The 57,671-nt window shown below is 69.3% G+C and carries 22 protein-coding genes and 3 pseudogenes (1 of these 25 running past the window's edge); 16 read left to right on the forward strand and 9 right to left on the reverse strand.

What is annotated here, in order from left to right; genetic code table 11:
- From ACZ56V_RS35220 to ACZ56V_RS35245, 6 genes are all read left to right on the forward strand, one after another.
- On the forward strand, positions 1–1,080 hold a 1,080-nt coding region (locus ACZ56V_RS35220; RefSeq protein WP_468947680.1), incomplete at its 5' end, for a WXG100 family type VII secretion target.
- Between the two features lie 20 nt (positions 1,081–1,100).
- Positions 1,101–1,634 (forward strand): WXG100 family type VII secretion target, encoded by a 534-nt coding sequence (locus ACZ56V_RS35225; RefSeq protein WP_468947682.1) that lies wholly within the window; start codon positions 1,101–1,103, stop codon positions 1,632–1,634.
- Between the two features lie 24 nt (positions 1,635–1,658).
- Positions 1,659–29,468, forward strand: a complete 27,810-nt coding sequence (locus ACZ56V_RS35230) for a lonely Cys domain-containing protein (RefSeq protein WP_468947683.1) — start codon at positions 1,659–1,661, stop codon at positions 29,466–29,468.
- On the forward strand, positions 29,465–31,435 hold the full coding sequence (locus ACZ56V_RS35235) for a hypothetical protein (protein ID WP_468947684.1): 1,971 nt from the start codon (positions 29,465–29,467) through the stop codon (positions 31,433–31,435). Before ACZ56V_RS35230 ends, ACZ56V_RS35235 begins: the two co-directional genes overlap by 4 nt.
- Positions 31,436–31,479: 44 nt before the next feature.
- On the forward strand, positions 31,480–32,223 hold the full coding sequence (locus tag ACZ56V_RS35240) for a type VII secretion system-associated protein (protein WP_468947686.1): 744 nt from the start codon (positions 31,480–31,482) through the stop codon (positions 32,221–32,223).
- Positions 32,224–32,282: 59 nt separating this feature from the next.
- Entirely contained in the window at positions 32,283–32,996 is a 714-nt protein-coding gene (locus ACZ56V_RS35245; protein ID WP_468947687.1) for a type VII secretion system-associated protein, read from the forward strand.
- On the opposite strand, the gene ACZ56V_RS35250 is transcribed toward ACZ56V_RS35245, so the two are convergent.
- Positions 32,952–34,400 carry a DMT family transporter gene (locus ACZ56V_RS35250; protein WP_468947689.1) on the reverse strand — a complete coding sequence of 483 codons (1,449 nt, stop codon included), beginning with the start codon at positions 34,398–34,400 and terminating at the stop codon, positions 32,952–32,954. The two genes, ACZ56V_RS35245 and ACZ56V_RS35250, sit on opposite strands and share 45 nt — an antisense overlap.
- 260 nt (positions 34,401–34,660) lie before the next feature.
- Positions 34,661–35,344 carry a hypothetical protein gene (locus tag ACZ56V_RS35255; RefSeq protein WP_468947691.1) on the reverse strand — a complete coding sequence of 228 codons (684 nt, stop codon included), beginning with the start codon at positions 35,342–35,344 and terminating at the stop codon, positions 34,661–34,663.
- A gap of 391 nt (positions 35,345–35,735) precedes the next feature.
- On the opposite strand from ACZ56V_RS35255, the gene alr reads away from it, so the two are divergent.
- From alr to ACZ56V_RS35275, 4 genes are all read left to right on the forward strand, one after another.
- Complete coding sequence (gene alr / locus ACZ56V_RS35260; RefSeq protein ID WP_468947693.1) at positions 35,736–38,012, forward strand: alanine racemase; 2,277 nt, start codon at positions 35,736–35,738, stop codon at positions 38,010–38,012.
- 834 nt (positions 38,013–38,846) lie between these two features.
- On the forward strand, positions 38,847–39,455 hold the full coding sequence (locus ACZ56V_RS35265; RefSeq protein WP_468947695.1) for a GNAT family N-acetyltransferase: 609 nt from the start codon (positions 38,847–38,849) through the stop codon (positions 39,453–39,455).
- Positions 39,456–39,735: 280 nt separating this feature from the next.
- Entirely contained in the window at positions 39,736–40,284 is a 549-nt protein-coding gene (locus ACZ56V_RS35270) for a sigma-70 family RNA polymerase sigma factor (protein ID WP_468947697.1), read from the forward strand.
- A gap of 189 nt (positions 40,285–40,473) precedes the next feature.
- A complete protein-coding gene (locus ACZ56V_RS35275) occupies positions 40,474–41,430 on the forward strand; it encodes a hypothetical protein (RefSeq protein WP_468947699.1) in 957 nt (318 codons plus the stop codon).
- A 689-nt stretch (positions 41,431–42,119) separates the two neighbouring features.
- Here ACZ56V_RS35275 and ACZ56V_RS35280 read toward each other — a convergent pair.
- Positions 42,120–42,307: pseudogene (locus ACZ56V_RS35280) on the reverse strand (IS256 family transposase); the annotation flags it as partial.
- Positions 42,308–42,482: 175 nt separating this feature from the next.
- Here ACZ56V_RS35280 and ACZ56V_RS35285 point away from each other — a divergent pair.
- From ACZ56V_RS35285 to ACZ56V_RS35295, 3 genes are all read left to right on the forward strand, one after another.
- Positions 42,483–43,249, forward strand: a protein-coding gene (locus ACZ56V_RS35285) for an IS5 family transposase (protein ID WP_468947750.1) whose coding sequence is annotated in 2 segments (ribosomal slippage) — positions 42,483–42,761 and positions 42,764–43,249 — 765 coding nt in all. Because the reading frame shifts where the segments join, the coding sequence is not laid out codon by codon here.
- A 129-nt stretch (positions 43,250–43,378) separates the two neighbouring features.
- Complete coding sequence (locus ACZ56V_RS35290; protein ID WP_468947700.1) at positions 43,379–43,834, forward strand: SMI1/KNR4 family protein; 456 nt, start codon at positions 43,379–43,381, stop codon at positions 43,832–43,834.
- A 1,122-nt stretch (positions 43,835–44,956) separates the two neighbouring features.
- Positions 44,957–45,463: a DUF4913 domain-containing protein gene (locus ACZ56V_RS35295; RefSeq protein WP_468947702.1), complete on the forward strand. Its 507-nt coding sequence runs from the start codon at positions 44,957–44,959 to the stop codon at positions 45,461–45,463.
- A 192-nt stretch (positions 45,464–45,655) separates the two neighbouring features.
- On the opposite strand, the pseudogene ACZ56V_RS35300 reads toward ACZ56V_RS35295, so the two are convergent.
- Positions 45,656–46,662, reverse strand: a pseudogene (locus ACZ56V_RS35300) (winged helix-turn-helix domain-containing protein); the annotation flags it as partial.
- Positions 46,663–46,867: 205 nt separating this feature from the next.
- On the opposite strand from ACZ56V_RS35300, the pseudogene ACZ56V_RS35305 reads away from it, so the two are divergent.
- Positions 46,868–47,602: pseudogene (locus ACZ56V_RS35305) on the forward strand (transposase); the annotation flags it as partial.
- A gap of 61 nt (positions 47,603–47,663) precedes the next feature.
- Here the strand turns inward: ACZ56V_RS35305 and ACZ56V_RS35310 are convergent.
- On the reverse strand, positions 47,664–48,617 hold the full coding sequence (locus ACZ56V_RS35310) for a C40 family peptidase (RefSeq protein ID WP_468947703.1): 954 nt from the start codon (positions 48,615–48,617) through the stop codon (positions 47,664–47,666).
- A gap of 338 nt (positions 48,618–48,955) precedes the next feature.
- Between ACZ56V_RS35310 and ACZ56V_RS35315 the strand changes: the two genes are divergently transcribed.
- Positions 48,956–50,557 carry a glycosyl hydrolase gene (locus ACZ56V_RS35315; RefSeq protein WP_468947705.1) on the forward strand — a complete coding sequence of 534 codons (1,602 nt, stop codon included), beginning with the start codon at positions 48,956–48,958 and terminating at the stop codon, positions 50,555–50,557.
- A gap of 257 nt (positions 50,558–50,814) precedes the next feature.
- Positions 50,815–52,278 (forward strand): hypothetical protein, encoded by a 1,464-nt coding sequence (locus ACZ56V_RS35320; protein WP_468947707.1) that lies wholly within the window; start codon positions 50,815–50,817, stop codon positions 52,276–52,278.
- Between the two features lie 237 nt (positions 52,279–52,515).
- Here ACZ56V_RS35320 and ACZ56V_RS35325 read toward each other — a convergent pair whose 3' ends face one another.
- The 4 genes from ACZ56V_RS35325 to ACZ56V_RS35340 all read right to left on the reverse strand — a co-directional run.
- A complete protein-coding gene (locus tag ACZ56V_RS35325) occupies positions 52,516–53,922 on the reverse strand; it encodes a hypothetical protein (protein WP_468947709.1) in 1,407 nt (468 codons plus the stop codon).
- A gap of 74 nt (positions 53,923–53,996) precedes the next feature.
- Positions 53,997–55,811 (reverse strand): type IV secretory system conjugative DNA transfer family protein, encoded by a 1,815-nt coding sequence (locus ACZ56V_RS35330; RefSeq protein WP_468947711.1) that lies wholly within the window; start codon positions 55,809–55,811, stop codon positions 53,997–53,999.
- Positions 55,808–57,586, reverse strand: a complete 1,779-nt coding sequence (locus tag ACZ56V_RS35335; RefSeq protein WP_468947712.1) for an ATP/GTP-binding protein — start codon at positions 57,584–57,586, stop codon at positions 55,808–55,810. Before ACZ56V_RS35335 ends, ACZ56V_RS35330 begins: the two co-directional genes overlap by 4 nt.
- Positions 57,583–57,671 carry the end of an SCO6880 family protein gene (locus ACZ56V_RS35340; RefSeq protein WP_468947714.1) on the reverse strand. 1,405 nt of this gene lie beyond the right edge of the window, so only the last 89 of its 1,494 coding nucleotides appear in the window; its start codon lies off the right edge, out of view; the stop codon is at positions 57,583–57,585. The genes ACZ56V_RS35335 and ACZ56V_RS35340 overlap by 4 nt, the downstream gene beginning before the upstream one ends.

Here is a 57,671-nt window from a genome sequence, read left to right on the forward strand (position 1 = left end):
CTCGAAGACGGATCATTCCTCTCCGAAGACGGAACCACCCTCATCACCCCAGACGGCCAAACCCAACACGGCAGAACCACACCCGACGGACACTTCCAAACCCAACACGACATCAACGGCCAACCCACCTGGGGCACCCAAACCGACAACGGCGGCTTCCTCACCGAAGACGGAAAAACCTACGTCGACCCCACCGGCAAAACCCAACACGGAATCACCTCCCCCACCGGAGCATTCCTCCCCAACGGCGAAACCCGACAAGTCGACGGACAACAACTCTACGGCTCCCGCCTCGAAGACGGATCATTCCTCTCCGAAGACGGAACCACCCTCATCACCCCAGACGGCCAAACCCAACACGGCAGAACCACACCCGACGGACACTTCGTCGTACCGCGGGACATCAACGGCACGACCATGTGGGGAAGCCCGACGAAGGATGGCGGTTTCATCTCGCAGGACGGCAAGACCTACGTCGACCCCTCGGGGAAGATCGAGCACGGGATCAGCTCCCCGGACGGCGCTTTCATCCCGAACGGTACGACCCGCACGCTGCCGGACGGCACGGTCGTCTACGGCTCGACGGCGGGTGACGACTTCATCTCCAGCGACGGCCACACACTGGTGCTGGACGACGGCACTGTCCTGAAAGGCACCCTGGACCCCAAGACCGGGATCTTCACCGGGGACAAGGGCGGCTCCTACTTCGTCGGCCAGGACGGGGCCCGGCACGGTACGCGGCAGGACGACGGCGCGCTGTTGCTAGACGACGGCACACGGGTGATGACTCCGTACTCCTGGACGGTCGACTTGCAGGAGATGGCCGGCGCCATCCTGAAGGTGCGGGCCCAGGCCGAGGCCATCGAGGAACACGTCGATGCCATCTCCTCCCAGTACTGGAACGTCCGGCACGACTGGTCGTCCCCCGCCGGCACGACCTTCGACGAGGTGTCCACTCAGGCGGAGAAGGCGATGAGCAAGCTGGGGCATCTGCTGGCGGACATCCTCGAACGCATGCAGATCACCCACGACAACTACGAACGCACCGAACTGGCCAACGTCAACAACGTCACCGAATAGAGCATCGGAGAAGCCCCGCCATGGCCCTGCCCGGCAACTGGGATTCGTCCACGATCACGGTGAACCCATGGGTTCTCCACTCCTCCGCCGAGGCGGTAGCCAAGTCGATCAAGGACGTCCTGACCGAACTCGGCACCATCATGACGGTGCTGGGCGAGCTCAAGCTGTCCTGGACGGGTGACTCCGCCGAGCTGGCCGAGCAGTACAACGAGCGCTGGAACAAGGCGATGAAGGAGCTCTACGGCACCGAGACGGACCCGTCCGCGGGCATCCTCAACGTGCTCGCGGCGGGCCTGGGCAGTGCGGCGGTGAACTACAGCCGTGGCGAACGTTCGGTTTCGGACATGTTCGCCAGGTTGGAGGCGAGTCTGCTGGGCATCTCCTTCGAGGACATGAACCTGCCCCCGGACGCGGACCTGGGGGACGTGCTGGCCGACGCGGAGCGACCCGAACCGCAGCCGTCCGACCCCACGATGGCGCCGCCGGAGATCGACGTCACCGACGTGGTGACAGACACCTACTGGCACACCACGTCGGTGAACGAGAAGTTCTGACGGCTCAAGGCAGGATGAACCACAGTGTCTTCTGAGGACTTCCAGGACGAGAACTGGGACCCGAACCCCCTGTACGAACTGGGCAACGCCTGGATCGCGTTCGGGGATCTGCTGGACGAGCAGCTGGCCGCGATGTCCAGCGCCGACTTCGACATGTCCGACTGGTCCGGAGACGCGAAGCGCGCGATGTCGTCGTCGTTGATCAACGGGCTGGAGCCGGTGGTCTTCGAGATCGTCGAGCAGTGCTGGAACATGGGCGAGTCCATCAACTACTACGCCCTGTTGCGCACCGAGCAGAACGTGTCGCAGACGAAGGAGTCGCTGGCAGTCATTCTCAGCGCGGTCTTCGGCCTGCTCCTGGGCGTGATCTTCTCCTTCGCGGGCGAGATCATCGGACTGGTCGGCCAAGCGCTCGCGGCCGTCGTCTCCGTCATCGGCAGGGTCGGCGCGGTCGTCGCCAACCTCGTCCGGTTCGTGCCTCAGGTGGTCGCGGACCTCGGCTCGAGCATCGGCAACGTGGTGGTACCGGTGTCGCTGCGTGGTATCGGTGCCATCACCGCCAACACGCGCAACACGATCGCGAACTACGGCACGTTCGCGGCGAACGCGGCCAAGACGGCGTACAAGAACCCGTGGCTCAGGTACCCCGCCAACACCGTGAAGTTCGGGGCCGAGTTCGTCGCTCTCAGCGCGATCACCACAGCCGCGGCCAACGGGGCAGCGGGGATCCACACCAACTGGGAGCAGTGGCGTCCCGTCCCCACGACCAAGGAGGGGTGGGCCGAGTTCGCCACCTTCGGCGCGGTGCTGGGGCCGGTCGGTCTGGTGCTGAACAAGGGCATCAAGAGCCTTCTGCCCAAACCGGCAGCCGGGGGCGCCGGCGTGAACACGCCCAAGGTCGGGACCCCGAACGTCGGTCTCCCGTCGGTCACCCCGCGCCCGACCGGCTCAGGTTCCGCCTCGGGCTCCGGCGGAACGATTCCCCGGGGTGGCCCCGAGAACCGGCCGATCGCCCCCACCGGGCTGAAGGCCGACGGACCGCCGGCCTCCACGGTCGCGCCCCCGGTCAAGATCGTCACCAATTCACGGCAGAACGCCGCCGAGACAGATGGTACTCGGCCACCGGGCACGACCACCGGCCCCAGCAGCCCACGGTGGCCGCTGCTGAACCGAAGCACTCCGGAACCGGGCACGCCGGTGCGCCCGGGGCCGGAGGTCCCGGAGAGCTCCCCCACCAGTCCGGTCGTGCTCCGGCCCGCCGCGTCCGTACCGAGGTTGCCCGAACACCACACCGCCCCTCCGGTAATCTCCCGTCAGGCGTCCTTCTCGGAGCCGCCTGTGTCCCCGCCGCGAGCCGGAGAGCCGGTCGGCTCCCCCACGGCACCGCCGACGAGGCCGGTGGGCCCGGGCGAGAGGGCACCGGTGTCTCCGGAACCCCCGGTGTCCCCGCTCAGGCCGAACGAGATACCGCCAGGCACCGGAACGCCCGTCTCTCCGCTGTCACCGATCAGGTCCGGAGAGCCGGTGGGTTCGCCCGGGACCCCACCTGTCTCCCGCCCCGGCGAAGCCGTAACCTCCCACGGAACGCCACCCGTCACCCGCCCCGGCGAACCCACAACCCCTCACGGAACGCCGCCCGTCACGCGCCCCGGCGAACCAGCCGCAGGTCATCCGACGCGGTCCGTGCAACCCCCGCGTTCCGGCGAGCAGGAAGCGCCGCACCTGCCGTCCAGGCCGTCGCGCCCCCTTTTCGAGCCCGAAGTCGTGAACGGCGACCGCGTGACCGGCAACCACCCGGCCGGTGCCTCGCACGCACCCGCCAAGCCGACGCGCACCGGGTCGGAGCCCGTGACCGGGGACCGCGCCGCCGGCCCGCTGCCGTCCGGTGAACCGGTGCGCCCGCAGGCCCCGAGTCCGGCTCGCATCACGCAGACTCCGCAGTCGCCCCGGATCGACACCACGAACCTCGACCCGGTGGCCCACCGGGGAAGTACCGGGGCACCCGCCGAGCCAGTGGCGGGCCGCACGACGCCACCGGGCCGTGTGCCGGAGGAGGCCGGGCGGACCCCCGACGGTCTTCGCACCCCGCCGCGGCCCGCGGCGGACACACGCTCGACAGCGCTGCCCGAGCCCTCGCAATCCGGCCGGGCACCTGCCCCCGAAGTGTCGTCGACCGGCCGTGGCAGGACACAGGTGTCGCCACCGGAGCAGGCGGGACAGCCGGTCCGTACGCCCTCGGACCACGGCGCCCCGTCGTCCGACCCGGTCCGCGGCACGCCGAGGCAGACGCCGGGCCGGGCGGAGCACGACCCGGGCGGCGCACCACGCGGCCCCGAGCCACAGCGGTCGTCGTCCGCTCAGGGCGGCACCACCGGTTCCGGCACGCGCGGTGTGCCTCAGGAACCGACATGGGCGCCCGGCTCCTCGCGTCCGGTCACCGGCGGCGAAACTGTCGAACCGGTGTCGCCGGGCCGTACGGCGCAGTCGGCAGCGCGGTCCGACGCGGCCCTGCGGCCGTCGGACACCGTCCGCTCCACCCAGTCCCGTACCGGTGAGCCGATTAGCGCGTCCGCTTCGCCGGACCCGGTCCGCACGCACTCCGGCCAACGCGGAGACGCCCCGGTCACCTCCCGTTCCCGGACGAGCACCGACCACGTGGCGCCAGCTGCGGAGCGGACCCGGGCGCCCCTGGACCAGGAGGCCGGCTCCGGCAGCCGCGGTGGTTCCCGGCCCGAGCAGCAGCGGCCGGTAGACCGGGCCGCGACCGATCCCCTCGATCCCGCTCGCGTCGGCGACTCCCCCGAGCGGCCCGACGGGCCTTCCACCACGGAGCCCAGCCGGCCGACCGAGCAGCTCGCCGCAGGGACCGACCGTCACAGCTATGTCTACGACCGGGACGCCACCGGTCCGCGCGAGACCTGGGACGCCGCGGCGCGCGATCTCTCCGAACAGGCTGTCACCAAGCTCGAAGGGGCGCAGCGCCTGTTCCAGGAGCGTGCGCGGACCGGAGACAAGGTGTGGGAGGCCTACCTGGAGCACCGGCGGTCCGGCCCCGTTCCCCGGGAGCGTGACGGCGTCCACGACCTGGAGGCCCGGGTTCGCGGGGCCGGCGTGCGCGGTGATCTGGTGGACCCGGTGGTCGAGGCGTCGCGGAACGCGGAGAAGGAGTTCCGCGACGCCCCGCCGGCAGATCCCGGTGAAGCCCTCGGCGGCACGGTCACCCAACGCTTCCACGAACAGTCGCTTCCGTCGCTGCTGACGGAGAAGCTCGAGCCGGTGCTGGCGGGCGGCGACCACAGGTTCTCGCCCTCGGAGCTGGCTGAAAAGATCTTCAACACGAACGACTTCGCCCTGCCCGAGAAGTGGGCCCGTGAAGCCTCCGTGCCACCGGACCTGGTCTCCCTGGTGGCCGACGGCTACCGGGCGGCCCGCGCCGAGACATACCTCGCGCCGGAGGGCGTGGGCCAGGGGCGGTCGACCCCGCTTCGCTCGGACACGGTCCCGTCCCTGGACCGGCTGGCCGCGGCACTCGACCGTCAGCTCGGCACCCGGAACGACGCTCCTCCCGCGCGCGACCTCGCCGACAGCGTGATCCGCGCGGCCGAACGGGAGCGGGCGGACACGACTCAGTCCGTCTACGCCGCGGTCAAGCAGCGGTTCGACGCCCGGCTCGAGTCCCTGCACGAGGCGTACCACAACGGCAGGACCAGTCGCGAGCAGCTGAACCGCGAGGTCGGCGAACTGCTCGCCGGGGTCGCGGACGAGTTCCGTCTGGAGACTCACGTACGAGCGCTCCGGGACACCGCAGCACGGGACTTCGACCGGGCCCTGGCCGATCCGGCAGGACGGAGCACCCTGGACCACCTCTTCGGCCGGCGCGTTCTCTCACCGGTCGACGAGGCGAGGGTGAGGGCCGAGTTCCTGGACGAGGTCACAACCGGTGCCCTGGACGCCGCCGCGCGCGCGAAGCTGAACGGCACCCCCGTGTCCTCCCGTGCGTGGAACACCTTCACCGACCATGCCAGGGACACGTACCGGGCCCAGCGGGCAGGCATCCAGACCCGCCTGGAGCTGGCGGAGAGTGGAGCCCGGTCCTTCGACCTCCTGACGGACTCCCGGAGTGCGGAGCGTGATTCGGGCGATTTGGGGTCGGTGCGCGAGGAGTTCCTGAAGGAGTACACCGACGTCACCAGGACCCTGCCCGACGGCCGTGCGGTGCGCACCCTCGCACAGGCCGAGTGGACGGCGCACGCCCGTGATCTGGCCGGACCCCTCAGGGAGTTGGAGGAGCGCTGGGGGGCGCGGCTGGAGGCCAAGTCGCTCGAGGACAGGCTGACGGCCGCCGCGCGCGACGCCAATGACGCCGAGTGGGTGGCGAACGCCGCCTCGCGGTTCGGCGGCCGGGGAGAGGTCCGCGACACGGTGCTTGACCGACACCTGGCCGAAGTGCGACAGCGAGCCGAGCAGGTCACCGGCGGACGGCCGCCGAACGAGCTGCCACGGGAGACCTGGGAGGCTTACGCCTCGCGGCTGGAAGCGGCCCACGCCGAACTGCTGCCCCGGCTGTCCGGGCGCTACGACCTCGAGGCCGGCCTGCACCGGATACTCGCGGAGGGGGAGCGCCGGGTACACGACGCCACGGGCCTGCCGAAGCTGCGGGTTCCCGACCAACGGGTGGCGGACGAGTTCCGCAACACGCTGAGCGAGGCGTACCGGGAGCAGGTCGGGCTGCCGGAGAAGCCGTACCGGGGAGGGTCGTACACGAGAGACTGGTGGGACCCTGCGGAGCTGGCGAGGCGTGAGGCGGAATTCCGTACGACGACCTTCGACCCGTACGCGCGCACGCTGGAGCACCGGCTGGCCTTCGAGTCCGACCTGCACACCTCGCTGGAGGGCGCGGCCGAGCGGTTCCACACGCTGAGCAGCAGCGTGGATCCGCACACCGGGCGGCCCGGGCGGACATATCGAACGACGGAGGGCACCCTCGACCGGCTGGGCACCGAGTTCCGCGCCGACTGGGCGACGGAGTTCCACCGGATCCACGGCCCCACCGGACGGGACGTGGCCGCCTGGCTGGAACGCGAGCGTCTGGACGGAGACGTGTTCGCCACCGGCCGCCGCGAGCACTGGGACGCGTTCAGGGCCGAGGCAGACGCGGCCCGGACGGCCCGTGAGATGGCCGAGCACCGGGCCGCCATGGAACAGTGGCGCAACAGCCTGCGGCGCAACTACGCCGATCTGCTCCAGCGCGGGGACGTCCTGCGGGACCTGGACCACCGGATCGACACCGGCCTGAAGTCCCTCACCTCACCCGGGACGAGGACCGCCTACCAGGCGTATGCCCACGATCTGCGCGCCCATCTGGAACGGAGCTGGGCCGAGACAGTGAACAGGGGAGGCGTCTTCGACCGCCGGGCAACGGTCGACGAGGTTCGGAACCGTCTGGACGCGATGAACGACGCGGCGCTGCGCCAGGAGACCGAGTACCGGGCGTGGCGGGACACTCCCGAGTGGACCGTGGACCTTCGGCAGCAGCAGGTCGTCCGGGTCCCCTTCCAGCCGTCCGAGCCGCTGCCGTCCTGGGCCGGGCCGGACGGTGGAGCGACGCACACCGTCCGCACCGAACCCGTCACCGGCACGGTGCGCGAGACCGGGCCCCGGCGGGCCACCGGTTCCGGCACCGCCACCACCGGCACGCACGACGCCGCGCTCCTCGCCGAGTCCGGGGCGGCCCGCGCGCTGGAGCACTTGCGAAGCGACCTCGAGGCGCGGGAGTCGGCGTACGTCCGCTTCGACGGGCGTCTGAGCCACTTTCCGGCGGTCGGCGGCGGCACGCGGGGCGTCCTGGAGGACCGGGAGTGGTTCGCCCGAGAATGGGCCCGGACACCAGCGGCGGCCGACCGCGAGCGGCTCGACGTAGAACTCGACCGCCGGCTGGCCCGGCACCAGACCGTCGCCGTGGCGCACACGGTGTTCGACGCGGCGTTCCCCATCGGCATGCGGCAGGTTGACCCGCGGCACGACGCCGACCTCACCGCGCTGCGAAACCGGTTCGGCGGGGCCGTCGCCGACCGGATCCCCGTGACCGACGAGGCCACCGGCACGCACACACCGCCCTCCGACGCGGTGGTGCTGGAGCACGCCCAGGACTTGGTGGAGGGATTCCGGGACCGCCACGAACAGGTGATCGCCGACGGGCGCCGGCGGCAGTACGCCCACCGTGCCTTCGAGCGGGCGCTCGCCGCCGCTCCCGAACGACGCTACGAGGTGAGCCTGGAGCACGGTGCCCCCTCCTGGGGAGCGGGCGAGGAACGCCACTGGTACGCGGGGCAGTTGCAGACCCTGCGTCAGGAGTACACCGAGGACTGGATCGCCGCCGCGCAGGCCCCCGACCCGCGAGTGGCCCGGAACCGTCTGGACGCCGGCGCACGACAAGCGGCCCGGGAGCTGATCGCGCGCACCCCGGTGGCGACCGGAATGCACCGTGTTGCCGAAGCGGCCGCCGAGGAGCGGATCGCGGCCCACTGGCCGCGTGACGTCGCCTCCTGGTACCGCGACGAGGCGCGGCAGATCGTCCAGGACTCCGCCCAGCGGCTGTCCGGGCTGTCTCCCGCCGCCCGCGACACGACCGCGTCGGACCTGTTCACCCGGCTCGACGCGCTGCGGGACGTCGCACACGCCCGGGCCCTCGCACACGAGTCCTTCGACCGGGCCGTCGCCGCGCAGTCCCCCGCCGCGGCATCGGTCACCCACCACGCGGCCGCCGGCTGGGCGGGCCGGCGACTCGATGACGTGCGGGAGCAGTACGTCCGCGCCCACCTGGCCGCGCATCCGTACGTGCGCGGACAGCAGGGCGAGGCGGAGGCCACGGGGTCCGCGCTCGCCGCGCCCTCCGCGAGCCCGCTCGTGCGAGCGCCGTCGTCCGCGAGCGAGAGCGACTGGCGCACCCATGCCTGGGAGTCCACGCAGCTCTCTCTGTACCGCGACTACGACGACGTCCTCGCCCGGCTCGCCGCCGAGCGGCACACCCCGTCGGCGGACCGGACCGTTGCCGTCACCGGCGGCCGGACCGACCGGGCGGTCCCGCCTCCCGTCGCGGAGGCAGACCAGCAGGCCTTCGACGTCGCCTTCGACGCCTGGAGCAACGCGGTCGCCCGCAGGAAGTCCGCGCCCCCCACCGACCAGGTCCGCGAGCGGGTCCACGCGGCGTACGCGCAGGACCTGCTCGCCGGCCGGGACCGCGCGAGCGCTCTCGCCGCGCTGGGCGACCGGCTGCGGCTCGAAACCGCGCGTCACCACGCCGTACGCCGTGGTACGGCCGCCTTCGAGCGTGCCCTGCGGCTGTGGAGCAGGGGTCCGCACGAGTCCGACACCACGACACCGTCGTACACCGTCACCGAGGAGTTGCTCGCACAGGCGCAGGAGCGTGCCCGCCGGGAGTTCCATGAGGAGCTCTCCCGGTCGGTCCACCACGACCTCGGCGACGTCGCCGACCTGGGCGACGGCCTGAAGGCCGCCTTCGACCGCGGCGCACCCGCTCTGCGGAGGCTCACCGACGCCCTGCCGGAGCGGTTCGGCCTGCATGCCTCGTACGTCGCGGAGACCCAGCGCGTCGGTGGGCTCCTGGTGCGCGAGACCGACGCGGTCGTCGACGAGATCACCGCCCTCGCCTCGGCCCGGACGGGCCTCGCGGCAGCGGCCGGCACCGTACCGTCGTCCCGGCTCTCCTCGGAGAGCCGCGCCCTGCTGGACCACTTCGGCGTTCATGTCGCCGCGCCGTCCCCGCGGGGACGCGACTCCGTCCTGGAGCAGATCCGCGGGCGGCTCGACCAGACCTTCACCGACCTCTTCGGTCCCGGGTCCGACCTGCCCGTGGGCCCGTCGACCCGGCTCGCCCGCTGGAACACCGAGGTCCAGCGGCAGACCGCGGAACTCGCCGATCGCCTCGCCGTCCAGACGGCCCGTGAGGCTGCCGCACGCCGGGCTGCCGACGACGCGGAGCGGGCTCAGGAGTCCTGGCTGACCGAGCCGCCGGAGCAGGTGACCGAGTTCCTGCGCCGCTTCGGCACTGAACCCGGTGAGCAGCCGCAGACCCTGCCGCGGCACGGCACGCCCCATGGGGCCGAGATCCAAGCCGCCGACGCCCTGTTCACCCAGGTCTTCGGCGTGCCCGGTTCCGCCGCGCTGAACCTGACCGAGAAGCTCGTCAGGTGGGAGCGCCGCTACGCGGCGACGCTCGGCGACACGGAGCGGCTGAACGCCCGCACGACCGCGCGGGCGGCACGCCACACGGTGGAGTCCGGGGCAGACCGCCTCTTCGGCGAGGGGCTGGCCGCCTGGCAGGCGCATCACCCGGACCGCCCCCTCACCGACGAGGGCGTCGCCAGGGCGCGTGCGGGGCTGAGCGAGCGGACGCTGAGTGCCTACGACTCCTTGTTCCCGGACTCGGCGACGAACCTGGACGACCTGACCGGGAACCTCGCGGGGTGGGACCGGCGGCTGACCTCACTCGCCCGGGACCTTCCCGCCCACCTCGCCTTCGAAGCCGAGGCGTCCACGGCCCTGCGCGGTGCCGGAGCGGCCTTCGCTACTCTGGCCGGCGGTCACGGGCTGCTCGGCGGCACCACAGGGCCGGAGCACGACCGGCTGGAGCACGCCGCCGAACGCTTCCGCCACGACTGGTACGAGGCATACCGGGTGCTGTGGGCGCCACAGGACCTCTCCCGCACGTGGGCGGACCAAGAGGCGTACGACACCGACGGTTTCGGCGCCGGGCTGACCCAAGCGCAGCGGAGCCTCACCGGCGTCGGCAGCCCGTCGGTCACGTCCTACGACTCCGCCCTCACCGTCTCCCACAAGTCGCTGCCCACGCTGGCCACGCTGGAGTCGTTGCCGGACGACCAGCTCGACCAGTTGGCGAATGACACGGCGCTGGTGGGCCGGTTGCGGCGGGCGCTCGCTCCGGAGGAGTACGCCCGGGTGGTGGCGGCGTTGGCCGTGCGGGTGCCGGCCGAGGTGACGCGGCCCGAGGCGGCACGCGAGGTGGCGCGGCGTCAGGTCGCGCGTCTGCTGTGGGATCCCGAGGTCGCGACGCGGTTGCTGAACGCGGGGTCACGCGTGATCGTGGTGCCGAAGAACACACCGCTCACGTCAGTGGAGCAGTTTCGGAAGCTGGCGGGACAGCTTCGTCCCGACGGCAGGGAGTGGGACGAGACCCGTGGCGCGGCGGGGTCGGTCGCGGCCGTGGGCGAGGAGAACCTGCTCGGGGAAACCTCGTCGGTCGTCCCGGACGAGGCTCTTCACTCGGACGGCTACTCGCTGACCGTCCACGAGGTCGCCCACCTGGTGTACGAGACCGGTCTGGACGAGCAGGACAGGGAACTGGTCCGGCAGGCCTACCGGGACACACTCCTCTCCGCCCACCGGGCGGAGGAAGCGGCGGCCAGGGGGTTCAGGCCGAAGAAGAAGCAGAAGAACGGCCTGGCCTTCCCCGACGGGGACTGGCATCGCCTGGACTCCCAGTGGAAACCAGTTGGTGAAAGCAACTACTCCAGCAGGGACCCCTGGGAGTTCTTCGCCCAGGTCGCCGGGACTTTCCTGAACTCCAACAAGGGCCGGGACCCCCATACGGGGCTGAGGCGGAACAACGGTGGCGCGGAGTGGGTGCGGCGGCACCAGCCGTCGCTGCTGCCATTGCTGCGACGGCTGTTCGGACCCGGCGGACCGGCCGGGGAACGCGCGAACCCTGTCGCGGCCACGCTCGCCGAGAGCGAGAGCGTCAGGAAGCTCCAGGAAGCGCGCGGCACGACGGAGGCAACCGACAGGTCCCAGCCCCGCGCCGCGACCGGGGTGCAGGAACTGACAGCGGCCCTCGCCGGGCTCACGCTGACCACGTCCCGGCACTCGGACCACGGATCAATGTGGAACGAGGCCATGACGTTGCTGAACGAGGTGCGAGCGACCGACCAGCGTTTCGGCGGTAACCACTTCGACCTGGACGGCATCGTCAGAAAAGTTCTCCTCCTCGACCCGGATGCCGCCGTGACCGAGACACTGCAGTGGCAGGCGGTGCAGGCCACGCTCCGCGCGCGGAAAGCGGGAGAGGCGTCGACTCTGGCGGAGATCGCTGTCCACCACGCCTACGACACGGGCATCCTGCACGACGGCTTGGGTGTCCTGCGGACACCGGACGGCTACATGGCCGGCAGGGACTGGACAGGCTACTTCTCCGGCTCCGTGGTGGACACGAGCAGGACCGGCATCCGACGCGTGGACGGTTCGAAGCAGGAACTGTCGCCACCGTGGGGTTCCGTGACGTTCGTATTCGTGGGCGAATGGAAGCCGGACAGCGGAAAGTTCGCGATCCAGGATTCACAGGAGCATATCCGGCTCGTCGACCCGGATGTGTTCACGCGCATGCGCCACCGCGAACCCGGGCGGGCACCGTACGCCGAACTGTTGGAACTGATCATCGACGCGAAGGACGAAGGCCTGGCGACAGAGGACGCCAATGCCCTGAAGGTGGTGGCCTGGCAGACAAACAACTGGACCCTGGAATCCCTCGACCGCAAGGGAGTACTGCACCCCCTCCTGGCTCCCCCGAGCCCACGAAAGCTAACGTCGCAGTGGCTCCCGAGCCATCCGGGCCACCTCGCGGACGATCCGAACGCGGTGATTGAAACCGCCGACGGCAGGGTGATCCACGATTCCGACGTGGAGACCTATGGTTTGGTCGACCAGAGCGGACGAGCACGATTCGGCGAAAGCTACCGCGCCGAGTGGGACACGACGAACATCGAAGCCGAACTACAGGACATCTCCTTCGCAACCCATTACATATTCGGACAAATTCTACCCACGGGGGGATGGTATCTCCCCTCCCAGTCACCGATACCCTTGCCACGCTTCAACAGCGCTTCCCTCCTGCACGGCGACGGCACATATTTCTATTTCTCAGTCAACGGCGAGTACGTACCAATCCTGCCCCCGCAGGCAGGAAAGTTCCTGGACCGACGCAGGAAGAAATACGGCCTGGGCTCAGGCTCGCCGGAGCTCCTACTCAGGTGTTACAAGCCTGAAATGTCCGATGGGCGAGACACACTGAGGCACGCATCGGATGCCCAAGAGGTGGCCAACAGGATCAACGCCGCCACAATATCGCCCAAGCGTAACGTCGGACTGACGAAAAAATACGGCAGAACAGTGGTCGCCGTCGAGGGAAAGCCAGGAGAAAGGAATTTCACATGGGACGTTCACTATCCGGAACCTGACGCCGAGAACTTGTCCCGTCTCGCAGATCTCGCACGTCTGCCCAATTCCCTTGGGGACCGGCAAGAACGAGCCCTGCGCTGGGTGAGGGCCCTCAGAGAGATTTTCGGCCCGACCATCGACTCCGGCCCGAGTACCAGGCCGCAGTTCGAAGATTGGGTCCGCGGGTTCGGCGTCCTGGAGACGCGGCGGATCAACGGTCCGGCCGACACGGGACCGTTCACCTGGCCCACTCTGCGCACCGCCGTGGCGGAATACGCGGCTGCGGAGGCCTTGGACCCCGATGAGTTCGAGTTCCTGCTGGACGACGTACTCACCCACGCGGTAAGGGCTTCCGGGGCCCGCAACCGTTCGAACCACTCCGGCTTCCACGCCGCGCCGTCCGTGTGGCAGGGCAACGCCGACGACGCTAACGAGACCGAGGTGTGGGAGGGCTATCGCGCCCTGTGGGACCGGTCGGAGGACACCGGCGCGGCGGAAACGACATCTCAGGAACCGCTGTCCCCCGCCTCCTCCGCCCCGGACACCAAGGAGGAGGCGGCCGCCGCACCGGACGCCCCGAGCGTCGAACTGACGCCGTACGCCCGCGACTACGGCGCGCTGCACGACGGTCACGTCGGGCATGTCCAGTTCGAGAAGACCCCCGAAGCGGTCCTGCGCGGCCTGCACAACCAGATTGTGCGCACGCTCGGCGTCCCACCGGAGAGCGAGGACGGCAAGAAGCTGACGAGTCGGCTCGAGGAGATCCTGGGCGCCGCGGACATCGAGCGCCACCGGCCCGCTCTGCGCAGCAGCCAAGGCCACCGCGTCACCCTCCAGCACGGCGGCCGGACACGCCATGTGGACATCCGGCTGGCCCACGGCGATGTCCTTCCATTGCCGGAGCAGTACGGCACCGGCACGGTGGCTGTGTCCGGCTTCCAGATCGAGCGCAGGGCCGAGGCGGCGCAGTCGTCCTCCGCCAGCGCAGAGTACGGGAACCACCGCAGGATCAGCGTGCCCTGGAACCTGATCGAGTCGGTCGACCGCGCGGGCCCGCTACGTCGCGCGGAGGTCACGGTGTCGACGTCCGTGACCCACAACCAGCGCACCTCGTCCGTGAGCGTGGGCGAGACCTTCCAGATCGTCAACCGGCACCGCTCCAAAACCCCCTCCCAGCCCCTGTCGATGGACGCGTTGTGGCAGCTCCGGGAGCCCGGTTCGCCCCCGTCGGACGACTGGCAGCCGCAGGAGTCGCACGGGCCCGTCGTCGGCCGGATGCCGCGCTACCGTGCCGCCCTCGACGGCACCGTCGCGGACCTGCCCGAGCCCGCCGACCTCGATGACTTCCCGCTGTGGGGTGCCGACAGTGTCGGCGAACCCTCCCGGCTGCACACCGAGTTGCTCGCCGACGAGCGGTTCGCCGAGCTCACAACGCTGAGCCCCCAGTCCGCGACGGCCCTCGAGGACTTCCTTTCCGAGCCCTACCTGCGTGCCGTGCCTCAACTGCAGAGCAGCGGCGGCGTGTTCACCGGCCTGCTGGACGACGAGCAGGGGAACGTCGTCGGCTGGGTCGCGCTCACCGCACGGATCGAACCAGGACGCCCACTCGTGCAGAGCGGGGACGGGGAGTTCCTGCTGGAGACGAAATTCGTCCAGCAGGCTTCCGTGAGCCAGTCCAAGAAGCTCACCAGCGGCATCACCCTGGACGGCGCGGGCGGCGCCACGTTCACCACGGATCACGAGCTGGGACACCCCCACTACACGGCGTCCATCGGCGGCAGCGTCGCGGCCCGGGCCAGCGCCGGCGGGCAGACCGAGCAGGAGATGCACCACGCGGGCTCGGCGGATCTGGGGAGCGGGTTGCGCACGACCAGCAGTCACCTCCTGACCCCCAGCACAGTCACCTACGAGTTGGCCTTCCACCGGGCGGCCGGGGGGACGGTCCGAAACAGCTTCGGCCCTTGGGCCGACGCCCTGCGGCTGCTGCTGCCCCCGCGGACGACCATCGAGGGACACGCGCCCGGCCCCCACGAGGTGCGGGAACTGCCGGTACGACTGGCCAACCTGGAGAGCCTCGGTTTCGGGGAGACGCCGGTCAAGGCCGAGGGCACCGACGCCCTCTTCGACCGGGCTGAGGAATGGTTGCGCAATGAGGGCTTCCTGCCGCCCGCGCGGCCGCGGAACTCCCTGGCCACGAAGGCGGGGCTCGACACGGCCCTGCTTCGCGAGCAGTCCGACAACGCGTTGCGGCTCGCACGGCAGCGGACCCGGTACGAATTGATGTCGGCGATGCCAGAGGCGGTCGACGGCGGGCACGATCTCTCGTTCAGGAAGACCGATCCGGTGCTCGGCACGCGGCAGGTCACCCTGCGGTTCACGGCGGAGCGCGACACCAGCAGGCGTGTTGACCACACCCGTGTGCTTCCCCACGTCAACGTCAGCGGGACCAGTTCGTACGAGTCCAAGGCCGGGCGGAAGCACGGCCCCACCTGGAGTGGCGAAGTCGGCCTCGGCGGGGGCGGCGACTTCCCGGCCATGGGCGGCCCGGAGATGGCAATCCTCGACGTCGCGGGGACGAGCGGCCACGGGCTGACCCGAGCGGGATGGGACGACCAGGCGTCCGGCTACGACCAGCTCATGGCTTCCCGCAACGGCAGTGGGGGTTTCACCGTCCCGGTGCGGTACGGGCTGGACCTGTACGAGGGGGGCAGCGACACCCCGCTCGTACGGTTCGCCGACACGGCCGGCTCCGACACCGCCGTGACGGATGGGACGAACACGGACGCGGCGCCCGATCCGGGGCGTGTCCTGGACGGGCGGGGGACGCTCACCCTGCTCGTTCCGCTCGACACCACCCTGGCTCCCGGCAGCGCCCCGGCGGCCCGGACTCCGATGCCCGTCATCCGGCCTCTCGTCGAGGACGGCGGGTCGGCCGACGACCGGCGACGACTCATGCTGGTGGACGAGCAGGGGAATCCCCTGCCCGAGCTGATCCGGCTGCCGGAAGGAGCCGTGGTACACGCCGTGCGGGCCGTCGCCGCGCTGAACCTGGCCATCGACGAGGCCCTCGCCGGCAAGATTCCCGGCGGCCGGGAACCGGGAGTGGTCGCCCGTACGTTCCAGGACGCCACGAACGCTCTGTCCGTCGTGGCCACTCCGGTCATCACCACCGCGCAACGCCGTCTCAACACTGCCCAGAGCCTCGTCTCGGCCCAGTGGTCCGGACTCGTCAACCAGAACTCGGAGATCGTCACGATCCTGCTGAACTCCCCGCTGGCCCCGCACTGGCGCCTGCCGTACCGCTGGGCCACCCTCACCTACAAGTGGGCGTCCGAGGCTCTGGCCCACGTGCCCAGGAACGCGGTGGGACTACTGACCGCACGGGCACGGCACGCCGCGATCCGGCCGGCTCAGCTGATCGCGCGGGCCACGCAGATATTCGGCGGCCGCTACCTGGTGGAGGGTCTCACCCGGCCGGGCCTGGCCGCGGACCAGGTCATGACGCTGGAGATCGAGGGCTATCTGCACGACCCCGCATACCTGGGAGCGCGGGACGCGTCCACGGAACAGGGCACGGCCTCGTCCAGGTTCACCGGCCGGTCGGGGGGCCGGCACCGTACTCTCCGGGGCACTCTCGCCGGTCAGTACCGTGAGCCCGGAATCTTCGGGGGCGGCACACGGCACTCGAGCTCCAGCGGCCAGTACTCCCATGCCCTCGGTGCCGACGAGGACCACGCCGTGGCCTCCGGAACAAAGGTCACCCGTACGTCCACCCACACGGGTACGCACCATTCCGTCGAAGCCGACGCGACGCTCCTGGTGACGGTCCGGTGGGGATACCGCACGTTGCTCGCGTCCGCCGTCGGGCTGGACGAACGCCCGCCGAAGAGGGTGGCCGTGCACGTGCCGCGCGGGGTGACGTTCTCGGCCCCCGAGTCGACCATGGCCCGTCATGCAAGATGGTTCGGCCGGCTGACGGGACTGACCCTCCCTGCCCTGCCCCCGCGGACCGTCCCGTTGCCGGACTGGTTCACCCGCACTCGCGAGCTCGGAAACGCCGGCGTCCTGGACGTCACGGAGCTGACCGACGGCCGGGACCGGGTACCGGAACGGAACCGGCTGGGTCGCAGGCTCACCGAGCTCGTGGAGAGGGAGGCACCGGGCGCCACCCGACCCGCGACCGTGTCCGGGGTGGCCGGCTGGATCGCCGACGCCACGTCGCCCGGGGCACTGCGCTCCCTGCCGGGCCGGGGCGCCGGGGGCGCCAGGTACGTGTTCGCGCATCCCACCTGGACCGGTATGCGACTGGTCGAGGTGTCCTTGGTGGCCACACCGGCGCTCCAGACACCCGGGCTCCGGGCACTGCGGGGCAGGCCGACGGAGGGCGGCGGTCTGGAGCAGACCAACACCACCGTCGGCCGGGACCAGACGGACACGCTCGCCACCAAGCGGACCCACCACATGGAGGTCGACCCGGTCACCCGCTTCCTGCGGCCGGGCGACCCGGACTACGTCGACCGCGCCACCCCTTCCGTCGCGTGGGCCGGAACCCGCGACCGCACCCACACGACCAAGTTCACGAACGAGGCCCGGTTCCGGACGAAGGCCGACAGCGTCGCCGACTTCAACGTCGATTACGTCATCACCGGGTCGGTGCGCTCCGAACTCGTGACCGACTGGCCCCCGAACCTGATCGGTGGCCTTGTCCAGGGTGCGTTGCTGCCCGCGGGAAATCCGCAGGACTCCGCCACGGAGCGCCTGACCACGTGGGTCGACGGGATACTCCGCGGCCGCCCCGGGACCACCACCGACGCACAGGCGGAGATGGTGCTGAGGTTCTCCGCCACGGAAGCGGCCGTACCGCGCGAACACCGGGGACCCCGTCCGCCCGCGCTGGTCCACGAGAAGCCGCAGCCGGCCGGACCACGCCTCACGCCGACGGGGAACGTCCCGGTCTACAACTTCAACGCGCTCAGGGAACTGTCGCAGGCGCTGCTGGAGGTCGCTCCGGATCAAGCCGCGTCATGGGGGCTGCGGCCGGACAGCTCGCCGGAGGCGCTGGCCGTCCTCCTGGGCGAACTCGTCCGGGCCCAAAGACTCCCTTTCGGGCCGACGCCGCTCACCGGGGACGATCCCGCACCCGCGATGCCAGGCTCCTGGCCCGCGGAGGGGACCGACGCCGTCCCCACCCTCTCGGTCGAGCTGTACCAGCCCAGGCCGGTGACCGAGGCCGACGACATCGCGGTGGACCGGTCGCGCAAACAGTCGCGCAGCAGTACGTCCGCCTCCTCGGCGCGCAGCGCCTTCGCCCTGGGCGGCAGTTTCGGTCTCAACCTGCGGTCGCGCCAGCGCAACTGGCTCACCCTCGCCTTCCCCGTCCTGACCCCGCGGCCCCCCTCCCTGGCCACCGCCACGGCCGCGGCTTTCACCCAGGAACAGTGGATCGATGCCAGCCGGACCACGAAGACCGAGGGCACGTCGGCACGCAGGAGCTACGAGACGCTGCTCGACACGGTCATCACGGTCCGCGGCCCGCGGGGCGTGCGTTATGTCACCGGAAGCGCGACCATGCGCCTGCCCGAGGCGGACATGCTCGGCTTCGGCGTCACCGCGGCGCGGCCCGACACCGGGATCTACGACCTGCCCGCGATGCTCTCCGGGCAGGAGACCGAGGACCTTCGCGACTGGACGCGGCACCCCGTCAGCGACCTTCCGGACGTGCTGGCCGCCGGCATCGACGGGCAGGGCTCCTCGGCGCGGTTGTGGCTGGCACTGGACGACGACTCCGAAGGGCGTCTGCTGGCGCGCGCCCTGTTCGTCGCCTCCCGGACAGCTGTCCGGGCCCGCAGGCCGGTGGAGCTGATCGTGCGCGACGGCGGGTCCCGGAGCCATTGGCCGTTCAACACCGACGGCGACCTGATGGACGCCGAGGAGGCCACCAGCGCCGCCCGGCAGGCGCTGCGGGAGACCGTGGACCTCTACGTGCACGCGTCCGACGCCGAGGCGCGGCTCGCCGGCCGGGAACAGGAACTGGACGGTCGGCGGACCAGCGCGACGGCTGCGCTGCGCCGATACGAGGAGGCCCTGACCGCGCCCCTGCGTGCGCACGAGGAGGCTCGCGACGCGCACGCCGACGCCGTGCGCGCGGCGGAGAGGACCCGTGCGGCCACCGACGCGACGGTTGACGAGGCCGAGGAACGCCTGACCCTGGCCGAAGAGGAGTTGAGGAAGGCCGAGGCCCTGCCCACCGCCGACCAGGTGGAGCGGGCCAAGCTGGCCTACCTGCAGGCGCAGGCGGAGGCACAGCGCATCGAACGCGCGTCCGCGACCACCGCGACCATACCCGCAGGTCTGGAGCGGGCCCAGGAGCACGCCCGCAGCGCCCTGCACCACTGGAACGGCCTAGAGCGGCGGCACCAGGGCCGTGACAACGCCGTACGCACCGCGCGGGCCAATGTGTCCGCCGCCCAGGACTCGCTGGCCGCGCAACGCGAGGAGCGGGTCCGCCTCCAGCGCTGGAGCGAGACCGCGGTGAGGCTCGCCCGGAAGGCGGAGCGCTCCGCAGCCCGCACCCTGGGCAAACGGACCGCCACCCGCGACGCCGGTCTGACCCGACTCGCCGACATCGAGCACGACCTGCGCCAGACCCGGGCCGACCGGCGCATCCAGTCGGCACGTCACACCACCGCCTGGCGGGAACTGCCCGGTCTGGCGCTCGCCCTGCACTCCGCACGCCGCGCGCAGGGCATCGGGCCGTCGACCTCCCTCGACGCGTCGGTGTACCCGGACCCGGACTACTGGAACAGCCCCTGGACCGGTCATCGCGCGACCGCGCCCGAGGACCACGTCGCCTTCCATCCCGTCGCGGCGAGCGACGGGAGCCTGGTTGCCCTGACGTCGTTCGGGGCGCGGGACCGGGCGTTGCGCGCCCCGTTCTACGCGGGGCTGCGCGATGTGACGGAGTACTGGGAGTGGCGTGTCGAACCGGGCGGGCACCGAGTGGCGGAGCGTCGGCGGCTACCCGTCACGTCGGCGACCGGCACCGTGTTCTGGCTGTCCCATGGACTGAGCCTGGCGAACTCCAGCGGTGCCCGCGCCAGCACCGACCCGGCGGTGATCGTCCGTTACATCGCCCAGTACTTGGGCATCGGCTCCCCCACGCCCCTCCTCTTCCTCGGGTGTGCGGAACCGACGAGCGCGCAGCGGGTGGCGGGCATCGTCGACGCCCTTCATCTGCCGCACGCATACGTCGTCACCGGACGGACCGCGGTGACCCCGGCGGGCCACGCCGCGGACGGAACGCTGGCCCATGTCCACCTGCTGGAGGCCGCCGACGGACGCCCCACGGGCCTGCTGCGTATCTCCGGCACCGGCATGCTGGACATCCCACCGGGTCTGCCCCTGCTCCAGTCGGCCGACGAGGCCCCGACACCGCCCACCAACGACGCCTCCCCCTGGTCGGTGACGCGCTGGAGGGGCGCTGGTACGCCCGGTGCGGTGCGTTTCGAGGCGCTGTACGGAACCAGGGAATGGCACAGGCTGAGTACCGCCTTCGAGTTCCGGCTGGCGAGACACTTGGCATCGCAGGACCGCACCGTGAGCGCGATACGCGAGGCGGTCGGAAGGCTGTACGTCCACCTGGCCGAGCGGCACGGCCCCGCAGGAGCGGAACAGGCGTTCTTCCACGGGTGGCAGAGCGAAGCTGTGCCAGCCGGGCCGGACCTGATGATGCGCTACCTGGGCAGCAGCCCGTCCCTGGTCAGCCTGGTGTCCCGGTTCGGCAACGCGGTGGTCGGCCAGGCCGACACGGCGCTGCGCTACACCGCACAGGGAGTGATCGGCTCACCCAGGCCTCCGCACAGGCGTGGGCACCGCGGTGGCACGTACCGGACTGCGCACGACGCCTGCGGCTTCCGCTACGTCGGTGGCAGCGTGGGACCCGCTCTGTGGATGATGCAGGCCTACAGGGCGATCACGGCGGACAGGGGCGAACTCGAGCAGTTCCGCAGGGCCGTCGTGGCATGGGCGATCCTCACCGACACCCAGTCCCTCCACGAGGTCCTGCGCGCCTCACATCTGGCCGGTCTCAGTACGGAGTCAGAGCGCGTCCCGCTGACACAGGACGGCGCCCGCCTGCACCGCTGGGCCCAGGACGTCTTCGGCCTCGAGGGCCCCCTGCCGCATCACACGGTCTTCGCGGACCAGTCACGATTCGTCACCAACAGATACTCGGAGGACGACTTCGCCGTCCCCGAGGACGTAGTGCTCGCCCTGGACACGGCCTTGAACGGCGCTTCGCCCACCACCGAATCAGATACATCGGCTGGATTCGACACGCGAGTCCTCAGCGCCAGGGAGTGGCTGTCCAGACACGGCGACGAGGGAGAACGGGCCATACGAGCGCTGACCCCAGCACACCTCATCGCATTGTTCCGCTACACAAGCTCGGAATACACCCTGTTCAAGACCTATACCCAGAGCAGCCGCCTCGGACAGGCCACCGCACGGTGGATGATTCGCGACCGACTGTGGAAGACCGCACAACAGCAGGTCGACAAGGGGCACATTGAATTCGACCTGATGCTTTCCTTCGGGCTCGCCGAGGTGGGCGACGATCTTCGGTTGCTCGGCGAGCAGGAGAAACTACAGGAGCTGAGCCCGGAGGAGCTTCAAAACGCCCATGCCAACATCCGTCGCCGGGTGAACCGCGCCGCAGACCAGGTGATCACCATGCTGTCGCTCCACGTGGACATGGCGGTCGAAGCGCTGGAGATTCTCCCTCCCGTGAACGATTCGGTATGGTTCGGTGACTGGCTGCCAGGACCTGTCGACCGGCCCTTGTCGGATTCGCCGCTCGTCGCAGGCGGAACTATGCTCCTCCAACCACGGTTCCGCAGCACCAGCGTGAACACAGGTCGGGCCGAGTCCTACATGCGCGACTATCAGCGAAGTGTTTCGCCCGGCAACCATGCCCTGCTGGGGCACGTGGCTTCCTCGACAGCCGCTGACATCAGCCCCTTCTCCGCCTGGCCCGCCGAAGAAGAGGTCCTCTATCCGCCCGGCACCGTATTCCGAGTGATCTCACGCAGCATCATGACCGACGAGGAGACCGAGCAGCCCTACGCCTACTACGACCTCGCGGAGACGCCCCGCTACCCGGCGATCGAATATCACAACTCCGCTCCCGGCTCCGAGCCCGCCGCCGAGCCGCACACAGCAGCACTCGCTGCCGCGGGGTCCGACGATGCCATCGAGGTAGCGCCCGCGCGGACGGTCCCCGCGAACGCGGACGAGGTGACGCCGGGCAGCGGCCGAGGCTGGGACGCGGAGCTGCTCACCGGGGTGAACCGTGCCCTGGCCGCGCTCGGCCGGGAGCCGGTGGACGCGGCCCGGGTCGCGGCGGAGTTCGACCGGCTGCAACCGTGGCAGCGCACCAGGCCCATCGTGGAGCTGGCTCCGGACATCGCCCGCGCCATGGCGCGCGTCGAGCGGCCGGGGCTGCGCGGCGGCGCACCGCGGACTGACGAGTCCGTGACCGCGGCCGCCGGCCCTCAGGCGGAAGCACGCTTCGCGAAGCCGCTGACCGAGGTGTACGGTCCCGGCATCATCACGGCTCCGGCGTACCCGGAACTGGTGCGGGCGCTCGAATGGCTGGACGGCTTGCGCCGACAGGACCGGGTCCGGGCCGTGCGAACCGGGGCACTGGACCTGGACGCGCTCGCGCGACGGGTGTTGCTGCTGGACGACGGTGTCCCGGTGAGTCGGCAGCAGCGTGGGGAGGTTGTCGAGGCGGCCCATGCACTCATGGCTGAACCGGCCGTCACGGACATCCCCAAGCTGGTGGCGCACCATCTTGTGCGCAGCGGTGTGTTCGCAAGGGCCAGCCGGTTGGGGTCGGCCGGCCGGGAGCACGGAATAGTGTGGCTGGAGCAGGGCGCTCCCTCGCGCCTGGACATGAACCGGGTACGCGAGGACAGCGTCGACTCCGCGGGCTCCAGGCGTCGGGGCAGGGAAAAGTGGGCGGAGTGGGCCCGGAGTGACGGACTGCCGCCGTTCACGGTGGTGGCCGACGGCGGGCCCGGCGGGGTGAGCGTGCCGTTCGGCGGCTGGCGCTGGGCGCCCTGGGACGTGGTGGGTGAGCTGATCCCGCTGCATCCACTGCTCAACGGCATGCCTCCCGACCTGTGGATCGTACTGGCCTGGTCCGGCTCCGGCGCACGAGGCCTGGAGTTGCCGCGCCTGGTGGCGGACCGTGCGCGCCGAACGGTGGCGTCGATCAGCGGCGAGCTGGATCCCTCGGGCAAGCTCCTCGCCTCCGTGGTGCGGCCGGCTGTGCCGCGCAGCCGTTGGCTGACCAGCGAACCGGGAATGGTGAGTCCGTTCGATCCTTCCGAACCCAACTGGGTCCGGAACATGGTCAGCCACACCATCACCGGTTCCCGCCCCGGCCGTGGACTGCACTTCGACAGGCCATGGGCGCAGTCCCATCAGGGAATGCCGTCCTTCGAGACCGACGCGCACAACATGTCGGGCCACCAGACCGAGGTGGTCCAGAAGAATCCGGCCACGCACGTGGAGACGACGCACCAGCCGCATACGCGGGTGACGTTCGCCTATGCCCTTGATGCCCACGCCTCCCTGTCGGGCATCAAGGTGCCACAGGAGGACGGCAGCGAGTACGTGGCGAGCGGCATCGAGTACGCGCGGATGGTGGCCCGGCGGCCGAGCGTGCGGATATTGCGCAAGGCCAGCGCCGAGGACGACGGCGAGGCCATACTGAATGTCCTGTGCCTGACCGGGGCGGCCACCGAGCCCACCCGTGCGGACCCGCACTCCGGCGCGCGGGCGCCCTATGTCGCCGATCCGCTGTCGACCATCTCCAAGGTCCAGGAGCTCGCCAACGAGACCCGGAACATGGTCTACGGCATGAACCGTTTGACCGGGTATCTCGGGCCCATCGACCGGCGTCGGGACATGGCGTGGACCGACGTGGCGGGCCGGGAGACCGGAATGTCGCGGGTGGCCCGACCGGAGCCCGCGGCCGAGGCTCTGAACGCTCTGGCCGAGGTGGCCGGCCTGGTGGCCGCCGGCGATCCGGCGACCGCTGCGGACCGTAATCGCGCCCTGAGACTGGTTCGGGCCCTGCGGTGGCTGTTCGGTGCGGACGTCGACCGGGATCCAGAGTTCGACGATCTGCTGCGCGGTGCCGGCGCGCTGGAGCGGATGCGCGAGTCCGATCCACTGCTGAGCGGGTTCGGACCGTTGACGCTGGATCTGCTGGACTGGGTGGCCAGGGCCACGGCAGGGCAGTTCGGTTTCGACGAGAAGCAGGGCGTACTGGCCGGCGGGGACGCTCAGCTGCTGTCGAGCGAACCCGTGGGGCAGGCTGCGCCCAGGGAGAAGACCAGCACGTGGAAAGGGCTGTTCAAGACGGCCGGCTCGAAGTCCGCCGCGAAAACCGGGGCGAAACCGCTCAGTTCTCAGGCGGCTGCCCGCACGGCGGAGGAATCGCGTCGCTTCACGGAGCGACGGACCATGCTCGACACCCGCCAGCGGGCCGCGCGTCAGCTGTTGGCCTGGGCCGCCGCTGAAGTGCCGTCGGCCGCCGGAGTGCCCGCGAGGGCACTGACCAGTCACCCGCGGCTCATGATCGGGCTCGCCGTGCTCCGCAACACGGTCGGCTTGATCCGGGACAAGCTCGACCCGACGGTCCGTTTCATCCTGGGTCTGCCGGCGCAGTCTCCGGTGACGGAGGCACAGCGCTCGCGGACGCTGTGGGCCGTGGCGAAGGCCAGGCGGTGGGACGACGGTCTGCCGAACCGTCGTGCAGCCGCCCGTCAGGTCCTCCACCGTTCCGACCTGGTCGGCGACGGTGACCTGGACCCGGGCACGAGGACGACGATGCTGTGGACGGCCGCCCGGGCGGCGGCCGCCGGCCGGGACCTGGACCGCACCACCGAGATCGCGGCCTACCACCTGGTCCTGTTGGGCGCCTTTCGGCCGCAGACCGAACTCAAGGACGCCGGCTCCATGGCCCCGAGGGGGCGTGACTACACCAAGGGAGCCACCGCGGGCCGGCGGGTGGACACCTCCGAGGTCCTGGTGCTGGAGCAGCTGCCGACCGGCGGCACCCGGCGCCTGGGGTCGATGGAAGCCCCGTGGTCGGTCCCCGGCGCACCACGGCCTCCTCACGTTCTGCGGGTCCAGAAGCGGCTGCCGGACGGAGTCGTGATGTCGTTGCCCGACGCCCCGGATCTGTTGGTGCCGCACGACGAGTTCGCCGAGCTGCAGTCCCGTGACCCGTTGCTGCTTCTCACCGGCAAGCTCACCTCAATGGATCTCGCCGTCGTGGCACCCCAGGTGGTCGAGGCGCGACAGCCGACCGCCCTGGAGAGGAGTCTGAACCGGGAATCGGGTCGAGGACTGTGGACCCACCCGGCCGGAACGGACCTCGCATCGTCACAGACTCCGGGCACGCTCAGGGTCGCAGTGGTGCTGCCCGCGGATGCCGCGCACGCACAGACGAAGGGAAGGACCAAGGACAAGCAGGCCTCGACTGCCGTACCCGACTGGACGTTCTCCGACCCCTTCGACGCGGCTGCGACCACCACGCCTCCCGACGCGGGCTCCGCCAGTGACTCGTCCTTCGTGGCCTCGCGGGGCGGCCCGTCGCTCACCACCGGCACCGATCAGGGTCTCGCGGGCGCCGCGCGACCTGAGCGAAGTCCCGCGCGGCGCCAGGTACCGGAGGTCAACCTGGACGCGGTCCCGCGCGGCGTCGGCAGCACGGCGACGCGGGAGCGCGCCGCCACCGCACCCGGCGACGGACGCGGTCAGGACGCGCGGCCCCCGATCCCCGACGACCGAGCCTTCATCCGGATGACCCCCGGCACTCCCGTCCCCGTCCCCGGGTCCGGGGAAGGCGGCCGGGACCGCGGTACGGACACTGACACAACCGGCCCCGGTCGGTCCGAGAGGGCAGCCGAGGACACCCGTCCCGCGGCAGATCCCAGCGCGACCGCCGGTCGTCGGCCCGCGGACGAGCGGCACGTCACCGTGGACGGCCGGTCGTTCACCGTGCGGGAGGTTCCTGGTGACGGAGACAGTCTGTTCCGCGCGATACGGGACGGTGCGCGAGCGGTGGCGCCCTCCGCGCCCGCCGCGACAATGAGCGTGGCCGAGCTGCGTGACCACGTCGCAGGCTGGTACGCGCACTCGCCTCAGGCAGCCTCTCTGCGGTCGCTGCACGACACACGGGATCCCGTCGAGATCCTCGTGCGGGACGTGCTTGCCGGCCTGGAGGACCTGATGGACGTGCTGGAGCTCGACCAGCCGCCGGCGCTCACAGGGGACCAGCGTGCCGCCATCGGCACTCGGCTGTCCGTCGAGTGGGGCCACGGTCTGCTGCGAAGGCTGGCCCTCCGCCCGGAGGACCGTGCGCTGCTCGCAGAGATGCCGGCCGGCGCCGTGCGTGCCCTCCTGCCCCGACCGATGTCCGACCGCAACCCGTTCGACGACGACCGCGTTCGCCATCTGACGCAGGAGGCACAGGCCGACATCCTGCGCGTCGACGTCCTGAACCTGCTGCGTGCTCCCGCCGGAGACGTACGGGCGGACGCTCTGTGGCAGCGGCTGCGTGCCCGGATCCCGGAACAGCGGGACGACACGGGACTGCCCCGGAACCGGGCCGAGTTCACCGGTATGGGCTTCGCCGAACTCGTCGAACGCTCCCTGCGGGCCAAGGCCCTGCGGCACACCCCGTTCCACGACGAGGCGCCCCTGGTGGCGGCCCACGCGCTGGGCCTCCATCTCGCCATCCTGCGGCCCCACGGCCCTGGTGAGCACTCCCTGCTCCGCCTGAATCCCACGGTCGCCGACCCCACCGTGCACCTCCACCACACCGGCCGCGACCACTACGAGACCCTGGTGGCGGACGCTGCCGACGCCGGCACCTCTCATCCGGTCCCGGCCGCGGGTCCCGCACCCGCCGGGGCTCCCGGCCACGTCGCACAGGCACACCCGGTCGTGGGCGCCGCGCACCCCGGCCTTCCCGAGGCGGCTCGGCCCACCGCGTCCGACCGGGCCGAACGGACATGGCTGGCGGCGCTGGCACGGCACCACGGAGCCGACGACGCATACGCCCAGCGGCTGGCGGCCGGTCTGTCCCCGGACGTCCTCGGACGGCTGCTGGCCACGGGCGAGGTTCTCCGCAGCCGGGAATTCGGTGAGGCGATTCAGCCCAGAGGGGTCAAGACCAGGGAGCGTGACGGTGCCGAAGGCATTCGGGTCAATCCCCTGTGGACTCCCCTGGACGAGGTCGATCCGAGTCTTCTGGTCACGGGCAATCGAAGGCTGGTGTGGCTCTACACGGTCTCCGACGGAGGCCAGATACTGCTGGGCAGTGAGAATCCGTCGTCGGTGATGGGCGAGGAGCAGTTCGACGCGCTGCTGGCAGGCATGCGCACCCGGCATCCGGGCATGTCGGACGAGGAACTGCGCTCGGCCATCGACGGACTCGGGCTCCCCACGGTCGCCGCCAGGTGGGGTCGACGCGGATGGCCCGTGGTGCCCAGGCCGAGCCGGGTCTCGGGCGAGTTCCGGTGGGACGCGCAGGTCGGTTCGTGGACGGTGGACGACAACTCCGGCCGGTACATGAGCAGCGCGGTCCGCACACCGGATCCACAAAAGGCGGCAGGGTGGCTGGCCAACGTGGCTTCCCGGTTCTCCACGCGCCTGGGGATCGTGGTGCGTCCGCTCCAGCGTGGACGCGCGAGGCCGGTGAATCCGGCACAGTCCACGAGCAGTACCGAGCGCGCTCCGCGGATCACCCTGCACCGCCCCCGGGACACCGGCGACTGGTTCCCCGCGGCCCTGGTGAACGCGCTGCGTGCCAACGCGTCCGACCGCCTCGCCCGCCAGGGACTCGGAGCACTGCTGTCCGGACCGGACCCCGCGGACGCGCTGCACCGCTGGACCGAGTTCCGGCTCACCGCACCCGACGCCGCCCGTCGGGCACCCGGCCTGGCCGGCCCGGACTGGGCGGGATCCCGCACATCACTGACTCTCGGCGATCTGGAACTGGCCGGCGTTTCCCCGACGCCGGCGCAGACCGCCCGGGCGGCGCGCTCCGGCGGAACGCTCCCGGTCGGTGATGTCGCCCTCACCCCGGCACAGCGCTACCGGCTGCTGCGCCACTGGGAGGACCGGGCGGCCGACGTCACCGCCGTCGCCGCAGCGACCGCGGCCCGAGACCTGGACATCGAGCTGACCGTCGTCGACCGGGACGGTGGCGAACGGCGATACCCGCAAGCCCCGCGGAACACGGCTGCGACGGCCGCCGGGGGCGGTGTGTCCGTGGGGCGGGTGGAAGCCCTTGTCGCCGGTCGTGTGTCGCCCGCGGATGTCTGGCGTGACCGGGCGGGGTGGCCGCGCACGGCCTCCACCGCGTCCTCCTCCACGCCGTACGGACACGCGGAACTGGCGGATCTTGTACGGCAGGTCGCGACAGGCGAACCCGTCGAGGCCCTGCCCCTGGAGCGCTGCCTGGACCTCCTGGGAGCTCTGCGGCGTGCCCTGTACCCGGGCGGAGTACGAGCAGCCGTGGCCCTGGACGACAGCGCCGCGGTGAGTGCCACGACCGAGTCGTCACTGGCCGAAGGACCCGGCTGGGGGCTGGTGGGCTCCTGGGACTCCCTGGCGGACTCCGTCACCGCGGTGGGCCCGGGCACGGTGGCCTTCGTCCTGGCACGACGCCAGGGCCCTCTGCTCGGACACGCCTGGGCGGCCTACCACTTGAGCGAGCCCGGCAGTGTGGTCTGGGTGGAGCTGTCGGCCGGCGCCGGACCCGCACTGTCCACCACCCCACCCGCGATCGCCCCCTCGAACGCGCGGGCCGTGGTGATCGACCGGTCCGGACAGGTCGTGCCAGACGCACTGCCCCGCTTCCAGCAGTCCTCCTCCACGCAACACGCGCTGATCGACGCCCCGACCAGCCGCCGGTACGGGGCTATCGGCCTGGAGGTGGAACACCACCGGGTCTTCTTCATCGACCTTCAGGGCCACGACGGGGTGCCAGGCGATGTACTAGCCCATGGTCCCGGCCTCAGCATCGTCACCGACGCGTTCAATTTCTGGCGGACGGCCGACGGCAGTCCACACTTGACACGGCCCCAGGTAGCGGAGGGCCAGCAACCGCCCATTCTCGCCCGGTACCTCGTAGGTGAGGTCGTCACCGATCCCATGGCAGTGCTGCCCGAGGAACACCGACCGTCTCAGGAGCAGATATTCGATCAAATGGATCGAATACAGGAAGCCCTGGATGCAGTCGATGCACAGCGGGTCGCAATGCCTCTGTCAGCGATGCTGTCAGCCTTCGGCGGCTGGTCCCTCACCGACGTGGGCCGACATGTCTTCGTGCATCCGGCTCCGGTGGACGCTTCCCGCGCCTCGTACGTCCACATGACTCCAGGCACGGCGCCCTCGGGTTCAGAGACCTCCAGGACACGGCCTACAAGCACTACACACTGGACGTCCTCCGGCCCCTCATGTACTCAGGGCGGGTGTTCGGGGAGCAGGCGGTCATGAACCTCGCAGGCGACATCACGAGACGTACGGACCTGACGAGTCGTATGGTTCCCTTACTCGCTGTTGTACCGGAACTGGACGAGGCGTGGGGATATGCCTGGCTGGCCTACCAGCACGTCGCGGCGACGCCCAGCACTCACGTCTACCGCCAGGGCAGCGGTGTGAGAAATATCACCAAAGGATTCCTCATGGTAGCTATGCGGAATCCATTCGCTCATGTACGGCTCGCTCTTCGCCCCCGCATCCGCTACTTCTTCGACAAGAGGTACCACCAACTCACTGAAGATGCGCGGACACATCTGGCCCCGCAAATGGAGCAGCTGTGGCTGAGTCTAGGGGCGAAACAACCCTACAGCCCTAGCTACTTCGAGAGCTTCGGCAGGGACGGCCTCACCGCTCGTGACCACATGGCGTCCATACTCACAGGCAGAACGCCCCACGGCTCACGTGTGTCCCAGAAGCAGATGGTCGGCATGCACGACTACCCGCAGCTCGACACCAATGAGGGCAGGCTGACCGTCCCACTGGCCTTGCAAGAGGTCCGACAGTTCGGGTACGGGAACAAACGTATGACGCCGTCTCAAGTGCGGCAGGCTGTCGAGGAACTCACGGCTCTTGCGCGAAGGACATACGAGCGGGCAACCACGTTCCGTCTCCCGCTCTCAAGCCGTCTCCTTCACGCATCTGTGTCGACCATCCTCGACGACTGGGTCGTCCAGAACGTCGCGAGCTTCCTTGAGATCGCGTCGGCGTGGCGGCCACGGCTCGCCGGCAGGAGTGGTCCGCTGCTGAGCGCCAGGGAGACGCAGGACGTCGCGAACGCGCTAGGCCTGCGTGCGCTGGGGCGAGAAACGCCGGACAGTCACGAGGCGTACGCGACGCTCAGGCGCGCGGTCGGGGAAGCCAGAGGTCTTCTGGATCAGGTGCCCCCCGACCAGTACGACAGGATCCGGGCCGGCATCGAGTCCGCACGCGCCGCCCTCCGGGTCCTCCACGACCCGAACTCCCTTCCCCCTCTGCTGGAGTGGCCCCAGGAGATCACCGCACTGGACGGGACCCGTGTTCCTCTGGACGCGGTGGCACCGGTCAGCCACTCGGGCCCGCAGGGCCGACAGGTCGGAGAGCAGCCGGGCGCCACGCATTTCACCGAGGTGTCGCCAGGCCCTGTCCCGCGAGAGAGCGTTCCGCTTCCGCTGCCCTTCGGCAGGGCCTACATACTCGACCTTCGCGGCAACGCCGCGTCCATGGCGCTGCCTTTGACCGACGGTTCGTCCGCCTTCTTCTCTCACCTCACTGTCATCGACTACTTCTACGCCACTGACAGCTACCTGACCGCGCTCCCGCTGGGAGTAGCCCTGCTGTTCCCCAGGGCCGATCTCACCGGCCCGCCGGTCCGTGATCCGCTGGAACACCCGGTCGCCGGACAGGTTCTCGCGAACGGTTTCGAGCGCTGGGTGTGGTCCACTGCGGGAGGCGGCGAAGCACACCGGGTCGACGGTGACGTTGCAGGGCGGGCCCGACTTCAGATCACGGCAGGTGACTGGTGGTCGGGGTTCCGACCAGAACCGACAACCGCCCAATTGGACTGGCTGGCGGTAGGGGTGACTGGGGACCGGGGCCGCGCCGATGACGTGCTGCGCTGGGTTCGCGCCATCCGACTGCTCTTCGGACCGACGCTGGAGGACAACCCTGCCGCGTTCGAGGCACTGCTACGAGGATTCTGGGCAGTGGAGAGGAATCGTGGGCCTGCCGCGGCACCTCTGACCTGGCGCGAGCTGCAGAGGATGATCGGCTCCTACTTCGACACCAACAGGCTTCCCAGGCCCGAACTGCCCATCGCGTTGCAGTTCCTCCTCGCCGACGCCGCGTACTCCGTCGGCGAAACCCTGGACCTTCACACCTTCGACCTGACGCCCCGTCACCACGGCCCGCGCGCCTGGGACCCCTGTCAACGGGCGGCCTGGTGACACATCCCCCCTTCAGAACCGCATCCGACCTCACGAGGAACTCCATGAGCGCCGACACAGCCGCTTCCACCGACGACGGGCCGGCGGACGACACCCAGCCGCCGGTCCCCGAGGAGATCAGGAAGGCCGCGGAGCTCGCCCCCGACCACTGGCTGGGCATGGTCGATCCCACCTGGGCCGGCGACGGCGCACCGCCGAGCTGGGCGTTGCTCGGCGAGTGGCGGTCCGGACCGGACGGCGAGGTCGAGGAATGGCGGCCCAACGAGGACTACCGGCCCTCACCTCGTGCTCTCGGCTGGCCCGAGCCGACCGATCCGGTGGACGAGGCAATCCAGCTGGCGGCATCGGGATACGGGACCGGTGACGCGGTGACGCGCGCTCTGGCCACGGCCGAGATCGCCGTGCTGCTCGCGCCCGGCGGCGGTCCGCTGTCCGCCGTCACCCCCAGCGACGAGGCGGTGGTGCCCGCCTTCACCTCACCCCAGCATCTGCACACGTCCGGGCGCTTCGGATACGAACTGATGCCTGCCGAGGAGGTGCTGGACCTCGTACCGGAGGGCCACGCCCTGTATCTGAACGCGTCGGGCGCGGTCAGCATGACGGTGGACCTCGACGCCCTCCGACGCTCCGTCGAGGAATCGCGCCAGGAAGAGAGCGGTACTGACGAGGACCGGGAAGAGGGAGTCGGGGCGCCTGCCTCAGTCCGGCCCCCGACCGTGGACGCTGATACGCCGGGCGACAGGGCGAACAGCCCGGGGCACCCTTCCAGCTCCCCCGCCGGAGGCTGAGACGGACCGCGTATCACCGATAGACCGCTATCACCTACAGGACAAGGGAGTTGCCCAGCATGACGATGTCGTCACAGCCGCCCGCCCACGAGAGCCCGAATGCCCCGAAGACCCCGCCGGGCGGGGAATCGGAGAGCGGGCACGCCGGCTCCCCGGCGGCCGACGAGTGGCTTCCCGCCGTGCCCAAGGGCCAAGCCGGATTCCGGAAGCCGCCACCGCGGTTCGTGACCGCGGCGAGGCTGGCGCCCGGCCAATGGCTGACCCTGGTCGACCGGCACTGGGACGACGCCGACGACAGTGCCGCTCCGCCGCATTGGGCCCTGCTGGGGCGCTGGCGCAGCGACGAACACGGCGAGATCGTCAGCTGGGAGCGGAACCCCCAGTACCGGCCCTCGCCCGACGCCCATGGCTGGGGCCCGTCCGACGGCATCGCCGACGAGGCCGCACGCCTCGTCGCCACCGGCTACGACCCGGGGCCGCTCCTCGTCTTCTCCCTCCTGGAGGAGGACATCGCCGTATGCCTCGACCAGCAGGGGAATCCCGACGTGATCGAGACGGCCGACGGCGCGAAGGCCGTCCCCGTCTTCACCGTCCCCTCGGACCAGGAGGCGCAAGTACCCCCGTACGAGGTGATGGGCATGCTCGACCTCCTGGACCGCCTGCCGGAGGAGCGAGAGATCGTCTTTCTCAGTTCCTCGGCACCGGTGTACCAGCTCGTCCGGACGAGTTCACTGCGTGCCGCCGCGGACGTCATGGAGCGGAACTCGGCCTGAAACGGTGAGCGAGGCCGCGCGGCGCAGGCGTCGGTCGATGGCCTCGTCGGCGTCCGGCCGGTGGTCAGGGTATCGCGCGTACAGCTCGCGGAGCAGGGGAGCCAGTGCGTCGACGACCTGGATGTCCCCGGTGCCGTCCCAGTCCTGGAAGGCGCGGTCGAGGCAGATTCTGGCCGCGGCGGGATCCTCGTGCGGCGGAGTCGAGTGGAACCGGATCGCGGTCAGCCACAGCCTGGCGGCGAGGCCGTAGTCCCCGGCGATACGGGCGACGGTGGCTCGTACCTCGATCCACCGGGTGGCTTCCGGGGACTTTGCACCGTGCACACGGACGGCCTGGTTCTCCAGCCGCAGTATGGTGGCCTCGGCCTCGGCGAGCCGTCCCGCGTAGGCGTGGCGGAACACCTGGGCCTGGGTGACGTCGCCGAGTACGGAGCCGTGGACGAGAAGCGGGTACGACGACAGTGGAGCGGGGCCGCCCTGCGTTCGGGTGGCGCCCCGACGCGTGTCCGCGAGAACCACCCAGCCCACCCCCAGCATGATCATGATCAGCCCCGGCCAGGTGCTGCCGTGGGGCAGTTGGTCGAGCCACAACCAGGCGATGAGCGCGGCCACGGGAGCCTCCAGCAGAAGCAGCACGCTCACTTCTGTGGCAGGTGCCCGGCCGAGTGCGAAGTTGAGTGAGAACAGACCGAGGAGCTGGGGCAGAAGGAGAAGGCCCAGCAGGGCGAGCCAGGTGTCTCCGTCGAACGCGAACAGAGGTGTTCCGGTGAACAGGCACAGAAGCAGCAGTTCCACCGTGCACACCGCGGAGCAGAGCACCGAGTACATCGGCGTGCTGATGGCGGGACGGGCCTTCTCGCTGAGCGCCGTGTAGCCGGCGAGAGCGACAGCGCCCGCCAGGGCCAGCAGATCGCCGAGCAGCGCGTCGCTGCCCGCCTGCCCGTCCGTTCCGCTGGCGACCGCCGCACCCACCACGGCCACGGCCAGGCCGGCCCAGGTCGTGCGCGGAAGCCGGTTGCCCTGCAGCGTGGTGATGAGTGCCTGCCAGACGGGCTGGGTGGCGACCAGGGCGGTCGCAAGAGCGACGCTGGTCAACCGGGTGCTGGACATGAACGTCGCGAAGTGCGCGGCCAGGGCCGTACCGGCGAGCACCCCGAAGAAGACGGCGCGGCGCTGCTCCCCGCGGTGCAATAAGCTCCGCTCGCCGCGGAAGACCTTCCTCACCTCGCGACGGCGGATCAGCGTGAACACCGGTCCCAGCGTGAGGAGTCCCAGCGCGTTGCGGCCCAGCGCCAGCGCGAGCACCGGGCCGGCGGCATACGCCGTCAGTGGCCCGGTCGCCGAGAACGCGACCACCGTGACCAGCACCGCGGCGAGGGAGACGGCATCAAGTTTCGTACGCATGAGGGTGCGACGAACCCCCTTCGAGAAATCCCGGACCAGTCCGTGGATGGTTCGTTGTGGAAGCACGTTGTAATGACACGAATGACGGCTCGTGACGATGGCGGGGGGCCGTCTTCGGACAGACCTCCGCCATTTCGTTCACGGGATGTGCCGTCGCTCGAACGAATCGGCATCACATCGCACTACGCCGCATCACGCCGGGTGGTTCAGCCGTTCCGGAAATCGCCACACGTGCATTCTTGGCATGTCCCTCTTCGTCATCACCCCGGCGACAACCGTTTACACGTCGTCACCCGAAAGGAGACGGAAGAGGGGCACACGGGAACGCGGGTGACGACGTGCCCTTCGCCGTCCTCGACGATCAGCTCGGTGATGGTGTCCTTGGCCATGGACGTGACGACGCGGAAGCTGAATCGCTCTGCGCTCGCCGCCCGTACGCTGCCGGCGGGTACGCGCGCGCCGTCCGCGCCCACCGTCGTCAGGCGGTAGGTCTCACCGCTCTTGAGCCCCGACAGCACCACCGGGACCTCGGTGCCCCACGGCCGGTCGATCATCTCGCCGTGCCTGATCACCGCGGCCGGGAGTCCGGGACGGAACTCCTGCTGGCGCGCCGCACTGAGAGGGACGGCCACCGCGGCGGCCGCGACCAAAGCGGCGGCCACCCCCAGGGCGATCCGCCTTCCGGGACCGGTACGAGCGGGCCTCGAACCCTCCATGCCGCTCACCGGCCGCACGGGGCCCCGCGGCGCGGCTTCCCCGTCGGCGAAGGGGTCGACCCGCCGCATCGTGCGACCGACGTCCTCGGTCTCGGCGGCCTCGCGGGCGCAGTCCTGGCACTGGTCGAGGTGCCTGGAGAGTTCCTCGGGCAGGGCGGTGCCGAGCAGCAGGTGTTCGGTCAGGAACGGCCGATAGGGGACGCACACCTTGTTCATGGCGCCAGCCACCCCTTCTCCTCGAGGACGAGCCGCGGCGACCGCACGCCGCGGTACGGCCCCCGCGCGTGGTGGACGTGCCGGGCACCCAGCGCTGCCTCGTCCCGAGCGACTGAGTACACGGGGTATGCGCGGACTCCACCGTCTGTGTTGAAACGGAGGGGAAGGAATGCCGTACGCCATTCCCGGTAGCGCAGGCTGTACGTCCCTTGGACGTGTGGGCTTCATCGTCGTGGACGGCCGGACTACCTAGGTTGGTCGTATTCGAGAACGTGAGATTCAACGTTCGCACGCGGTCGCCCGTATCCCCCACGGGAGCAACTCGTCACGGGCACGGTGCATTCTCCGTTGACGAATCTCGAATGACCACGCTGTCCACACTTACGAGCCCCACGGAGTTTTGATGACGCGCCAGTCGCCCACAGCGAGGTCGGAACCCGAATGTGATGCACACCCCGGTGCCGTCCGGCACCGGTTGTCCGAGGCGGTGGTCGATCTCTCCGCGATCGCTCACAACACCCGTGTTCTGGCGACCCGTTCGCGCGGCGCCGCCCTGATGGCGGTGGTGAAGGCCGACGGATTCGGTCACGGAGCCGTACAGGTGGCACGCACCGCACTCGCTCACGGAGCCACCTGGCTGGGCGCCACCTCCACGCCGGAGACGCTGAAGCTGCGCAAGGCGGGAATCACGGCGCCCATCCTGGCCTGGATGCATCTGCCGGGTGAGGACGTCACCGAGATGCTCCGACAGGACGTGGACCTGTCGGCCGTCTCCCCTGCACACCTGGCGGGGATCGCCGCGTGTGCCGAGAAGGCCGGTATCCCGGGCGCCGTCCACCTCAAGGTGGACACCGCGCTCGGGCGCAACGGCCCCAGTACTGTCGACTGGCCCCAACTGCTCGCAGCAGCGGTTGAGTTCGAACGACAGGGCCTGCTGCGGGTGCGTGGGATCTGGTCGCATCTCATCCACCCCGACGATCCCCGGCACGCGAGCGTTCCCGGTCAGGTCGACGCCTTCGAGACGGCGGTGTCCCAGGCCCGCGCCGCGGGATTGCGGCCCGAGTTGCTGCACCTGGCCAACTCGGCCGCCGCGCTGGCCGCTCCTGACACCCACTACGACCTGGTGCGCGCGGGGCTCGGCCTGTACGGAGTGGAGCCGGTCAGGGGGGAGAGTTTCGGCCTGCGGCCGGCGATGACCCTGCGTGGCCGTGTCATCATGAGCCGGCGCGTCGACGCGGGTTCGGGCGTTTCCTACGGACACGAGTACGTCACCGAGCATCCGACCGCGCTCGCGCTCGTGCCGCTGGGCTTCGCCGACGGACTGCCCTTCAGGGCGTCACGCTCGGCGGAGATCTGGGTCGGCGGGGCACGCAGGCGGGTGGCCGGCCGGATCGCGATGGACCAGTGCGTCGTGGACACCGGGAACGACCAGGTCGCGGTCGGCGAGGACGCGGTGGTCTTCGGCCCGGGAGACCGCGGCGAGCCCACTGCCACCGAGTGGGCCGAGTGGGCCGGAACCATCCCGCACGAGATCCTCACCGGAGTCGACCCCCGCGTTCCGCGCCGCTATCTGCACGCTGATGCTCCCGCCACCGCACCGCAGGACGACGCCCGCACGCGAGTCGTGGTCCTGTTCGGCGGGCCCGGTGGCGAGCACGAGGTCTCCTGCGCCTCGGCCGCGGGCATCATCGGCAACCTGGACCGTTCCCGTTACGCGGTCCAGCCGGTCCGGATCACCAGGGCCAGGGAATGGGTGCCCGGCCCGCTCGACTTCCCGAAGGGCCCCTACACCGCCTCGGACCTCACCGACGTCACACCCAGCCGGGGCATGGGCGCCGGGGACAGCCTGCGCGCGGTGCTGCCCCATCTGGCGTCCGCCGACGCCGTCGTACCGGCCCTTCACGGGCCCTTCGGCGAGGACGGCACCGTGCAGGGCCTCCTGGAAGCCGCGAACGTGACCTACGTGGGCAACGGGGTGAGCGCGAGCAACATCGCCATGGACAAGGACGCGACCAAGCGCATCCTGAGCTCCGTGGGCCTGCCGGTCGCCGACTGGACGCTGCTGAGGGGCAGGGACAGCACCCTGTCCGAGGCGGAGCGCCTGCGTCTGGGGCTGCCCGCGTTCGTCAAGCCCGCGCGGTGCGGTTCCAGCATCGGCGTCACCCGCGTCGAGGTCTGGGAGGACCTGGACGCGGCACTCGAATCGGCTCGTTCCTGGGACACGAGGGTGCTGGTGGAAGAGGCGATACACGGCCGGGAGATCGACATCGCGGTGCTCGAGCATCCGGACGGCCGGCTGGAGGCCGGACCGCCCCTGGAGATCGCGGTCCGCGGCGGAAGGCCGTTCTTCGACTACGAGGCCAAGTATGAGGACAAGGAGCCCAGGTTCACCATCCCGGCACAGCTCGACGACCGCATCGCGACGCAACTCCAGCGCATGGCCGTGGACGTCTTCGAGGCGCTGAACTGCACCGGCCTCATCCGCGTCGACTTCTTCCTGCGCGACGGAATCCGACCGGTGGTGAACGAGGTCAACACCTTCCCCGGCTTCACCGCGACCTCGCAGTATCCACGCATCTGGGCAGCGGCCGGCCTGTCGTACGAACGGCTGCTGGACACCCTGGTCACAACCGCCATCGCCCGGACCAGCAGCCCCTCGGCAGCCCACGGTCCACGGTGACCGCGGCCCCGTCCGTCCCCGGCATCAACGTCCACGACCACGCCGGGAACACGGCGGATGTACGAACTGGATGCGTTCAGCATCGCCGCGGCATTGTCGGTGATGCTCTACCACTACACGTTCTCCGGCCGCGCAGGCGGCCAGAGCGTCCTCTCCTCCTTTCCGCGGATCGGCCAGGTCACCCGCTACGGGTACCTCGGCGTCGACGCCTTCTTCACGGTCAGCGGCTTCGTCGTCCTGCCGAGCGCGTGGAACCGTACACCGCGCCGGTTCCTGGCCTCGCGGGCGTCGCGCCTCTACCCCGCCTACTGGGCGGCGGTCACCTTCACCGCGATTCGTGTGCGTTTACCTCGGCGCGGGGTGTGGCGCTGTGGCTGTCGCTCGGCGCGGCCTGCGTCACCGGTTCCAGCTACCTCCCCCGTCACTCTCGCGGCTGCTCGAGGTGCCGGTGCAGTTCTCGTGGGCGCACTACTTCGTCGCCGGCATGGCGCTCTGCCTCCTCACCAAGTACGGCGCCACCCGCTCCACCGCCCTGCTCGTCCTCGCGTCCTACGCCCTCGCACTCCACCACACCACCGGCTTCGCCGACACGCTCGCGGACCGCTACGGCGCGAGTCTCAGCCCGGCCGTGGTCATCGCGCTCGTCACGGCGGCCTTCCTGGACATGGCAGGCATCGCAATGGGTCGGACGTGGCGCCTGGCCAGACCATGGTTCGTGCGCCTCGGGGGCCCTCCCCTACCCGCTCTACCTGCTCCACGCCTACACCGATTTCCTCCTGTTCAACCACCTCACTCAAGGCCCTCGGGCACATCCCCTGAAAGGAGGCACGGGCTGTGAAGCCAGCCGCACACACTCCGGAAGCCCTGGTCATCACCCCGGTCACGAACATCACCCGGAACGCCGCTTTCGAGTTTCACCGCTCCCATCTCGGCGAGTTCATGCTGCCCGTCACACCGACGGCGTTCCAACAGATGGTCGACGCGCGCCAGATGGTCGTCGTCGAGCGTCAGGGAGAGATCGCGGGGCTCTGCTACGTCAAACCGGGCGGCAATGAACTCGACACTGTCCCGCGGTGGGAGTTCGGCGGCCTCCATCTCTCCCCCGCCCTTCGCGGGCGCGGCCTCGGCACACTGCTGAGCGCCGTCGCGATCACGGCCGTCGCCCGGGCCGACCCCAAGCCGGTCATGGGCTACGTCCATCAGGACAATCTCGCCGGGATGGGACTACTCGTCCGCCGACTCGGGTTCGTCATGACCGACCAGAAGGTGCGCCTCGGCCCCGACGACGCACCGGGACATCTATGCCGCGACAGCGCCGGCTTCGCGACCGCCCATGTCCTGCGGCTTCCCGACGCTGCGCGGGCACGCCTCTCCGACGGCCTGGAGCGCATCGGCGTGGACGCGGTCAGTCCCTCCGTGCCGGTCATTCTGTGGTCCGAGTGATCGGACGGTCATATGAGAGGAGTCGGGCAACGGCGCGTTGTGATATTCCGCCTTTCGTTCAACGGTTCCCTACGGCAATACGTAGAACGGCTGTGATCAATATGTCCGGCATGGCCATGAGAGGCCCGCCCCATGCCCTCCGCCGCGGCCTCCCACGGAGCCACGGTGTGAAGCGTGAGGTCTGGCTGGACGGAGGAAACCGAACGGCCGAAGAGCGGCTTGGGGACGACCAGCCAGGACGCAACCAGCTCAGAGCCATGGAGAAGGAATTCAGCGCACCATGAACGTGACGGTGATCGGGTCGGCGAGCGGGGTTTCCGCCGAGGAACTGGCCCTGCGTGATCTCTACCTTGTACACGGCCCGGCGCTCTACGCCTATGTGCTACGCCTGTTGGGAGGGGATACCCATCACGCCGAGGACATCATCCAGGAGACACTGTTGCGCTGCTGGAACAACCAGTGTCTCGCCGACGACGAAAAGATGACCATTCGTCCCTGGATGTTCCGGGTGGCGCGCAACCTCGTCATCGACATGCACCGTACACGCGCGGCACGGCCGACCGAGGTGAGCGGAACCACATGGCTCACCGAGCTGGGGAGCGAGGGAGATGAAAACGAACGAGTCCTGACTTCCATAGTGATCCATGATGCCCTGGAGGAACTCACCCCCGCACATCGCGAGATACTCCACGTGACGTTCTTCGCGGACCGTTCCGTCCGACGCGCCGCCAAGGTTCTCGGAATTCCACAGGGGACCGTCAAATCCCGCGTGTACTACGCCCAGCGCAGCCTGAAGGCGGTCTTACAGAAGCGCGGTGTGCACCTGTGAACGCCAGGGCTACGGTCGACCAGCCCGAACACCGCCTCTCAGTCGTTTTCCCAAGACATCTTCACCTGCACTCACTCCGGTCAGGGGCCGGCCCAGCAGCATCCGAGTCCAGTACCTGCGGACATTCACCTCAACGGCACCCGCACGACGATGGTTCAATGCACCGGTTCTCCGCTCGACAAAACACATGTGAGGACAGCAGTCATTCCCCGGTTTCAGGTGTACATCTCCGACGACGGTCTGGCCGAGATCGACGGAGAAACCGTCGTTCCCGACCCGGGTCATGCCGCGCAGGAGGCCGTGCTGGACCGGCTCCAGCGGCTCGCCCAACAGCACGCCGCGCCGGTCACGGCCACTGTGAACGACAGTGCTGACACGGTCCACCTCGTACTGGAGGTATTCCCGGACGGCTCCAGTCGCCTCGTGGACGACCAGCCCGCTGAACCCGCGTCGACAGCTGAGGCAACTCCTGCCCATGCCCCTGCCGCAGCCCCGGCCCGTGCTGGGGACTTCTCGGCCGTTGCGGCCGCCGTATCACGTGCTCACGCCACAGCCGCCGCTCGTGCCGCCACTCCTGTCCGCAGACTGACCCGTACGTCGGCCGACCGCCTGTCGGATGGGTACACAGCACAGCTGTCCCGTATCCACGCTTTGGAGGCCGAAGGCAGGGTGGCCGAGGCGTTCGCCGACGCCACGGCTCTGCGCGAGAGTCTGAGCAAGTCGCTCGGCACCCATGACGAGTGCGTGGTGGAGGCGCGCGCGATCGAGGCCTATCTCGCTCATCTTCACGGTGACCACCGCGAGGCCACAGTGCTGGCTCTGGGTGTGGCGCGAATACGCTGCGGATCCGGTGACGAGCGCGCGCCGGCGGACGTGGCGCGCGCAACGGCTGCCTGGCAACGGCTCGATGACCAGCACGCTCTGCTGGTCCATGCAACCGAGTTGCTCCACATGTGGGACGCCCTGCGGTCCCAAGGCAGGCTCACACCCGCCCACACGGAACTCGCGGAACAGGTCCGATCCTTTGTCGGCACATTCGCCCCGGGCACCGGGCCGAGTACCGGGTACGCTGACTCAGAAGGCCGCGGGCACCATGGAGGAGGAGCCGCGCACCAGACACGAACAAGACGTGGCACATACACGTAAACCCCACGCTGAGCCCGCCGAGACGGTCTGCCGCACCCGGGACTGTGCGGTCATTGCCGCCTCACCACTGGTTCCGCGCCACCACCAATAGCGTCATCCCCATCCCCGGAGATCCGGACAGCCCAGAAACCAAGAGGAAGAGGTCATAACGATGCCAATGGCAGTGCCCGAGGTGCCGGAACCTACACCTGACGAGCTGCGCGCCATCGCACAATTACGGGAACAACGCATGCACCTGAGGGGCCGTTGGGTCAACGAGGGCTACTCGAATCACCGATCCAATCCAACCGATGTGACACGAGAGCTGCATGAACTGTCAGAATACCGCGTCAACTTGCGAGACACTCGGAAGGAACTAAGCCCCAGCCAATTCGCTCAAAGCGTCCAGGATGAGTACCATGACTTGTCCACCACCCGGCAGGACGCTTATATGGAGGGTATCCGACAGCGTCAAAGTGAACTCCATCCTGGTGAATTTTGGCCAGGGCAGCACCAGGCCGCAGCCACAGCCCGCAGCACCCTTCCCAATTCTGCTCCTCAAACAGGCACGCAGGCTTCGACTCTGCCGCAGGCAACCCGGTCGGCACCGGTGACAGCCAGGCCTAACACCTATCAGAGCCCGTCGGAACCGCGGGCACAGGCTCGACGCGCATTCGGACGTTGAGGCTGGAGCACTCAGTCGGAATTGTTCAGCGGCGTCCGGCAGTGAGCCGGCTGTCGAAGGCTTGGAGCGCGGCCTCCCAGCGCATGGTCCAGCGTTTGCGTCCGGTGCCGGTCGGGTCCAGGCTCATGACTGCCAGATAGACGCGTTTGAGGGCAGCCTGGTCAGTGGGGAAGTGTCCCGGGCCCGGACGGCCTTGCGGATCCGCGCATTCAACCGCGAAGATTCGCTACACCACCACAGCGGGACGCCATCGGCGGGCGAACCGGCTCACAACGGCTAACACAATGAGGTGGATCGCTCCTGGTTGCCGTGACCGGGGCGGGAGCTGAGCGTTCGGTCCGGTGTGGGGACGTCGCCGTGGATCGTGTCGGATGAGCTGTGGGATCACATGGAGCCGCTGCTGCCGCAGCGGGAGCGGCGCTTTCGCTATCCGGGTCGCAAACCGTTGCCGGACCGGGAGGTGCTGTGCGGGATCTTGTACGTGCTGCACACCGGGATCCAGTGGGAGTACCTGCCGCAGGACCTCGGTTTCGGCTCGGGCATGACGTGCTGGCGCCGACTGCGGGACTGGAACGAGGCCGGTGTCTGGCAGCGGCTCCACGAGGTGCTGCTGGCAGAACTCAACGCGGCTTCGCGCCTGGACTGGTCCCGCTGTGTGGTCGACTCCTCTCACGTCAGGGCCCTAAAAGGGGGCAGCACGCGGGCCCCTCGCCGGTCGACCGGGGCAGGGCCGGCTCGAAACATCATCTGATTTCCGACGGGCACGGCACCCCGCTCGCAGTCCTGCTGACCGGCGGCAACCGCAACGACGTCACCCAGCTCCTGCCGCTGCTCGACGCGATTCCGCCGGTCCGCGGCCGGATCGGGCGTCCCCGCCACAGGCCGGACTCCCTCTTCGCCGACCGCGGCTACGACCATGACGTCTACCGTGACCAGGTCCGCGCCCGCGGCATCGTGCCGGCCATCGCCCGCCGCGGCACCCTCCACGGCACGGGGCTGGGCACCTACCGCTGGGTCGTGGAGAGGAATTTCGCGTGGCTGCACGGCTCCCGACGTCTGCGCATCCGCTGGGAACGCAGGGCCGACATCCATGAAGCGTTCCTCAAACTCGCCTGTTGTCTCATCACTCATCGACAACTCAGAGCATTGCGCTGATCCTGGGACCGCTGGTCACGCCGTGGATGTCCGTGGCTCATGCCATGATCCGGCCTCATGAGTGATCGATCGCTTTCGCCCGACTGGCTGGCCTCGTGGACAGACAGAGTCTCCAGGACTCTCACGGCCATGACAGGCGAGTTCGTGGATCGGCACGGCTTCCCCCCTGGGACCAACGAGGTCCGGCCGGCTAACCACGATGATCAAGCCGCGGCTCGCAGGCTTGCCCAAGTCACGCCTACTCCAGCTGACCTAGTCACCTTCTACGACAGCATTGGCGATGTCACCTGGGCAGACGTCGGCAATGGCTACTTCCTCGAGCCAGCCAGTAACGTCCTGCAGCGGCTCCAGGAGGACGGCATCGTCGATGCCGGCACAGACCAGGTCCATGGCCTGGTCATCGGCTCGAACGGCGGTGGCCTGGCCTACGTTGCGAGCCCTGATGGGGCGGTCTACCGGACACGGACGGCGTCGCTGGACGAGCCGGAGCTCGACAAGGTGGCCGGTGACCTACGGCAGTTCCTGGAGCTGCTGGAGCGCTCCCTGACACGCTTCATCGCCGATGGCGAGACGGGAAACCTGTAACCACACGCCCCAAGCGCCCATTCTGTTAGACGCTATCAGGCGCCACCATCCGCTGCAACAACTCCCACAGGCCTTCCGGCGCCATCCCACCCGCTTGACAAGCTCAGCAGTGATCGCCCCAGACTGCCGCAAGGTCAGGCCAACCGAAGTGGCGTCCTACTCGTGTGCGAACACCGACGACGCTGTCTGCTACCGCCGCGGACCCCTTGATGTCCCGCCGGGCCGAGTTGCTGCCTGGTAGTAGCCAGCGCTGGAACTGTTCTGGTTGGTCTGCCGAGAGCCTTGCGACCTGCCTTGAGACTCCGGCGCGTGATTGGAATTGGACCGGGAGGCACCGGAGCGCGTGTCGTTTCTCCCCGACGTACCGGCATTGGCGGCAATCGATGACTGATTCGGCGGGACACCCCAGACAGAGCCGGCAGAGCGGCTCTGTGTCGTAGACCAGGAGGTCTGGTGGGCAAGCGCAATGGGCTCGATGGCGTTGAGCGCGAACAACACCTCGCTACGGCTGTCCTCTGTGTTAGGAAGTGTCTCGTGAGGCAAAGGTGTCGAGCGTGCAACGGCTCCTGCGCTCGATGGTGCGTATCGGGGGTCCTGGCTCCGGAAGCTGGGCGGCGCGTACGGGCTGCCGGGATAGCGCGGCAATTCCTCGGCATGCTCACCGAATTCGGTGAGTTGACTGTACCCGCCGTAGTCGTGACTCGGTCCGCCCATCACTTCCTGGGGCGACTCCTGTTCCATGTTGGGGAGAAGGGACGTCTCACGGTCGTTCCTTCGTCGCGGGTCATAGGGATCGGGTCGTCGCTCTTCGGGCATCTCGGTTCGTCCCTTCTGTGTGCCGGGACGGCACAACCTCTGGTGACACAACGGTGGTCCGAGCGGCGAGGTTCACGCGATCGGAAAATGCAGACGACCGGCTGGCTGGCCGGACTTCTCCGTTGTCGTCCCCGGACCGTCGGCGTCCTGCACAGCGCCCGTCCTGATCCGCGTGGCCGTCGCCCGTCTCGGTCGAGAGGTGAAAGACCACTGGTCTGAACCCGCGGGGGTTCTCCCACGTTGTTGTCCCCGGCCAGGTCGCACAGCGCCTCGGCCCGAAGGCCACGCCGATGAAGGACTGAAATCATGTCGCCAGCACCGACGGAGCGCTCTGTGAGTCCCGACGCCGAGGAGGAATCCGCACCTTCCGCGGAGAAGGGGGCCGATGGAACGGGCGCAGCATCCGGCGAAAAAGAATTTTCTCCCCCGCAGTTCATCCTGTATCTGGAGGGGCCTGAGTACGCGCTAGCACTGCGTCGGCTGACTCTGTGGGTCCATCACGTGCTGCTGCCGGTGTACGGAAACGAGGTGACATCCGCGTCCCCCTGGTGTTCCGTATGGTGGGAGCACCCCGAGGCGGTCGCCAAACTCCACGGGCTATGGCTTGCCTGGGGCGATCTGACCGGCCCAGGATCCGATTCGACAGGCCCCGCCGCGTGGCACCGCGATCACCTTTCGCCGGTCATGAGCAGCATTCGTGCCCCGGCGGGGCCCTTCGCAGGCTGCAAGCCCGGATCGCATCGTAAGCGGGACCCCTTTCCCATCGGAGTCCTGGACCCGTTCGCCCCACTGCCGCCCACACGTTCACGGTGACTCCCGCGCTCGCACCTCGATCGGTGCCCCAGTCCACCACCGCGTGCGCGACCGTTCGAGTGCGAAGCGCCGGAACCACCCAGGCGCCCGCGCTGGTGAGTTCAGGCGACGAACACCGCGCTCAATGACATGGGTGCCCCGTACATTGCGACCCGCCCGGCCGTCACCCCCGTTACTGAGTTCGGCTTGTCGGGGTGACGTTGGAGCGTCAAGGGTCAGGCCGGTGCCGGCCATGAAGCCGTCGAAGTGTCTGGCCGGTACTGCAGGCGCTGGAACCAGTTGCGGACAAGGGCATCGAGCCGGTCCGGGGCGATGACAGCGAGGAAGGCCAGGCTGCGCTTGACGTGCGCCCATACCCACTCGACGGGGTTGAGGCCGGGCGAGTAGGCGGGCAACAGGAACACCGTCAGCCATACACGCTCGGCAATCAGCCCGCGCATGGCGTGGGAGACGTGGGTGTTCAGCCGGTCCCGCACCAGCAGGATGGGCGCCTTGACAAGCTGGTGGACGCCGTCGACCAGCACCATGAGGTCCCGCTCGCTCATGCTGCGGCGCATGCCCCTGCCCCCTCGGAGGGTGCACAGGCGATGGCACAGCCGGGGGTGGGAGCCAGGCCGTGGCGCGATCGGCCCGGCCACCCGACAGGCGCCCCGAGCGTCACCCGCTCACGGTCACGACCGAGGTCAGTCCGCGCCGGCCCCAGGTGCCTCCTCTGGACGGCGCCAGGTGAACCCCGGCGTCGTCCTCGAAGCAGAGGTAGCCTCCGCAGGCCGCCCGGGCTCACTTACCTCCGCCCAGGCCGCCTCCTTCCAGGCGGTCACGGCCTGCTCATCGCGCTCGGCCACCCGCCGGGCGGCGACCTGCGAGCCTGAAGCCGAACCGGTACAACAGCCCCGTCGCCCCGGAGACGCTGTAGGAGCCGGGGAACCTCCGGCCGACCAGCGTGGCCGCCCTCACGGCGATCCACACCTGGACCTCCACCCAGCCATGCGCAGCCGGCCCTCGCTCCAGATACACGACGAGCTACCCCAGGCAGCGCGGCTACAGACAACACCGCGACCCGCTCGGGCCACGGCAGACCAGAGCCGCACGACCACCATCCCGCCACAGCCACTGGTAAGCCGATTTCAGGCACACCCGCAAACGCCGGGCCACCCCAGCGGCTTGATCTCCTGCTTGAACAATTCGCCCGCCCCCATCCCACGCCCCACGCCCATAAGGGACTTCGCAAAGATTCACCTTGACGAGCCGAAGTCAGTAGTGGCCTCGGAAGTGACTCAACGAACACTGAGCTTCTTCGATGTGGCCACCGATCGGGTGACGGGCCGTGAAGCGCGACGAGCGAGGCCCCCGGGCTGTTGATCGAGATGTCTGACGTCTCAATCACGTTGCTCGGGGGCCTCGTTGGTCATGCATCCTGCCGCACTTGACCTGCCGCATGCACTCGTGGAGTGGGTCACCATGCTGATCGTCACCCGTGAGGGCGACCGGCGCTGCAAGCTCCGTCCGTCCCAGCGCGCGATGGTGGCACTGGTGTACCTGCGCGAACACACCACCCTGGCGAAGATTGCCGCCGGGTTCGGGATCAGCGAGTCCACCGCCCACGCCTACACCCGTGCGGTCGTCGACCTTCTCGCCGCCTGTGCACCGGGCCTGCTCAAGACGCTGCGCGACCACGAACCCGACTTCGTCCTGCTCGACGGCACTCTCGCCGAATGCGACCGGGTCGGCGACGGCCGGGCCGACTACTCTCACTAACACCGTCGACACGGTGTGAACGTGCAGGTCGTCACCGATCCCGGCGGCCGGCTGCTGTGGCTCTCGCCCGCTCTGCCGGGCCGCACCCACGACCTGACCGCTGCCCGCACCCACCGGATCATCCGGATCTGCGAGCGCCAGGGCGTTCCGATCGTGGCCGATCTCGCGTACCAGGGCGCCGGCCCGTGGCTGACCACGGGCATCAAACGCAAGGCCCTGCAGGAACTGACCCCTACCGGCAAGACCCGCAACCGTGCCCTGGCCGCAGCACGCGCACCCGTCGAGCGCGGCGTCGCCCGCCTGAAATCCTGGCGGATCTTCCGCAGGTCCCGCTGCAGCCCCAACCGCATGACGTCAATCGCCAAGGCCGTCCTCACTCTTGGAGCTGCACCGCTGAAGAAGCTCACTGATCACACCATGGTTGACCTCGCTCCCTGGTGTGTCACGCTTCAGGCCGCACCGCTCCGAGGATCTCCATGGAGGCCACCGGCGACACATACACGTTCCGGCCGGGCCGGGGCGCCTGAATGATCTTCCCGTCTCCCACGTAGATGCCCACGTGGCTGGCGTCGGCGAAGTAGATGACCAGGTCACCGGGGCGGATCCGTCTGATCGGCACGTGGTTCAGACGGCGCCACTGCTCCTGGGAGGTACGAGGTATGGTCACGCCCGCGTGCAGCCACGCCTGGGACGTGAGGCCGGAGCAGTCGAAGGCGTCCGGGCCTTCCGCGCCCCAGACGTACGGCTTGCCGATCTGCGCGGTGGCGAAGGCGATGGCCCTCCGGCCGGCTGGACCGGCCTCGGTGCCGACGTGCTGGAGATTGCCGGCATCCACCCACTTCGCCTGCACCTTGGCGGCTTCCTCCTGCTCCAGCGCCACAAGTGCCCGCCGTTGCTCGGTGGCGAGACGGGATTCAGTCCTCTTCGCGGCGGCGATCCGTTCTTCGATCCTTTTGCGCTGCGTCTTCAGGGTTTGCCGGCTCACCTCACTACGCTTCACTTCTGCGGCGGCGTCATTGCGCCAGTCACGCACCGTCTGATGGGCTGTTGTCAGGGCTGTGATCAAGTTTGTCGTGGACCGCTGGGCCTGCCGGATCCGCGAGGCGTCGTCCAGGGCTCTGTCGGCATCCGGCGCCAGGACAAACTGGACCTCGGCGGGCAGGCCACCGCCCCGGTACTGAGCCCGGGCCGCGGCACCCGCCTTCGTCCTCAGGCCGGCCAGCTTCGCCTCGGCCACCTTGACCTGCGCGTTGAGCTCTCGGACACGTTTACGCTGTCGCGTCAGTCTTTCATCAGCGGCGTTGTACTTCTCCGTCGCCACTTCGGCATCGTGGTAGAGCCGTCGCAGCTCCGTGTGCACTTCGGTGAGTGTTGCCGGCCGTCCGGGCTCGGCCACCGCGGAAACCTGGACGGTCGCGGTAAGCACACAAGCCAGTGCGATGGCCCCCGCCGTACGGCGCCCGATTCCACGCTGTGTCCGTCTCATCTGAGAGTAGCTCCCTTTCAATCCGGTCGGGTGCTCATAGAACGGGACGGAATGCGAGGTGGTTCAGCACAGAGGCGATTTACAGGGGGACGACAGGCTCCGACCCTCCAATAGATCCGGCTTTCCCGATAAGTCGACAACGGGAATTGGTGAACCTCCCAGTGGGCGAATCCGTTGAAGGACGAGCGGACTCGTGATCCACACACCGCGTCGCTCCAGCAATCCCAGCTCTTCCGAGAGGCACGCCTATGCGTAGACGCACATCCTTCCTGCTGGCCCTTCTGCTTGTGGTCGCCGGTGTGACCGGCACCGCCTTCGCCGTACGCACCCAGGGCTCCGGCGGCGTCGACGCCAGTGGCTCGCCCGTCGCCGCCGTCGTCGATCACACCGTCACCTTCCAGAACCGGTCGGACGGCCGCATCTGGGTCGGCAGCACGGTGAACGCGGACGGCTCGGCCGCTCTGACCGGGTTACCCATGCTGGAGCCCGGCCAGTCGGCCACCATCACCATCCCCGAGCACCAGGGCGCCGGTCACTGGCGCGGGAAGTTCTTCGCCCGCCAGGGCTGCGGCGGCGAGGAGGGCAGCACCTTCCACTGTGACGTCGGTGACTGCGGCCCGTACGCTGGCCACTGCTCGACCGGTGAACAGCCCACCAGCCTGGCCGAGTTCAACTTCGATCCGTCGGATTCCTCGGCACCCTGGTACAACGTCAGTTACGTCAACGCCGTGTCGACGGCGGTCACCATCTCCCCCGACAACGCCGCGCCCCCGGCCGACGGCGAATGCTCCGCCGTCGGGTGTGCGAAGGACCTGGTGTCCGTTTGCCCGCCCGACAATCTGGTCAAGGCCGAGGGGACCGGCAAACCCCTGGTGTGTGTCAACCCGAACCGGGACGCGAAAACGCCCTACAGCGACGCGCTCAACCGGGAATGCCCCACCGCGTATGCCTGGTCCAAGCAGGATGCCGAGCCAGGCAACACGGTCGTACGCCAGTGTGCCGCGTGCGCCGGCCTGACCGTTGCCTTCCACGGCGGCGGCCCCGTTCCGCCGACCGCTCCTACGACACGCGGTCCCGAGACGGCCCCGACCGTGGACGACAACACCCAGTCGCGCGTCGCCGACACCACCGGCAAGGGCGTCGGAGTCACTCCCGGGGACGGAGTCACCCAGGCACTCAAGGACTCCAGTGCGTCCTGGTACTACAACTGGTCGTCCACCACAGGGCCGATCACCAAACCGAACAACATCGAGTACGTCCCGATGATCTGGGGTGCCGACGCCGTCACCGACACCGCCCTGGGCCAGGCGTCCCGAGAGGGGAAGGCGCTGCTCGGCTTCAACGAGCCCGACTTGCCCGCACAGGCGAACCTGACTCCCGAACAAGCCCTTGACCTCTGGCCCCGTCTGCAGTCCACCGGGCTGCGTCTGGGCGCTCCGGCGGTCGCTTCGGGTGGCGACGTCGCGGGAGGATGGCTCGACCGCTTCATGCACGGAGCGGCCGAGCGTGGTCTGCGGATCGATTTCATCCCGCTGCACTGGTTCGGCGGGGACTTCGGCCCCGACGCGGCCAATCAGCTCCGCCGCTATGTCCAGGCCGTGCACGACCGCTACCAGAAGCCGATCTGGCTCACCGAGTACGGCCTCATCGACTACAGCCAGGGGGCGCCCCGCTATCCCAGTGAGCAACAGCAGGTCGACTTCATCAAGGCGTCGTCGACGATGCTGGACGAGTTGGGGTTCGTCGAACGCCACGCGTGGTTCGCGCTGTCCACCGCCACCAGTCCGACCGGCCTCTACGACGGAGAGTCCGCGAACGCCAGTGGCCGGGCCTACCGTGAGGCCGACTGAGCAAGAGACGCCGTAGGGGCCCACCCGGTCCTCCCACGAGGTGCCAACGGCCGTACGCCGACAGGGCTCGGCGGGCGAGAGCGCCTCGGGGCAGACAGACCTTCCGGTGAACGGTGGATCTCGGCACACACGCGGCTGCCTGCCACGGAATTGGACCATTGCCTTGTGGCGCCCGTTGCCGCCGTACCGCGAGGCCCTGCCGACGGAGGCAGATCCGACCGGGCCGCAAGACGAGCAACGTCAGGAAGAGAGCACACATGAGTCTGGGCGACGAACCGATCAAGGGCGGACGCGATCTCGAACCGGCCGAGGCATACCCGTACGCGAATGAGGGGGAGACCCCTGAGGAAGTTCCGGGGCGTCGGACGCACTTCTCCGTGGTCGTTTCCGACGACGGTTCAGCCACCATTGACGGTGAAAACGTCCGAGTTGCGGAGGGGGAGCCGGTCCATGCCGCGATCCTCGACATTCTGCACAACCTCGCCATCAAACTGAGCACAGACGTGACCGCGGCCATATCCGACCCCGCCACGGAGTACACCGCACTGGTGGAGATCTCACCAGACGGTTCGAGCAGGCTCCTGGACCAGGAGGAACCCGCGTCCGGCGCAGAGCCTCCGCTCGCGGCCGGGAGGGGGCCCGACGCCTTGGCCGAGGAGCGCCCGGAGGACCAGGAGGCCTTCGTGTACCCAGGGGAGGCGCTGGCCACGGAGCGGTTCGAGCCAGTGCCTGACGCATGGCAGTCGGGTCCCCAATCCCCTTCGGACGGGGGTGAAAGCGATGACGACCTCGTCCACCACCCCGAGGACGACAGACCGGATCGCCAGGGACGGCGCCCTGTCCCGTCCCTCTTCAGGCTGCGGAGGTCCCCGGACACCGACCGCAGGCGCGGGCCGCGCCAGTCGGGTGACGAGTACGGGCAGCAAAGGCTGCTCAGCAAGCCGTTGGTGGTGGGCCCCGTGGCACTACTGGCCGCCGCCGTCGTGATAGTTCCGCTTCTGCTGCTGGGCAGTGGCGGGTCGGGCGACGACAGCGGGGACCAACGGACTCAGGCCGGTTCGAGCAGCGAGACGCGAGTTCCGGGAGCGGAGGGCGACGTTCCACCGACCGTTTCCGTGTCCCCCGGCACGCCGTCGGCCCCGCCCCGCCCGAAGGCGTCGACTTCCGCGTCTACGACGAAGGCTCCGGAGATCGCTGCGGACCGTGGAGCGGTGGCTCCCCCTGACAGGCCGCCTCGGGACACCGCCGCGGCCGCCGTGAAGCGCCTGGCCAAGGGGCGCTCCTCCAGCCGGCACATCTGCTATCGCGCATACTTTGCTGGCCAGGGGTGGCAGAAGCCCGTGTGCGACGGCAAGGTGACCGCTGGTGCGGATCAGAACCTGCCGGTCAAGGCTCTGAACATCGCGGTGACGGGTGTGGGCGGCTCCTCGGCCAACGCCTTCACCTACAAGGGCGGCTCCGCTGACGGCCGCGGGGAGTGGAACCAGTGGACGGCTGTCGTGGGCGACGGCAAGGACAACTACATCGGCAGCACGAGCTCCAGCGCCCCGAACATGCTGGGATTCGCCATCAACATCGGCAAGGGGCAGCTGTGCCATGTCGCCCGGGTCCACAACAGTGACGGAGGCAACCGCGCCTGCGTCAAACCGCGTCCCGCCTTCACCTTTGGCGGCTCCCTCCTGAACAAGGCATGGCTGCGGTCCGTCGCGTTCACGGTGTGACACCTCGGCGGACGAGGGCCGCGTCCGCCACAGCACCGAGGCGACAGAGCCCCGGCACACACGGGCCCGACCCGAGGCACGGTGCGCCCGTGTTGACACACGAGTGGCCCTGTCACGCTTCATTCGCCCGGCGCCGGACCACTCCTTGCCGAGGGGCGGGCCGGTCAACGTCCGGCCTGCCCCTCGTGTACACCAGGGCAACAAGCGGGTACTGCTACGAACGGACGCGACCCAGCACTACCTTCTGCCGGAGCGACTGGCCCTTGAGGACTGCCCGGACCCATGGGCCTCGGAGGGCACTGCCGACGGCCTCTGCCTGTCGTTCGACCGGGAAGCACCTGCTCCATGTGCCTGCCGACCCGCAGACTGTACGTACTGAGCAACCGAAGCCGAAGAAGTCGGGAAATTGTTCGTGCCGTACGCGGCGTTGGACACGAGGCCTTCAGCGGGTGCCGTGTTTGTAGGCCATGCGTACAACGAGTTGAATCCATGGGCCAGTGGCACATTTGACCGGTCCGGCAACTGCGACCCGGACAAGGGTTGGATCTCGAATCGATTGGCCAGGCTGGCCGTGAATGCTTCTCGGCTCAGAGTGTGACCGCGCTGCGGAAGATTGTTGTCGGTTTCACTGTCACTGTTTCGATTGTCAGTCGTGCGAGTGATCCAATATGTTTCCTGGTCTACTTCTTCCTCGGTTCGTACGAGGTCGGCGGCCGCCCTCCCGCTGATGGGTGCCGCCGGGACCGCGGGGGAGGGGAGTCCACGCAAGTAGACGAGCGATTCATCACGGAGATCTCGCCCGTCAGCTATGGTTTGGTGATCTACAGATGCCTCTTGAATATCGACCATCCCGTATGTCGCCGGGTTCGTGACCGTCGGCTGCGCGGGCCAGGAGTCGATGTGCGCCGACTCCGGGCAGTTCGGTGGCCCGATGATTACCATTTGGTGCCCTGGCGGGACGTTCGCGAGTGTCACCAGAGTACCCGGCAAAATCCTATTCGCCTCGGTGAAAGCATACATTCCCTGTTCATCGCACGCACCAGTCTTGATTTGCTCTGCCAGCACAGCTCTCTGAGCAATTTGCATTTCCATCGGAGCGCCATAATCAATATTGCTTTCATCGAACAGGTGCTCCATGTTATGGAAGCTCATTCCTCCGCTCGCCGCAATGTCGTGGATTTGATTGGGTGCATAAGGGATCGCGCGAACAGTTGCTGCGACAATTTCTCGGGCCCAGTCCCGGCGAGCCCGATAGAGCTCCCTCTCCTGGTGAGGAATCGAATTGAAGCGATTGTATTCACGGGGCAGGTCAGGCGCGTGGTCCGAGACACCTGCCTGCCCCATGCCCTCGATGAGTCCACCGACCGCCGCGGACACCGTCCCGCGGTCCGCATACTCGCCGCTGCGCAGTGCTTTGAAGTGGTTATTGCTCAGCTGGTCATGCTCGGCCCAGCCGATCCCCATACGCCGGTACTCGTTGAGGCCCACGAGCCTCTCGGCCGCGTCGGTGAAATCCCTGATTTCCTCAGGAGAGTAGCCAAAGCGCTGCTGCAAATTTGCAACGCGGTCTCGAAGATTTCGCAGAGCATCGCGATCGTGGTCCAGTCGCGTCTGCATGGCCGACATTTCCTCGGGGTACTTCATCACCACTCCTTCTTCCCTCCCACCCTCGCGGAGGCAACGGTGGGGACTCCAGTTGGTTCAACACCGCCCATGGCCTACCTCTGTGGGCCCACCTCCCTCTCCCAGGCCGTGCTCCGGCGGAGCGGAGTCGACGTGTTCGCGCCCCGTGTCCAGCGTCGTGCGGCACGTTCGGTGATCGCCGCTGTCTCGGCCTTGGCCGCTGCCGAGATGACGTCGGCCCCGGGCTCCTTGTACCAGGGGCGCAGCCGGATCAGGGCCGGCTTCACTCCGGTGGCGAGGAGCAGGGCCGTGCCCTTGGGCAGGGCTCGGATCTTGTCGGGCGGCAGGATGGACTCCTGCCGGTAGGAGTACGAACGCGAGGTGCCGTCCTTGCTCTTGGAGATGCTCGGCGTACGCACGTCGTGCTGGCCGACCAGTGTGGAGATCTTCTGCACGAAGTCGGCGTCGTCCAGGCCGGCGCCCAGGAGTTTGACGGTGGCCGCGCTCCACAGGGCGTCCATCCCCACGTCACCCCACACCCGCGCGCCCTGCCGGTAGCTCTGCAGCAGCGTGACGACGTTGATGCCCCGGGAGCCGAAGTGGGAGTAGAGGTCGGGCAGGTCGGAGATGCGGCACACGTTGGCGGCCTCGTCGAGGACGGCGGTCAGCGGTGGATCGAGCCGGCCGCCCATGCGCTCGGCGGCGACCACCCCGGCCCGCATCGTCGCGTCCGCGATACCGGCGATGACGCCCGCCGCCGAGCCTCCACCGTCCTTGGAGAGCAAGTACAGGGTGTCGGTGCCGGTCACATGATCCGCCGGGCGGAACTCGGGTGAGTGGCGGTCCGGGGTCACCCACGCGAGGATCTCGGGGTCGAGGAGGCAGGAGACGGTCTGGCGGGCGGTCTCGTAGATGCCGTCCCGCGTCTCCACCGCGCCTCGTACGGTGCCTTGCAACTGTTCCGCCATGGCGACGAGGTTCGCGTCGCGCAGCAGGTCGATGGGGGTGCGATCGTCAGGGTCGGCCAGCCAGCCCAGGATGTCCTGGACCGACGCGCCGCCGCGGGCCGCCGCGAGGAAGAGTGCGGTGAGGGTGTTCTGCGCGGCCGAGATCCAGAAGTCCTTCTTGGCAGTGTCGTCATTGACGGAGGCTACGAAGTGTCCCGCGAGACGGCGGGCGGCCTCGATGGTGTCGCACTCACCGAGAATGTTCCACCACATGGCGCGCGGTGTGTGCGCGATGCCCTGCGGGTCGAACGTCCATACGTGGCCGGCCTTCTCGCGTTCGGCGCGGGTGACGGCGTAGACGTCGGACTTGTTCGAGGTGAGCAGGACCGCTCCCTGGGCACGCAGGACGCGGGGGACGGCGATTCCGGTGGACTTGCCGGCGCGGGGTGCCATGAGATCCAGCTCCACGTCCTCGTAACTGCTCCGCAGTTCCGGTCCTTTGGGTTCGAGATTGCCGAGCAGGTTGCCGGTCTCGTCGGGGTGCAGCTGCTCGCGGCCCTTGAGGCTCGGCCGCAGTTCACGGGCGCGGGCCTCGATGCCCTTGGGGCACATGCCGACGAGCTCGCGGCGGCCGGCCAGGCCCTTGGTCGCACCTCCGGAGGTGTTCATGAAGTGGTGGGCGAGGAAGGCCACGGGAATGGAGAGGATGGCCAGCAGGCTGAGCATTCCGGCGTAGACGACACCCGCAGGGGCGCCGGGCCACAGTGCGCCGGGGCCTTCGGTGACCAGGGTGGTGACGGTCGAGGCGACGAACGGCGGAGCGTGCCAGCCGTGTCCGGTGAGTCCGGCGCCGATGGTGCCGCCCGCCCAGGCGATGGTGAATACGAGAAGTCCGCTCGCCGCTGTCGCGGCGACGGCTCGGAACAGCTGGCCCTGCGGATCTCCGCCCCCTGCGCCGCTCATGAGGGCCACCGCCGAACCGAGTCAGCGCGGGATGCCGGGGGGACGCCGTCGCCGGGGACCACGCGGACACCGGACTCGGCGGCGCGGGCGACCTCGGCCGTGGCGCGCGCGGCGGCCAGCTCGATGGCCTCCTCGTTGGTCGCCCACCGTGTGTTGGTGTTGTGCAGCCGACGCTCCGCATCGGTGATGGCGACCCGGATGGGGATACCCGGCCGACCACCGACCTTGATGAGGAAGCGGCCCCGCCCCGGTGGCTCGTCGCGATCGCCGGAGACTCCCCACCCCGGTGGCGACGACCAGGAGGCGACCAGTTCGATCTCGCGCCTGGACATGCCCACCACCCTGCCGAGTTCCTCCATCTCTGCCTGCGGCAGTCCCGCGCAGACCACCATGCCGGCCCGCTCGACGAAGCCGCGGGCCTTGGCACGGTCGGCGTCGGTACCGAGCGCCTCGGCGTCCTTGAGGGTGTGAGTGATCTTGGCGTCGCCGAGGCCGAGGGTGCGGTTCAGCCGGGTGAGGGCGTCGATGCGGTCGACGATCCCGGAGGCGGCTCGCAGCGGCCGCCACAGCTCGTCGAGCACCGTGAAGAACCAGCGCCGGGGTGCGAGTCCGGCGTCCGCGAGGGCGTGCGACGCGGCCACGGTGCCGAGCCCGTCGGACCAGGCTGCGAGCATCGCGGCCGCGGTCAGCTGGGTGTCGGCCTCCCCGATGCCGGAGATGTCGACGCACACGGCGGGCGCGTCCGGATCGATGTGGGTGGACGTCTCGGAGGCGAAGGTGTCTCCGAGAGACCCGTCGAGGATGCCGAGCAGGGAGCGGTGCAGAGGGTCGACGGCATCCCGGTAGCGGGTGTCATTGCCGCGGTCGAGGGTGACCGAGCGCACCCGGTCGGGGCCGTCGTCGAGCACCTTGAGCACGTCCGGCAGCAGCACGGTGCGCCCCTGAGGAGTGTGCTCGCGCAAGTGGTGCAGAACAGCGGAGAGCACGGACTGCTCATGATCGTCCATCGGACGGCCCCGGACGATGGTGATCAGGGCGGCCACCATGTTCAGTACCCGTCCGTGTGCCTCCGCCCTGAGTACCTCGCCGGCGCTCCCTCCGATCTTCGCCGCCGCCGCGCCCATGGCACCCGGGTCGAGGACGTTGATGCCCCCGCGGCCGCGGCCGATGGAGATGACCTGGCCGCCGAGCGCACGAACCGTGTCGGCGTAGTCGGGTTTGAGGTCGCCCAGCACGAGCGGAACCACGCCGGTCGCGGCGAGTCCGATCAGCATTCGGTTGACCAGCGTGGACTTGCCCAGACCGGGCATTCCGAGCATGAACAGTGACGGGTTCGATATGAAGCGGGCCCGGGTGAACCAGTTCAGCGGGTCGCCGCAGACCGTGGCGCCTGTGAACAGGTGCTGGCCGAGCGGCACCCCGGTCATCGGCGAGCCGGAACCGGCGGCGAAAGGCCACATCCCGCAGGCCTGCACGGTGGTCGCGCGCCACATGGTCGGTGGGTCCAGGTAGCCGACACGCCCACCGCCCGGTCCGTACCAGCCGCGCGGAGGGACGAACAACCCCTTGGGCCGGGGCCCAGACTTGCCACCGGTCCTGCCCTTCGAACCCTTGGCAGGCCGCTTCGTCCCGCTCCCGGCACCCTTCCTGACGGGCCCGGCCGGCCCGGTCCGGGGGGTGGGGCGCCCGGAGCGCTTCGCCATGAGCGCCTCACGCGCCTGCTCCTCCGCGAGCCGGTCCTCCCTCTCGGCTCTCTTCTCGTCGCGCCGGCTCACAGTGCCTCCTGCACTTCGTGCGGGACCAGGGTCTGTTCCCACGGGAGAATGCCAGTGGGAAGGGTGCAGGTGAACGCGGCCGCCT

It is taken from the genome of Streptomyces sp. NPDC034099 (assembly GCF_055575415.1).

Coding starts and splice junctions, on each gene's coding strand:
- ACZ56V_RS35320 (WP_468947707.1), top strand. CDS start 50,815: ATGAGTCTGGGCGACGAACCGATCAAGGGCGGACGCGATCTCGAACCG.
- ACZ56V_RS35290 (WP_468947700.1), top strand. CDS start 43,379: ATGACAGGCGAGTTCGTGGATCGGCACGGCTTCCCCCCTGGGACCAAC.
- alr (WP_468947693.1), top strand. CDS start 35,736: ATGACGCGCCAGTCGCCCACAGCGAGGTCGGAACCCGAATGTGATGCA.
- ACZ56V_RS35245 (WP_468947687.1), top strand. CDS start 32,283: ATGACGATGTCGTCACAGCCGCCCGCCCACGAGAGCCCGAATGCCCCG.
- ACZ56V_RS35325 (WP_468947709.1), bottom strand. CDS start 53,922: ATGAAGTACCCCGAGGAAATGTCGGCCATGCAGACGCGACTGGACCAC.
- ACZ56V_RS35250 (WP_468947689.1), bottom strand. CDS start 34,400: ATGCGTACGAAACTTGATGCCGTCTCCCTCGCCGCGGTGCTGGTCACG.
- ACZ56V_RS35225 (WP_468947682.1), top strand. CDS start 1,101: ATGGCCCTGCCCGGCAACTGGGATTCGTCCACGATCACGGTGAACCCA.
- ACZ56V_RS35315 (WP_468947705.1), top strand. CDS start 48,956: ATGCGTAGACGCACATCCTTCCTGCTGGCCCTTCTGCTTGTGGTCGCC.
- ACZ56V_RS35240 (WP_468947686.1), top strand. CDS start 31,480: ATGAGCGCCGACACAGCCGCTTCCACCGACGACGGGCCGGCGGACGAC.
- ACZ56V_RS35330 (WP_468947711.1), bottom strand. CDS start 55,811: ATGAGCGGCGCAGGGGGCGGAGATCCGCAGGGCCAGCTGTTCCGAGCC.
- ACZ56V_RS35295 (WP_468947702.1), top strand. CDS start 44,957: ATGTCGCCAGCACCGACGGAGCGCTCTGTGAGTCCCGACGCCGAGGAG.
- ACZ56V_RS35270 (WP_468947697.1), top strand. CDS start 39,736: ATGAACGTGACGGTGATCGGGTCGGCGAGCGGGGTTTCCGCCGAGGAA.
- ACZ56V_RS35235 (WP_468947684.1), top strand. CDS start 29,465: ATGAACCTCGCAGGCGACATCACGAGACGTACGGACCTGACGAGTCGT.